We start from the raw sequence: 57,671 nt of genomic DNA, 5'->3' as shown, positions 1-57,671 counted from the left end.
GTAAAAAATTATTTAGTAACCTATTAATATTTAATATCATATTATATATTGATGCACCTAATATTATTGCTACTATTTTATACGGAGGTTTACAATGAATAATGATCATACACTGTCAAATCCTACAATTGATATAAGTTCTTATTCTTTTATGTCTAAGCCTATTGGTACATCTAAAGACAATATAATCTGTCTAACCGAAGATGGTTTTAGTAAACCAATAGGGACATTTGATAAATCAAATAGGATTGCAGAACTTACCACCTCATTAAAAGATAAAATTTTAATAATAAATATGAGTAATTTTGACTTACTAGGAAATAATTATTCAATTCAAAGCGATTTTTCAGAAACGCTTATTTTTATTTGCGAAAATTTACAAAATATTGTTATTGATTCTATAGATTTTATATCAAATTCTACATGCATAGAACTTTTTAAATCTAATAAAAACATAACAATAAAAAACTGTAACTTTACAAACTCTAAAATAGGATTACTATCTTTAGAAAGTGAAAATTTAACTATTTGTAATAATAGTTTCTTTAATATACATCATGGTATAACATTGGTAGGATGCAATAATACATGTATAAACTGTAATAGTTTTTTCGAAAATATAATTGCAACTTATTTATATAAAAGCAATATAAATACAAACATAATTACAAATATTTATAATGATTGTATTGAAGGTATAACCCTATACAAAGATAATAATTTAAATAAGATATATAAAAATACCTTTAAAAGTAATATATTATTTTCTATGAATTTTGGAATAAGGCTATTTTATGGAAATGGATATAATATAATTTCAGAAAATTTAATCATTCATAACAACTCCATAATAAAAAAATCTGAAGATAATAATAAATTATATTTTATAGGAATTTATTTCGAAAATAATTTTAATATTCTTAATGAGATTTCAAATAACAAAATAATAGTAAAAAATAATAACTATGAGTTAAAAGGATCCTCTAGCATAGATGTAAGACTTTATGGAATAGCTATATTTTCAGATCATAGTCAAATTGAAATTTTTAATAATCATATAGCTATTTCAAATAACAAATTTAATATTTTAGGTTCAGAAAAGCAAAATGTACTTATAACCAACATTTTCATGAAAAATAATTATAAAAATAGAATTTATTCTAATACTTGTCACACTATAAAAAACAAAATTTTATTTAGTGAAAATAATATTTCCGTACTTATATCATCTATTAATATAGATAAACAAAACAGCTCTCTTATAATAAAAAATAATCAATTATTTATTTTAAAAAATATATTAATTCCTTCTGCAAATCAAAATATATTTTATAGCTTAATAATAAGCCCTATAATAGTATGTCTTGAAAATACTAATATAGACATAATAAACAACAATATTGAAATGAATTTTAATACTTTAGGAATCAACTCTGCTATTTTTGTAAACAAATCTAACTTCGGAATAAATGTATTAAATAATTTTGTCTCAAATTTAGATGGACATGCAATAGTTTTAAATGAAGACAATATAGCCAATACTGTACAATATAACAGGCTAGAAAACATTACTGGCTTAGGAATTTGTTTATTAAATTCAAATCATTCTAATATTATAAAAGATAATTTTATGAAAAATATAAAGTCAACTTCTTTATTACTATCAATATATAATTTGTCCAATATAATATCTAATAACTATTTCGAAAATAATTATAGGTCAATTTATATATTACCTTTTAATAATCAGTATAATACCATCAATTATAATAAATTTAATAATAATAATAATAATTTATTAGTAAGCTCAAATTTAAACAATTATATTTTTGAAAATCTAGTAAAACTCAAAAACGATAACCTTAAAGTTTATGATTCTTAATAAAAATAGATAGCGTAATTTTTATATAATTTACGCTATCTATTTTTATTGTAATAATTTTAATTAAACTTTCTAATTGAACTATTTATTTCAGTTTTTATCTCTTCAGTTAAATTTTGATTAAGGTTTCGTTCTAATAACTTAATATTTTTCACTTTATTATTTATAAAGTAATTTTCTATTAAGTTAACTCTTTTTTTAGGGTCTCCCATTACTATATATGCTACTAACCAATCTTCTAAAGATGTAAAATTCACTTTAATATTATCAATTAACTTGTAATCAGTTACAGACTTTTCATCTAATACAAACTCATAAAGTTTACCATTTCCTAAGTCAATTTTAAAATTCCCTAAAAACTCTACCATGATTCCATCAACTATATAACCAAAAAATGCTTCTGTTTTAAACGGTTCTTTTGAAGGTAAATATACCGTCTCTCCTATAGTATCCATAAACATTTTAATATTGTCAGCATCTTTAGCTTTTACTAATATATCTATATCATTAGGTTTATCTACTAAATTGTATCTATTTAATAAAACTGAACCTCCTATTCCCCAAGTACAGCCTATATCATTTAGACCTTTTGCAATTTTTTTTATCACTTCAGTATTCATATTAAGCCTCCTAATGTTTAATCATTTTATAGCTCTACCTATATAACTATTGTTATTTGTTAATTTTGAGACTACTACATTATACTTTAAAAATTCATCTTATACATCTATTAATATATTATAAAATTCGCTTCGCTTATATTGCCAACGACTTCATCCGTTGCTCAAAAATATATTTTTTACGCTAGTCATAATTCCTGATATTACTCAGTTACAGCAATTATCCACAGATTCTTAAGTATCATACTATCCTTAATCGTAAAAAAAGAGCTATAAATAAGCTCTTTTTTATATATTTAAATTATACAGTCTATAATTTCATCTTTATTTACTTTAAAGAAATATCTTGGTATATCTATATTACTTATTACTTTGGTTACATCTTCCTTATTGTATTTACATCCACAAAGTGCTTTTGATACATCTTCAATGTTTCCTTCACCAAAGAAGTCCCCATTTATACTACAATCTTCAATAATACCCTTTTTAACATTCATATTAAATGATACTTTTCCACCTTCAAATCTTTTCCACTTACTTATATTAAATTTAGGTGATGCTCCGTAATTCCATTCCCATGTCTCAAATTTTTCTTTTGCTATTTCATTTACCCTTTGTATATCTTTTTCTGTTAGTTTATATATATTATCAACATTCTTTAGTAAGCTTTTTAACATTAGATTTCTAAACTGAATGGCATCTATATCTTTTTGTAAATGTTCAGACACATTTGTTACTCTCTCTCTAACCGATTTTATTCCCTTAGATATTATTTTATCCTCAGCAACAGTTATACTTTTAACCATTTCCTCTATATTTGTATTAAATAAAATTGATCCATGATGAAGTCTTACATTATCTTTTATATATTGTGCATTTCCTGAAAATTTCTTATTTCCTATAAGTAAATCATTTCTACTATTAAAACTTGCCTCTACACCTTGTTCTTTAAGTGCATCTATTATTGGCTGAGTAAATGTTTTAAAATCTATTCCACTTCCATTGTAGTTCTTTTTTATAAATGTATACTGCCATCCATTCATATCCGTATAAATTGTGCCTCCACCTGTTATACGTCTTACAACATTTATGTTATTCTCTTCTACATATTTATTATTTATTTCTTCTATTGTATTTTGAAACTTCCCTACCATTAAAGTTGGATTTGTTCTCCAAAACATAAATATAGTATCATCTTTCAAGTCTTTTTCTGTCATAAGGTAATATTCAAGTGCAAAGTTAAAATATGGATTTTGTGAGTGGTTTTCTACGTATATCATTATTTTCCCCCTTGATAATTTAACTGTCTATTAATTTATATATCCATATTCGATATTTATTTGACTTTTCCTTTATTTTATCTTTATTTTCTGCAATAAATTTATGTGCATTTCATTTTAACTAATATTTTTAAATTTTACTTTTCTTAATATTTAAGTAAACAGATTTTCCTAAATATAAAAAAGAGCCTATAATTATAAGCTCTCTTTTTAACCTAATCATTTTTATGCATAAAAATTATCTATTTAATTTTAGATATACTATTTATCCTCACTTACTAATATATAGGCTCCTGCCCCCATGAATATAGCTCCTCCTACCATATTCCCTAGGGTAACTATTGCTAAATTATATATAGCTCCTCCTACTGTAACACTTGATATAGTTGGTGAAAATAAAGCAACTCCAAATATAGTCATATTAGCTACACTATGCTCAAAACCACTTGTTATAAATGCAAATAAACACATAAATATTATTATTAATTTAGCAGCATCATTGTTAGTTCTAAATGAACATAATATAGCTACACAAACTAATATATTACATAATATCCCTCTAAAGAAAAGTTCCATGGCTCCAGCACTAGCTTTTGCTGATGCTGTCGTAGCAAAAAATTCCATAACAGGTCCTTTTGATATTAATCCTGTCCCTACAAATAAAATTGCTACAATTAAAGATCCTATTAAATTTCCTATATAGCTATACATCCATACCTTACATGTATCTCCTAATTTTACACCTTTATTTAAAGTACCCGCTGTCATTACCATATTGTTACCTGTAAATAACTCAGCTCCTGTAAATACTACTAAACTAAGTGCTATAGCAAATGACATTCCCATTAAAATTTTTGTCATAGGAGAATTTGCAGCACTTAAAAGTCCACCAATTGTAAATATTAATATAATTCCTAGTCCTACATAAAGTCCTGCAAATGCTGATGAAGTTAAATACTTTAATAAACTTTTATTTAACAAGTTAACCTTATTTTTTGCTGCATTAGTTAGTTTTTCTAGAGTTTCATTGTGCATAATATTTTCCCCTCTTTATATAAATTATTTTTTAACAAATATAGATAAAAATATAATCCTATTATTTAAAATGTATTGTGATAGTTAAATTTAATTATCACAATACATTCATAGATTAATACTTTATACCACTCCAATATACATTTTGATTTACTATAGTTATATCCTCAAAGTTTACACCTTCTAGTGCCCACTTTTTAAACTCCATAAATCCAGTTCTATCTACTATATATCCAATATGCTCCTTAGGAAGACTTCTATCTATATAGTGTTCTACATATTTATAAGTATTTAATATTATCTTTATAATATTTTCTTCATCTGCCCAAACTAAAAAATCTTCAGCAAGTCTTGGATTTTTCTTACCACTTCTACCCATTATAGCTAATCTATAATACTTTTTAGAGTCTCTAGCCCATGCATTTGTTGGGCAATTTAAAACACACTCTCCACATCCAATACATTTACTATGATCTCTTATAACCCTATAGTTTTCTGCATGAAGGGCTCCTGTTGACAAGCTTTTACATTTTTTAACACAGGCACCACATGATACACATCTATCTTTATCATATTTAGGAAGTGTCATACCTATTATTCCAAAATCATGACTTCTAGCTTTTATACAATCATTTGGACATCCTGTTAAAGCTACTTTTACATGCAAGTCATTTGGAAAAACTGCATCCTCTATCTTTTTTGCAAACTCAGTTGTATTATATTGTGCCTTTGGACAGACTTTATTTCCTATACATGCTGATATATTTCTAGTTCCAGCAGATGGATATCCTTTGCCTTTTTCTTCTTGATTTATGTTCATTTTATCAATTATTGGTTGTACAAGCTTATTTACTTCTTCCATGCATTCCATTTTAATTCCAAGTATTTCAAATCCTTGTCTAGTTGTCATGTGTATTTGTCCATTCCCATATTCACTAGCAATTTTTGAAACTATCATTAAACTTTCAGGGTCAACACAACCTCCTGGTATTCTAACTCTCAAAGCTGTTTCATATTTATTTTTAGTTATTCTATAAGCATTTTTCATTACTTTTTTAGTATTTAAATCTCTTATCACAACTTTATCCTCCTAATCTATAAGGTTTTTAGCATACGAATAATCAAATACAGGACCATCTATACAAATATAAGTATCATCCATCTTACAATGTCCACATTTACCTATTCCACAACACATTTTTCTTTCATAAGAAACCCATATATTATTTTCTGCTAAATCTCTTTTTAAAAATTCTTCAACTGTAAACTTCATCATCATAGGAGGTCCTACTACTATAGCTGATGTATTATTAATATTTTCAATTTGTAAATTTGGAATATATTTTGTTACAAGCCCAATATTTCCTTGGTAATTTTCATCTGCTTTATCAACAGTAACTGTAACATCTAATTTTTCACTCCACTTTTTCAAATCATCTTTAAACAATACATCTTGAGGAGATCTAAATCCAGCTATTAGCTTAAAACTTTTACATTTATCTATATTTTCATAAAAATGCTCTATAATTCCTCGAACAGGTGCAAGACCACTACCACCTGCTACTACTACTACTTCTCTATCTTCATATAAGCTAACATCAAATCCATTCCCATAAGGCCCTCTTATAAAGAAGCTATCTCCTACCTTATAATCAAAAAGTTCATTTGTTACTTTACCTACACTTCTTATTGTGAAATCTATATAATCTTTTCCATATCCACTTACAGATATTGGACTCTCACCAAACTTTGGTATAGATATTTCATAAAACTTGCCTGGTAAAACATCTTTTGTATTTGCCTTAACTCTAAATGTCCACTCTATGTCTGTATGCTTAACTATGTCTATTATTTTTGCTGCTATTGGTATATATGGATTCATTATTTCTCCTCCTTATTAACTATTTCACTTACTTTTTCTATACAATTTGAAAATGATATATATTGAGGACAAGCATCGTCACATCTACCACATCCTACACACATGTTATATCCAAAACGCTTTTTAAAATCATACACTTTGTGCATAGTTTTAAATCTCATACGTTCACCTTTAGTAGTTCTAAATTCATGTCCTCCTGCCATAGATGTAAAACCATCTACATGACATCCTGCCCAAACTCGTCTTCTTTCTCCAACGTTTTCATTTTCTTTATAATAAACATCTTGCATTGTATAGCAAGAACAAGTTGGACATACAAAATTACATCGACCACATGCTATACATCTACCATTATAATCATTCCACATTTCATAATTTGCTAATTCTTTTAAATCTAATTTTTCTGTATCTGGTAAATCTATTTTAAATAAGTTTTCTTTAACAAATTCAATTTCAAAGTTATCGTTTTCACCGTTAAAAATATTTAAATCTTCATCTTTTATCTCTAGTTGAATTTCATCTCCATTAATATTTAATCCCATTGAATAATTATCTGTTTTGTTAGATTCCATACTTACGCAAAAACAGTTTCTAAAGCTTTCCTTACATCCAACTACAACAAATTTTACTTTTTCTCTAAGCTTTTTATAATAATAATCTTCATCTAATCCATTTGATAAATATATCTGATCTAATCTTTTTATTGCATTTATATCACATGCTCTTAAAAACAGTATTACTTTTTTATCATCTATGTCACTTTCCTTAAATTCTTTTTCTGTAAAATAAAATAATATCTGAGTTATAGGAAAAATAACTTCCTTTGGTGAAAAGTCTGATTTTTTATTAAATTCCATTTCCTCAATAGAATTAACTTCTTGATACCTTACAACATCAGTATCTGAATAAGTTCCTTTATATCCAAGAGATACTGGTGCAAGTATTTTATAGTCTTTGCTTAGTTTACTTAAGCCTTCATTAAAATTTGATTTACTTAATTTTATTTTCATACTAGCCACCTTTTCTTAATTTTTATTAATTTAATGTTAACATTTTATCAATTTTATCTCTGTGATTAATGTCACGAATTTATGGGTATAATACATATTTAGTTAAAAAATATACAAAGCAACTTCATATTTTTTCATATAAATATATTTCTTTTTTAATATTATGACCATAAAAATAAGAGCTTATTTCTATTTAGAGATAGCTCTTTTATTTATTATAAATTTATGTATAGTTTCATAATTATTTAGTTTTATAAAGCATTTCTACATGAAGAATATTATCTTCAAGATAAACTTCTGATACTTCTTCAAATCCAAGGCTTTTATAGAAATCTACTAGATATTCTTGAGCAGAAATTCTAATTTCATTATCATTCAATTCTTTCTCAATAAACTCAATCCCTTTTAACATTAATTTTCTAGCAATGCCTCTACCTCTCGCATCTTTTGAAACTACTACTCTACCTATTGATATTTCATCATATGATATTCCTTTTTCTACAATTCTTAAATATGCTAATATTTCATCATTTTCTTCTAAGTATAAATGATAGCAGTTTTCATCACTTCCATCACAATCATTAAATAGGCATTCTTGTTCTACTACGAAAACCTCGCTTCTTAAGTTTAAAATTTTATATAATTCTTTGTTCTTTAGTTCCTCAAATGATTTAATTTTCCAGTTCATGATGTGTCCCCTCTCTTTTTAATATATTAAACTTATCTAATTTCCTTTAAAGTAATTAGACAATTCCCTTTCCTTTACATATATTTTTTTCCCCTCTAATTTTACTAATCCTTCATCTTGAAGATTTTTCATTGCTCTTGATAATGTCTCTCTTTTACATCCCAACATATCAGCAATATAGGTTATACTTATATTAACATTTATAAGAGTCCAACTTCCACTTTTAACACCAAATTCTTTACTAATTCTATATAATTTAGCAGCTAACTTTTTATCTATCTTTATGGATATAGAATTTTTAAGTTGCCTATATAGTCTTCTGGTTCTTCTCTCCATATAATTAAAAATATTTTTTGAGAGCCCAAAATCATTTTCAACTATACTTATAAACTCTTCAATACTATATTCCAATACTAATGATTTTTCAAAGGCTTCACAAGTAACTGTAGATGTTTTAACTTCATCTAATATTATTTCATTTATCATTTCGCCTTGCTTTAATATAAATATTACTTTTCGTTCTCCACCCTCACTCATTTTAAAAGTTGATACTTTTCCTTCTAGTAAAAAATATATTTTTTCTATTTTTTCTTTTTCATAAAATAATATATCTTTCTTATTTATTACCTTTATTTTTCCTCTTTTTATAATTTCTTTTCTAGTACTATCTTTTATATTTTTAAATATGTGAACCTTATCTATATCATAATCTAAAATTTTTTTCATTAACTCACCTTAATTTAAATTTCATCAATATTTTAATTTTTAGTAATTATACCATAAAAATATACTTATTAATAAAAAATTCGCTTTCCTCATAGCGCCAACGACTTCATCTGTTGCGTAAAAAAATATAGGAAATGTCATTATAAAAATAATATTTCCTATATTATGTTATATTCCATTTTTATTTATATTATTATAAGTTATTATCTATTTTAAAACCACAGCAGCTACAGTAATTAGAATCTAAATCTACTTCACTATTACATCTGTGGCAAATTAAATATTTAACTTGTACCTCTTCTATCTCTATTTTTTTCCCACATTCAGCACAGAACTTAGCATTTGGATTTAAAATACTTCCACATTCACAGATAGTATCATTTTTTAATGTTTCTATTTCTTTTATTTTCATAGAAATCTCATATATATGTTTGTCTATATCTATAATTTGACTTTTATAATCATCAAAATCATTATCCATAGCAGTACCATTTCTAAGTTTTGTATACAATAATTCACCCATTTCTAAAAGTAAATTAGTCTTTTTTAATTCATAATTATTCATTTCATCACTCAAAGTAGATTTTTCTTTTACTATTTCAATTTTTTCTCTACCTTTATCTATTCCATCTTGAACCTTAGAAAATTTTTTATCAAATTTCTCTCTTAAATTACTCATAAATCCTCCGTATTTTACCTTTTACATAATTTTATAATATATTTTTATCTATGTCGTTGTCATCAAATACATATAATTTATGACCTATCGATGTTAGTGCGAAGCTATATATAAATGAACTTATAATTGCTCCTAAAACTGGTATCCCTAGAACTACAGATCCTTGATAATTATTCATTTCAAGTAATGATATATTTCCACCAATTATCACAGAACTAAATATAGCTAAAATTCCCATTAAAATAGCATAACATGCACTAAACACTAAAACTACATTTACTTTACTATCTTTGTATTTACGCTTTAAGTGGCATCCATTTAGTAGTATTATCAATGACCCTAATGCAATCATTACTGCAAATATAAGCTTAGTATCTAAAAATAAATCAGATGTTATTAAACTAAATGCAGATATAGATGTATTAGATATTGTTACAGGAATAAAGTTAGCAAATCCCCACATATATGCACTTAGTTGAGATAATATTAATCCTATACTTATTTGGTCAACATAACTATACATTCCAAATTCATATAAATAACTTCTATCTGTTAAAGTTATTCCAGTTAATATTACAAATGTTACAATGTAACCTGTAGCTATTATAACTACTGCTTTTTTTAATAAAGTTAAGTATATATTCTCACTATTATATTTTTTCTTAAAGTTTAATAGATACGTTGTTAAAAAGGCTATTATAAATCCATTTAAAAGTACACTCATGGGTCTGTAGCTAGCTTCAACAGCCATACCATACTGAAGCATATCATTAAAGCTCAATCTCATTCTACTTATAATACTTAAAATGAACACAATAATTGCATACACTACCCCAACACCTAATGAGTTTAAAAATACATCTTTTGAACTTTTATTTTTATTTTTCATAAATAAAACATTAGATAAAAGTAATGAGATTATTGGCCCTAAAAGTAATAAAACCAACCCTAAATGCGCAGTTATACTACCTGAGCCTAACATGTTAGTCGAGCTTACATCTACATATCCTAAATTTAATCCCATCATAATATGTATTGGATTTATAAAGTTTCCTAAATCATCAAATCCTATACTTACAAATACCTTAAATATAATAGACATTATAAATAATATAGCTATAGAGGATACTGCTGTCTTTATGATGCTACTTAAATTAAGTTGCTTTAGAATAGGGTTAATATTTTTATTTTTCTCTTCTCTAACATTGATTTTTTCAATATTACTAAGACTAGCTCCACAAAACCTGCAATAATTATCCTTTTCTTTATTTTCATTTTCACACTTACTACATGTATTGTGTGTATTTCTCTTTAATCTAAAATCTTTATTTATGCACTTTTTTATTATGGATCCAGTTTTACTGCTATAATTTTCGTATTTTAAATTTTCTTCCATCGTCTCCTCCATTTTATTTAATCTTATAAATCTTTATTAATAAGAATTGTATAACTTGTAATATTATAAAACTCTAGCATATTGCTAGAGCTTGTAGTCTATTATTCCCTTTTCTAAATTGTATAACTTAGTAAATCCTTCAATTGAAAGTAAGTTACATGCAGTTATACTTCTATGTCCACTTCTACAATATACTACTACCGGTTTGTTTTTATAATTTTCAATCTCATCTATGTTATATAATAAATCGTGCAGTTGAATATTTATTGAATTTTGTATGTTTTTTTCTTCATATTCATCTTTAGTTCTAACATCTAGTAATAGTACATCTTCTTCTTTTACTAATTTATTTAATTTTTCATTATTTATATTTATATAATCCATTAAAATCACCTCATATGCTTTTTTATATCTTATACCCTTACAAGCATACTTAAAACTAAATTAGATATGTCTTTTAATGAACTTCCTTTGACTTTTTTATCATTTTAAAGTGCCTTATTATAAAAGATATTTCCATAGTTACAGCTGCACAACTTATTAATCTTGTAGTCATATCAGTTGTTGAAACTGCATAATTGAAGAAATAAATAATTAATGCTATATCTATTAATATCATTATGGTGTCTATTAGTTTTGTCATATTCCCTCCTACTATATTTATATTTTTTAATTATAGCATAAATCATTTGATATTAAACTCATTTTTATTAAAAATTTGAGATTATATGTTCAAATTAATTCATTAATAAAAACTTACTTTTTCTATTATATTTTATAACTATTAAATTAATTTATACTATTCATACATTGCTATTAAATAAAATTTTTTCTATTTATGAATTAAATTTATATATTTTTTAATAAATGAAAAAAGCTCTACTAATATATTACTTTATTTCTTCCTTCTTCTTTTGCCTTATATAAATTTTCATCTGCTGTTTCAATTATATTGTTTTCACTGTCCATTTTAAATGCAATACCTAAACTTACGGTTACTTTCATATCTTGATTCCAAATTAAATTTTCAACTTTAATTCTTGCTTTTTCAGCTAAATTTACCACATCTTTTTTTTCTTTATTCTCAATAAGTATCACAAACTCTTCTCCACCATACCTGTAAAAGCTAGAATCTTAGTCTAATACATTGTTAATTTCATTACATACACCTATAATAACTTCATCTCCCACTTTATGACCATATTTATCGTTTATACGTTTAAAATGGTCAATATCTATCATTATGCATGAAAATTTTTTATTATTAGATATTAATTTTTTATATATTTTATTAAACTGTCTTCTATTATAAATGTTTGTTAATGCATCTCGTTGAGATAATTTCTTTATATTTTTTATTCTTTTATATAAAAAATAATAAACAACACTAAATGCTATACTTGATATAAATATTAATTTATACGCATTTACTTTAAATTCATATTCATCTAATAATTTTTTCTTATCAGTTGTTGCTTGTATAATATACTTAGAATAATCTTCATATCTTAATCCTTCTATATATTCTTTTAGCTCTATTAGTTTTAATGTATATTGATAAAAGCTTTCACTATCATCTGTTATTTTATATGTATCAATAAGTTCTTCAATAATAAAAACTTCCTTATAATAATTTCCCTCGTTTTCACTATATTCTAGCGCATTTAAGTATTCATTTATAGAACTATTATAGTTCCTTATAGACTTATAGTACTGTGCTTTTGCAATTGAATATTCTAATTCTTTATCAATGAAATACCAAGTTTGGTCTTCTTGTAGAAGTTTTCAGTTTCTTCTATTAGTTTTGCAGCTTATTTTTTCTTATCAATATTTATATAGCACCTTATTTTTATTACATTTGCCAATATTTCAAAATCTCTATAATCCTCTTCATTGTAATATTTTTTGTATTTATCAATTTCATTTACAGAGTTAAGCGCATCTTCATATTTATTTAAGCAAATATAAATCTCAGCTAAATTTAAATATGCATACGGCTTAAACTTTCCTCTTTCATCTTCATCATATATCTCTACATCTAAAGCTTTCTCTATAGCCTCTATAGCCGTTTCATTTCCCTTTAATTTTTTAAATATTGTTGCTAAATCTACTATAGCCTTTGCATATTCCTTTTGCTTTCCCATGTCATTTGCTAAAAATATATAATTTAAATTAACTTCTGAAGAATTAGAATACTGATTATTCATAAAGTAAAGTAATCCTAATATATCTAGAGCATATAATCTAAATTCATTTGAAACTTTATTACTTTTTATTAATTTATTTAATATATCTATAGCTACTTTTCGAGATGATTTAGTTGTATTTAATAGTTTTATTATTTTTTTTATTATGTCTATATTTTCATCATAGTATTTAGGATTTATATTATAAAATGCATTCTTAGAAAATTCATTAAGCTTTTTATAGTCTTCTTCTTGTTGTGCTATTTCTCCTAAAAAAACATATGTATATACTTCAGTTAAATAGCTAGCGTTTATATTTTTACTTTCTAAAGATTCATTAAATTTTATTTTAGCTTCTTTAAATTTACCTTCTTTTTTTAAAATAGCACCTTCTATAAAATATATTTCCGATTGCTTGTTTTGTTTTTTTAATTGTTTTATTAAGCTATTACTTTCTTCTTTACTGATTTTCTCACTTTAAAAGTTTTCACCTATATCCTTTATCTGGCTATGATTCAATCTATCATTTATCACTATAAACAATATACAAAAAGGTATAAGTATAGTAATAATCAATATATACTTTTTTATATCATGTATCTTACTCATCTGTACCCTCCTTTAGTTTCTTATCTATAGTCAAGAGTTTAAACTTTATTAGTTATGTATTGCTTATTTGAATTCTAAAAATGGCTAGATAAAATAACGTTATTTTATATAGCCATTTTTAATTTTAATATTATTCGATGATTTAGTCTATATTTTTATTGTTTTTTTCGTCAAATTTTTACATCCTGTCTACTATTAGTTTTTATAAATTATTTTCACTTGTCTTTATAAAAAGTTAACTGGATATTTATTATTGTGAACATGTTATATTGATGATTCTATTAAAAAAGGTATATTACTCTAAATATAATTTAGCATTAAATAAAATAAAAGTAGCTTAATAAGCTACTTTTATTATTTAAAGAAACATAATCCTATGATTACAATTCCAGAAATTAAAAATACTATATCTAGGATTTTATACTTATTAGGAAATTTTCTATTTAAGACACAACTACTTATAAAAACTAAACCTAAAATTCCTTTTATAAAGTATCCACTGTCTCCTATAAACAATGATGCTACCGTTGCAACTGCTATTATCACCAGCATAAAATATTCTATATAAAGAACCCAGTCTATTTTTTTATTAACTCCCATAATAGATTACCTTTCTATTTCATTATTATATTTATAATTAATATATTATCATAAAACTTCTTATTTAGTAATAATAATAAGTTTTTAAAATTTAAATATAATTAATGCTTTCCCGAATACTATGCTGACTATACCCCATAAATGTTTTAAATATTAACTATAGTTAAAATACCGTATATAAAAATTAAAAATATACAGATTATAAATAGTGGATAGAAACCTCTCCAGTCTTTCAGTGTTGTTTTATATAATACTTTTGTACAATCACTTTCTATTCTTTTTATCTTTTTGCTATTAGCATAGAAAATATATATAACTGCAATACCTATAATTAAATTAATATATGTTATCTCGATATATTGAGTATTTACAGTGGAGAAAGTATGCAATATCCCCATAACCCCAATTAATACATTTAGTAGACCCATAATTAGCAATAATTTTGACTGTGATTTTAATCTATCTGCGTATCTGCCTTGTTCTATATGTTTTATATGTTTCATATTATTTTTATCTTTAGATCTAAAATAATAAAAATCTTTACTTTTATCAACATATTCTAATCCATAATCTTCATAAATAGCTAGATATTCTCCTTCATCTAAACTATTATTTTCTCTCATATCTATCATATATGAGTAATCCTGTGAATCTGTTTTTTCAAAAGTGTAGTGACATGCAAACCTTACATTAACCAAATGGTATCCTTTTTTAGACATTTCCTCTAGCCACTTACATTCTTTTTCTTCTTCCCCTATAACAAACATCTTAAATACTTTTTTATATTTGCTCATTATTACACCTCTATCCCATATAATATTTTTTTGCCATTTTCAATAGATAAATTTAATCTATTATACTCAAGTAATAAAATTTCATTTCCTAACTCTGTTAATTGATAACTTTTTCTTCTTTCTTCTTTTGATTCTACCTGCTTTATCAAACCATCTTTTACAAGTTTACTTGTTGCTCCATATAAAGTACCTGGACCTAACGTAACTGTTCCATTAGTTAATGCCTCTACATCTTGCATTAGCTTATATCCATGAATTGGTTTAACCATACACAGCAAAATATAATAAGTTGCTTCAGTCATTGGTAAGTACTTTTTAATGATATCTTCTTTCATTATTAATTCACGCCTCCTTTTTATAGTTTTATTTTAACTATACATTTGTAGTTTATATCATATAACGATATATCGCACTTAGATATATCGTTATATGATATAGTATTTTATAATTAACAATTTATCTACTTTATTTTGTATATTTTTTATATTTTTGTACATACTCTAATTATCATCCTTAAAGTAGTACTAATTATCATTTATTTTTAAATTTTCATATTTCTCCAATAAAAAAAAGCAGGATATAATCTTGCTTTTTTTATTTTATATAAAAAGTTATTAGCTTTTACTTATATTTAATTAATGCTAAAATTCATAAAATTCGAGTAGTAAAATTCCAGTAAAATTTTCGATTAATAAACTATTTTTACTATATACTATCAAAATTGTTGAATTTTCCAATAATTTCAAATAAAATTATAATGTACAGTTTTTTACTATGGGGGTGGAGATTTATGAATGCTTCAGTATTTGTTGATATTTTAGAAGATAGCCCTTTAGCTTACTTTTCTTTAAGGGTTATAAAAAATAAAAATGGCAAATGTATTGATGCAAAACTATTAGATGGAAATAAAGCATTTGATTTATTATTAGAAGGTAAATTAGATAAAATAAAGGGGAAACTTTTAAGTGAAATAATGATTTCTGAGGATTTTCATAAGATAACTTTTACACATTTTTTTGAACTTAACGATAAGAATAAAAATACTTCTATAGCCTATTCTTCTGATTTAAATAGATATCTAAATTGTGAAATATATCCTGCAGGAGAAGATCTTTTTATACTAAGATTAACTGAGGTAAGCTATAATAATATAAATTTTTCTACAATTCTTAGAGACTCACCTTTTATTGTATGGATAAAAGATAGAGATGGCAGATATATTGATGTAAATAAAAAATTCACTAAAAAATGTAAAAAGTCCTATAAAGAGATTATAGGACGCTATGATTATGACATCTGGATTCAAGCATATTCTTATGCATATAAAAAGCAAGATAATGAAGTTATGAAATCAAGAAAAATTTGTTATTATCAAGAAGCTATAACGAGTGTATTAGATGATGATTTTGAAAAACATAAAATTTATGATATAACAAAATGGCCTTATGTAGATCCAGAAGGGAATGTACTTGGAACTGTTGGAATAGCGATAGAAATTATAGATAAAGTAGAACTTAGAGAAAATTTAAAACAAAATGAGGCTAATTTCACAGAAATTACTAAATACTCGGAAGAAGTGTTTATTATTTCTGATAAATACAAGTGTTTATATATTAGCCCCGCATTCAATAAAGTATTCGAGCAAAATCCAGATAAGTTATATAAAGATATAACCTATTTATCTGAGTATTTTCATCCTGATGATATATCTACTTCACATTCAAATGTAAACCTTGATGATAATGTAGAGTTTATAAAACGAATAAAAACTAAAAGTAGCTGTGATAAATGGATTTGGGGCAAAAGTTTTCCTATTAGAGATGAAAGGGGTAATACTATAAAAAATATATTCATAATTAGCGATATAACTAAAAAGAAAAACCAACAAGATGAACTTGAAAATTTAAAAGTAGATTTTTTCGCAAATATTAGTCATGAACTAAGAACTCCGTTAAATGTTATATTTAGTACATTACAATTTTTAAAATTAAAATCTAATGATTTTACGAATAACAAATTAGATTTTGTTAATAAATACTTAAATATTATAGAGCAAAATGGATATCGTTTACTAAAATTAGTTAATAATTTAATTGACAGTACTAAAATTGATGCAGGATATCTGCAATACTCTCCTCAAAACTTTAATATAATAAATTTTGTAGAAGATATTTGCATGTCTGTATCCGATTTTATATGTCAGCATAATATGACCTTGGTATTTGATACGGATACTGAAGAAAAAATTATCGGATTTGATTTAGATATGATGGAAAGAATTATATTAAACTTGCTCTCTAATGCTATAAAATTCAATTCACAAGATGGAAAAATAGAAGTTTATATAACTTGTGATGAACACGTTAATATATCTATTAAAGATAATGGTATTGGCATTGAGTCAGATAAGTTAAATAGTATATTTGGAAGATTTGAACAAGTAAATAATAAAAAAGTTCATAAAAGAGAAGGTAGCGGAATAGGCCTTTCTCTTGTTAAATCACTAGTTGATATGCATAATGGTAAAATTACTGCATCTAGCGAAATTAATAATGGTACTACATTTACTGTAAGTATACCTATTAATACCGTAGACGCCCCAATAATCTCAACTAATATTTCAGTAAATAGTGATAATAAAGTAAACAGAATGAATGTTGAATTTTCTGATATATATTTTTAATAAATAAGAATGCATAAACTATTAAAATTTAGTTTTTTGCATTCTTATTTTATTTTATTTCGTTAAAGCTTAGATAAAGTATAATTTTTTTTAATTGAAAAGTTTTTTTAGTTTTAAATTTTTTATGTTTTTATTAATTAAAAAATCTAAGTTATGCTATATGTTGAATTTATCTATAATTTGGCATAAAATAGTTATATAATTAAATTTATATCGGGGGGTATTATGAATAATTTAATCTTTAAAGAAGTAGTAGAAGATAGCCCTTTAGCTTATTTCTTACTCAAGTGTATAAAAAATGATAATAATGAATATATAGATGCTATTTTAATTGATGGAAATAAATCTTTTAGTCATTTAATCAATAGCGATTTGAATGATATAAAAAATTGCTATTTAAGTAATCTAATGGATGAAAAATCATTTAAGCAAATTAATTTTAGTAAGTTTTTTAAGTCTACTATTAAAACAAAAAAATCCATTTCTATTTCTTACTGTCCTAATTTAGATAAATATTTAAATTCAGAACTATATTATAGTGGTGATGATATATTCCTTATTCGATGCAGCGAGGTTCTTAACAATCAAATTAATTTTGCGAAAATTTTACAAAACTCACCTTTCTCATTTTGGATAAAAGATAGAAATGGTAAGTACTTAGAGGTAAATAAAAAGTTTGAAGAAAGATGTGGAAAACCTTATAGTGAAATAATTGGACATTCTGATTATGATATATGGCCTGACAAATATGCTAAAAAATATAAAAAACAAGATATTAACGTTATGAAAGATAAAAAAATATATCACTTCCAAGAAACTATAATAGGTCTACATGAATTAAATAAAAAATCATCTTCCGTTTATGATATAACAAAATGGCCATGTTTTGATACAAATGATAATGTAATAGGCTCTATAGGCATGGCTATTGAAATGATAAATGATGTTAAGTTAAGAGAAAGCTTAGTTAAAAACGAAGAAAATTTCACTGATATTGCAAAATATTCTGAAGATGTATTCATTTTAGCAGATAACGAAAAAGCACTATATGTAAGTCCATCATTTTATAAAGTTTTTGGTCAAAATCCTAAAAAACTTTATAAAGATGCAAATGATTGGTTTGATTATTATCATCCTGATGATATTACTAAAGAGGACTTATCAATTAATTTTGAAGATACATTTGAGTTTGTAAAAAGAGTAAATCCTACTAATTCGAAAGGTGATAAATGGGTTTGGGTTAAAAGTTCACCTATCAAAGATGAACGTGGAAATATGATAAAAAGAATTGTTATTATATGTGATGTTACTAAAAAAAGAAAAATGAATTTAGAATTAGAAAGCTTAAGAATGGACTTTTTTGCAAATATTAGCCATGAATTGAGAACACCTTTAAACGTTATATTTAGTGCATTACAACTTTTAAAGTTAAAATCTTGTTCTTTAGATGACGAAGAGCTAGAATACGTTTGCAGATATCTAGGTATTATAGAACAAAATGGATATAGACTCTTAAAATTAGTAAATAATTTAATAGACTGTACTAAGATTGATGCTGGGTACTTAGAATACAAACCTCAAAATTTTGATATTATAAATTTTGTTGAAAATATTTGTATGTCCGTTTGTGAATTCATTAATCAAAATGGCATGAACTTAATATTTGATACAGATACTGAGGAGAAAATCATAGCCTTTGATTTGGATATGATGGAAAGAATAATTTTAAATTTACTTTCTAACGCTATAAAATTCAACTCAAAAAATGGAAAAGTTGAAGTTAATATAAGTTGTGATGAATACATTAATATAAGTATTAAAGATAGTGGTATTGGTATTGCTGAAGATAAAATCGGAAGTATTTTTGGTAGGTTTGAACAACTAAGTAGTAAAAAACTTCATAATAAAGAAGGTAGTGGTATTGGACTTTCCTTAGTTAAATCTTTAGTTGATATACATGGTGGTAAGATTGCTGCTTCTAGTAAAATTAATGAAGGCACTACTTTTACAGTTAGTATTCCATCTATTTTAGTAGAAAAAAAATCAAATACTCCTACTTATAATGCTCTTAATGATTGTAGTAAAGTAAATAGAATGAATGTTGAGTTTTCAGATATATATTTTTAATATATCTGAAAACTATTTTTTCTATTTTTTACTAGCTTTTATTTCTAAAATACCAAATGCATCTTTAACTTCCACACTTGCTCCACTTTCTTTATCCTTAAATGTATACTCTGCTTTTCCATCATAGAATTCTTGACTATATTTACTATATTTTTTTTCGTCTTTGCTATTTTTAACTCCATTTATTTCAAAATCTATATATTCATCATATTCTTTTAAAACTTTTTCTACTGATTTAATAGATTCTTTAGGTGCAATTGCATTTATATATTTTAGTGCAATTTTAGATTCTTCTTTAAACTTTTTATATTCGTCTTTATGTAATCCACTTATCAACGTTAATTCTTTAATTTCTTTACTCTCTTTATCTACTTCCAAAGAAATATTAGTTTTTTTAGGATCTGTATTACCAGCTCCATCACAAGTATCATATATGTATTTATCATCATGTTCATGTGCTTTATCATTTATTTCTAGATTTGTTTTCTTTTTATAATCCTCTAGTGATGTAATCTTTCCTATCGTACATCCTGTTGTAGTTATCCCTATACATAGTATTGCTATAACTGATATATTTTTCTTATTTAGCCTTAATAAAAATTTCATATTATCCCTCCAATAAATTTCATATTTATTAATTTATATATATATTTAAATGCTTTGTGATTTTTATGTTTTCTATTAGTTTTTAACATATATATATTATCATATATTTTTCTCTTTTATTGACTTATATTAGAAATTTAATTAATTTTAAAATAAATTATGCTAGTCATTATATAAATATAATAACTAGCATAATCAACAATCTGTTAAATTTTATTTAGCATCTATAACCTCATGAGCCATTTTTACTAAATCATCTTTATCTAATTTAGAATCCATTGCTGTAAAAGAATAATATATACCATCTTGCTCCCAACTTAAAAATTTAAAAACATTAACCTCTACTTTATCTGAACCAACACTAAATACATATTTCCCTGAAGCCTCATCTTTCTTATCTTGTTCTGTCATTTTATAATCTGATGGAACAAATTTATATGTAGATGATAAATAAGATAATTCTAATCCATTATATTTATCAACCACTTTCATATCTTCTGAATTTTCACCTATCATTTTACCTTCCATACTTAGAGTAATATCTTCTTTTCCATTTTTATATACAAAATCTAAATCTTTTGATTTTGATAAAGTATTTCCTTTTTCATCAAGCCCTTCATTATTAACAATATGCCCTGATTTAAATTCATATCCATTTTCAAACTTTTCAACGCTCTTAGGAACAAATCCAAACTCATTATTCATAACTTCTTGAGTAGGAATTTTAGTGTATGTTGGTATATTACTTGAACTTCCTAATATTGAAAATACTTTTCCCCCTGCTAATGCTGTTGTACCCAAAACCATAACTGTAGCTATAGTAACTACTATTTTTTTTCTAAATGATACTTTACTAGTTTTTATTTTATTTTCCATTTCACCATTCTCCTCTTTATCTGGTAAGTTATTTAATGTCATACTCACCCTATTTTTAAATCTCTGTGGTGTATCTGGAAAGGCATTTTTAAAGTTAAAATTGTTCATAATGTACCTCCATACAGTCTAATTTAATTTTTAATAGCTTTCGTCCTTTAGCTAACCTACTTTTTACTGTTCCTGATGGAATTTTTAAAATCTTTTTAATTTCTTCAATTGAATACCCTTCTACATAATAAAGAACAATTGTCACACGAATCCTAGGAGGAAGTTTTTGAATAGCTATATATAAATCACTATAATCAGTTTTTTCCTCTTCTTTTATAAATTCAAAACACTCTTCATAAGATAATTTTACAATATCTTTACGTTGTAATTTGTAACACTCATTTATTAATATTCTTACTAACCATGTTTTGAAATATTTTTCTTCTTTCAATGTAGAAAGTTTATCATAAGCTTTTAAAATCGCACTTTGAACTGCATCCTCACAATCTTGATCATTTATCAATATAGATTTAGATACATTGTATAAAGTACGTTCAGCTTCAAGAACTTTTTCTATAAACTTTTTTTTATTCAATTACTTTCCTACCTTTCCTTGCAAATTATAGCGCTACTTCTTTGCTTTACACTAATTAGATACTTATCATAATAAAAAGGTTCATTTTATTTTTAAATTTATATTATTAGATACAATATTTTTTCTAAACTACACATTAGCAATAATAACATAGTTGTTATACCCTGTGTATTACATAAAAAAAGCAGGGTTATTTTTATAATAAACCTGCTTTTGATAAATATTATTTTTTATGCAACATTATCCTCTATAGATTTATTTCTTTCTTTTTCAATAAATCTATTAGCATACATTAGAAGTACTCCTGTAACAGGCACAGATAATAGTATACCTATAAATCCTGTATATTTTCCAGCAAGAGTAACAGCTAATATTGTAAAAATTGGTGGAACACCAACCTGTTTTCCTACAAAATAAGGTTCCAGTATTGCACTTTCTAATTGCTGAACAATTATCATAACAACTAAAACGATTAACGCCTTTTCAAATGAGAAGAATAAGTTAATAACCACTGCAACTATAGTTCCTATTATAGGTCCGAAGAATGGAATCATATTTGTTATAGCTGCTATTATACCTAAGAATAGTGCATATTTAGATCCGACTAAGTATAGTATCACTGTACATATTACACCATAAATAGTTGAATCTATAGCTTTTGCAACTATATATACACCTATATTATTATCTAGTACATTAACAAATTCCTTAATTTTTGTATAGTTATTTTTAAGTAATTTCTTAGATATTATATTTACGATATCTATAGCTTTTTCTTTAGATAATAATAAATATATTGATATAACTATACCTAAGAATATATTTACTGTATATGAAACTACAACACTCATTAAATTTATTACAACTTCACTAATTATTGTTGCTGTTGATGTTGATAATGGTACTAATACATTTTTAATAAACTCATTTATCTGCGTTTTTGCTTCTGGATTATCTATTATATTGAACTTTAATCCAGATGATATATCATTTATTAAACTTTCAATTTGTTGCATTCCTTGAGGAATTGATGAATATAAATCATTTATATTGGACTGTATAACTGGAACTATAAATAGCCATGCAAAAACTATAATACATGCTACCACTCCATATATTAAAGCTACAGATAATCCTCTCTTTATCTTAAATCTACTTTCTAATTCTTTCATAGGTTGATTAAGAATATATGCTATTATAAATCCTATAAAAAATGGCGTTAATACACTACTTAGTGTAGATATATTATTACCTATAAACCCTACAATTTGAGAAAAATTCTTAAGTATTAATATTCCTATAAATGTAAGTACTATAGGTATTATATATCTTATGGATTTTAGCATCTCATTTTTTATTTTTTCCATATGTTGCTCCTTTGTTATTTTTATAATATTTTACACATTTGCTATACGTCTATTTTTTATATTTATCTTTATATCTTCAATTTTTCTATTGTTGACTTTATTTATAATAAAAGTAATATCTTTTAAATTAAATTCTACACCTTCATCTGGAATTTTACCTAACTTAGTAAGTAAATGACCATTTAAAGTGTCATATTCTCCTGGTTCTATATTTGTATTAAATCTATGATTAAATTCATTTACTGTTAAAGAACCCTTTATAATAAAATTATTTTCGTCAATTCGACTTATAATTGATTTTTCTTCATCATATTCGTCTTCTATATCACCCATAATTTCTTCTATCAAGTCTTCCATTGTTACCATACCACAAACTCCACCATATTCATCAAACAATATTGCTACATGGACTTTTTTTGCTTTTAGTATTTTAAGCAATTCATTAGTTCGTCTTGTCTCCAAAATAAAGTATGGTTCATGTAAAATCTTATCTAAATCTATATTGTTAAATCCAACTTTTTTTGCTTCAATTATTATATCTTTAACATATAAAATCCCTACAATGTTATCTATACTTTCTTTGTATGCTGGTATTCTTGAATAATTTGAATTTAAAATCGATTCTATTATATCATCTTTATCATCATCTAAATTTATTGCAAACATATCACTTCTTGGTGTCATTATTTCTCTAACCGTTTTATCATTAAATTCAAATACACCATAAATCATTTGCTTTTCATCATTTTCAATGCATCCATCTTTTTGAGATTGAGATATTAAAGCCCTAATTTCTTCTTCTGATACTTTTTCTTCAATATCTTCATCATTATTTTTAGTTATTTTAAGTACTAATGAAGTAGATAATGATAAGAATTTTATAAATGGCTTAGCAATTTTTGATATAACATAAATTGGCTTTACAGAAAATAATGCTATTTTTTCAGCTTTTTTTAAAGCAATCCTCTTTGGAACTAATTCACCAAACACAAGTGTAAAATATGAAAGTACTAAAGTTACTATTATCATAGATATTTCATTTGAGTACATTATATCTAAAGGCTTTAGTATTTGTGATAAATATGCTGATATTCCTGTTGCAGCTGATGCACTTGAGAAAAATCCAGCTAATGTAATTCCTATTTGAATTGTTGATAAAAAGTTACTTGGTTCCTTGATTAACATTTCAAGTAATCTAGCTTTTTTATTACCTTCTTCACTTAATTTTTTAATTTTTGACTTATTAACAGAAACTATAGCCATTTCTGCCGATGCAAAAAATGCATTAATAGCGGTAAGTATTGCTATTAATATAATTTGGGCCATTAAGGTCCCGGGGTCTGAATCTAAATTATTCATTTTCTCCTCCTAAATTTTATCTACTCTTTATATATATAAAAAAGACCTTCAGATATATACGCATAATTTTGAGTATATTTCTGAAGGTCTTGCTAACAAGTTTTATATCTTGCTAATCAACCGGGATAAAATCCGTCATGACGATTGATTATCACATATGTGAAAGCTACTCCCCTTCAAGGGATTTATTTTTATAAAAAAGATTATAATATATATTTTGTATTTTAGCAACATTTATATGTTATTTTAATTTATACAATTATGTGCGACATAAGGTATTTCAACCATTCAAAGGTTTAATCAATTTTTTGAGCAACTGGCGAAGTAGTTAATGAAAGGAGCAAAGCGACTTTTTTATTATTTAATTCATTAAGTCAAAGTAATCAAATAAAGTATATTTATCTTCTATAAAGCTATCAATTCTATCTTTGGCTAATGATATATACCAGCTTTTATCTAATATTTTAGGAACTTCTTTATCTATAATATTTGTATTCTCTATAAATACCCTGTCTGGTGTATTACTTATTTTCTCCACTTTTTGATCTGCTTTTATCTTCATAATCGCATTATCACTAGAATTTAAACTTGCAAATATCCTAAGAACTTTTAAATTTATCTTTTGCTTTCCATAAACTGCATGACTATACTTTCCTGTTATTTTTACACATTTTTGAAAATCTATAAGCTTGTTAGCATTATTTATAGTTGTTTCTATATCTATATTATTTATAAGCTTTTCTTTTATTGCTTTATTTACAATTGGCAAGTCATTATCTATTATACTAAGTTTTTTTACATAAGCACCTTTGCTTTTTATACTACCATCTTCTTTTATGTATACATAATTATTAACATCTTTTTGAATAATTTTTTTTATAAAATCATGTTCTAATTCCATTTTGGTTCTCTTGGACCACAATTTACAAATTTCTAAATATATGTCTACATCTTCTTTAGAATTAAATTTAAACATGACCCCATCAGTATTTCCTTGTATAAACTGCGCCCTATCTCCAAATTCAAGTTCTACTTTTTCTATTAAGTCAAGTAACAACAATTGACCATTTACACATATCGATATACCTTGTTTTGGATCATACAGTTCATTGTTTATATCCATGCAAGCTCCATAAGCACTATTTAATACAAGTTTCAAAGATTTCTCAATAGGATTATTTTCTCTTTTAAATTTAAATCTTGTATCTCTTATTTCTTTATACTTAGATGGATCTTTTACATTTCTACTCATTAAATCATATTCAATCATTATAGATGGATAAAAAGAGCTTACATCAGAATTTACTATAAAATCTTCTGCCATATATTTTTTTCTAGCAGAATGCAATCCACCCCATCCAAAATCTGTCTCTATATTATATACATTAGTTCTTAAATAGTTTTTAAAATCTCTATTATTATAATTTTCATACCATTGTTTTATATGATTATATTTACTAAGGTCTATGGATTCTATTATTTTAAAATCTTTTACATCATTGCGTTCGTAGTTAGGCTTTTTAGCACCTAATATGTATGCACTTAACTGAGCCTCTGTTTTATTGAACATGCTCTCATCTAAATTAAAATAATTTATAAGACCTAGCTGAGCTTCATATTTATAATAGACTTGTTCAAATACCTTATAAGTCATTTTAACGTCATGCATACAATAAGACGATAGTTCTTTTATTTCATCATTTGTCGGATATCTATCTAGCTCAAAGGATACGCTACTTTCCCTTATATCTTCTCCCATAAATAACTCTAATTCTTTTAAACTTCTATATGTATCACTTATTTCAAATATATATAACGGAATTTGATGTAGTCTTCTATCTATTTTCCAGCCTGAAATTTTTTGTTCTATTAATTTTTGTGACACTATACAAGGATCTAAATCTGCAATTATAGCTTTTAGTATCCATTGATCATATCCTCTTATATTGTACCCAATCCATACAGACTCTTTATTTTTATTATATACTCTTAATAATTCTTCTCTATTATTTATTATAATATGTTCTTTTTGAGTTTTATAATCTTTCATAGCGCACATCCAAAAACCTGCTTTAGATAAAATCTCAAAATCTATTATTATACGTCTTCTTTCTTTTTCCATAGCTCTTCCTCTATTCATATTTATTTATACTACTTATTATTCTATAATATAAATGCCATATTCTAAATTTAGAATATGGCATTTATTGTTTATTTTTAAATATTAAATTATAATTGTTCTATAACCCCATATCCATCATGTCTTTTGTATAAGATGCTTACTCCATTTGTATCTAAATCTTTAAATACAAAGAAGTTGTGTCCTAATAAATCCATTTGAATTAGAGCATCTTCTTGAGTCATAGGTTTATCTATTTTTAATTTTTTTCTTCTCTTTATTTTATTGTCATCTTCATCTATATCACAAGCTGCATATTCTTCTATATTTTCAAATTTAATACTTTCATTTCTATGCTTTCTTTTTAACACTTGTGTTTTATACTTTCTTATTTGACTATGTAACTTATCATATACTAAATCTATTGCTGAATATAGGTCTTCTTTAGATTCCTCAGCTCTAATTATATAACCCTCTTTTAAGTATATAGTTACTTCTATCTTCTGAGATTTTTTCTTTACATCTAACTTTACATTAACATCTATGTCATCCTTAACATACTTTCCTAATTTGCCAATCTGACTTTCAACTTTATTTCTAATTGTATCTGTTATCTCTATATTTTTTGAAACTATTGTTATGTTCATAATAACTACCTCCAAATAAGAAATATTTATTTTGCTAATGTATTTATGTGTTTCTTTGTACCTTTATTGTAGCTGTAAATAATTGTAAATGTAAGGCTTTTTTTTCATAAAATTTTCTGATAATATAGTAATTAAGGGGTAAATTTAACTATATTATTTTAAACCCACTTTTTATAGCATCGCTAGGACAAGATTTCTTACATTTACCACATCTTATACAATCTGAGTTTTTAGGATTTTCATAAATTTTTATATCCATATTGCAAAATTTACTACATATTTTACAGCCTGTACATTTAGTTTTATCTATACTATATTGATAAAAACTAAATTTATTAAATAAAGAATAAAATGCTCCAAGTGGACAAATATATCTACAAAAGGGTCTGTATATAAATATAGATGATATTATTAATGTTATTAACAATAATAGTTTCCAATTAAATAAAAATCCTATAGTTTCTCTTAATGATTCATTTAAAAGTCCTAATGGTATTCCCCCTTCTAGGGTACCGGCTGGACATATAAACTCACAAAACTATGGTTTTGCTATACTAAATTGATTTGTTAAGAGCATTGGCATAAGTATTACAAAAGTAATTAAAATAATGTACTTTAAATACTTAAGTCTACCATCAATTTTACTGTTTACCTTTATTTTTTTACTTTTTATTTTATAAAGTAAGTCTTGGAAAAAAACAAATGGACAAAGCCATCCACATATAAATCTTCCAAAAACAACTCCAAATAAAGACATAAGTCCTATTACATAAAATGAAAATTTATGTCTAATACCTCCTATAACAGCTTGTAAGGCTCCTATAGGACATGATCCAACGGCTCCAGGACATGAATAACAATTTAGTTCCGGAACACATATTTTCTTAGATTCCCCCTTATATATATTTCTATCTAAAAAACCTCTTAAGTTAGCATTGGTAAGTATAGTTGCAAATATTTGAGATATAGTTCTTTTATCCAATGCCTATACACTCCAAACATATATTTGTAGCTTTATTAAAAACTACCTTAACTTCATTTCTATAAACTCCACCAACTATAAATCCAATACTTAAAACTAATACACCATATTTTATAAATCGTTCTTTCATTTTATTTATCCACACTTTGTAATACTTCTTTTATATTTTTCATATACGCCTCTTTATTTTGAGCTCCTATTAAAGCATCTGCAATTATATTTCCATTTTTATCTACAAATATAGTTGTTGGGGCTGCTTTAACATTATCTAGTATCCACTTTGACAATTTCTCATCAGGAATTATATTATCAAACTTAACACCTTTTATTAAAGCTCTTTTTCTCATAATTATCATCTCCTAATTTCCAATAACTGTAATTTTATTTTATATTTTTATCTTGATACATCATATTTATTTAGATTTCATTATCATTACATTTTTGTAAGACAATAAAATCAATATTTAAATATTGATTTTATTTGTTTCTATGTAACTAGCATATCTCTTGAAGTTTAACGTATTATAAATTTAACCTTAAATAAACCTTAATTTCCCATTTATCAATAGATTACTTATAAATAAAAAAGAGATTACCTCTATTTTTGAAGTAATCTCTTTTTTATTTATAATTTAAACTTATTAACATTAAGTTCTAGATTTTCGGTTATTTTATTTAACTTATCTGCTGCATCTGCAACTGTATTAGCTGATGCTGTTTGTGTTTGTATTAAACTTGATATTTGTTTAGTTGCTAATGCTGACTCTTCACATATCTGGCTAATATCTTGTATTGAATCAACTACAGAGCTTTTAGATTCGTCTATTTCTTCTATACTTTTTAATAATTCATATACATTTTCAGTCATTTTTTCAAATGAATCAGTTATATTATTAAATGCTTCCATAGATATTTTCATTGCATCATTAGCTTCTAATATAGCTTTATTCGACTCAACTACATTTTGTTCTGTACTTATTATTCCGTCACTTATTTCAGTCATTATGCTTTCTATTTTTCTAGTTGATTCAGATGTTTTTTGTGAAAGCATTCTTATTTCGTCTGCAACAACTGCAAATCCTTTACCAGCAGTTCCAGCCCTAGATGCTTCTACTGCTGCATTTAATGCTAATAAATTTGTTTGACGTGAGATAGCATTTATCGCATCTACTATTTCACCTATAAATTTCGATTTTTGAGCTAGTACTTTGATATTTTCGTTAGTTTCATTTCCTATATTATTTGTAGTTTTTAGCTTATTTCCTAATTCCTCTATAGCCATACTACCATTATTATTATCTTGAACTACACAGTCTAAATTTACTTTTATTTCTTCTGTAGTTTCAATTGTCTTTTCGATTTTATTAGCTAAGTTACTTAACATATAAGCACCTTGTTGAGCTTCTGTTGCTTGCTTTTGAGCACCATCTGATAGTTCTACAATTGTATGATTTATATTACTAAACGATTCTTTTATATTTTCAGTTATTGTAGCTAAATTTTTTGATTCTATTGCAGTTTGATCTGAACATACTTTTATTTCAGAAATAGTTGTATGTAATGTGTCTCTTAAATCAATTACATCTTTGCCTATTATTCCTACTTCATCTCTACATTTTTTAATTTTTTCAAACTGTTCGTTATCTTGTAAGTCTAAACCGGATGTCATCTTTATCATGTTTGATATGTATTTTATAGGTCTACTTATGCTTATACCTATGATAAATGCAATTACAGCCACGACTATACAAATACCTATAGTTGTGTATATGTTTTTTGACAAGCTATTGTTAAGTTCTTTTAGCATATCATTTTCTTTAACTGCAATAGTCATTATATTTCCATTTTTTAATTTACTATACCCTAATATAGTCTCTTCATCACCATTTATATGATTTACAATACCACTTTCTTCTTTTCCTATATTTATACCAATCCCTTGAGTCTCTTTAAGTGATTCACCTTCACTATAGTCTTTATGAACTATATAATTCATATCTTTATTAAGTAAAAATGCATATCCTTCTTCAAATACTTTAACTTGTTCTATCATTTCTTTAAATTGATCAAAGAATAAATCTACTGCAACTACCCCCACTAAAGTATCTCCTACATAGATAGGTCTTGTATAAGCCATTCTCATACTTGATGAATGAGCATCTTTATGAGGGTCACTCCATATTCCCTCTTTCGCTCTTATAGGATTATAATACCATTGCATGTCTGGTGCATCATCTTTAAAGTTATCTTTTGTAAATTTATTTTTCTTTGTCAACTCTCCACCTAATGATTCTCTCTCATAGATTACTTGATGAGCTTCTTTAGTTATCTCAGGATTTATTATAATTGCTATTCCTAATGCATCTTTATACTCTTTTGCTAGTTTCTCTATATATAAATTAAGATTATTTGTATATTCTTTAATATATACATCATTTTTATCTAGCTTTTTTGTATCTAATGTAGTAGATACTAGATTTTCAATTGTATCAACATAGTCTATTGTTTTATTTAATGCTTCGTTTATTACATTTGCTCTATCTTTTGCATATAGTTCTACTCTTTTTTCTGTTTCTTTTTTTATCAATTCTTTGCTATTAATACTAGTTATCGCAGTTATTATTGTGGATGTTACTATACAACAAAGAACTATTGCAAATACTATTTTTACAGATATTTTCCTCATTTACCCCTCCAAATATTTAAATAAAATTCTTACTTATTATTTTCGGTATAAATGGTAATTCCTTGACTATTTTTTAATTATTTAGAAAACATAAACCATATTACCATTATCTTAATTTATAAAATATAAAGTATACTTATTATTGCTATTATAAATATTACGATGCCTATTTTTCCTGCTACATTTCCATTCATTATATATATAAATGGATTTAAGTAATATAGAAAGTTTTTTTCTTTATCTTTTTCTCTTCTTTCATACTCATCTTCTTTCATGTCTTCTATAACCATCATTTTTATCCTTGCATTAATTTCTCCCAGAACTCCTCTTTTAGCCATATCCTCAATATTATTAAATTCATTATTTACAATTTGTTGTTTTTGATCTTCGCTTTTGCAGTTTTTTAGAGCTTCTTTCAAGTATTTATATTCTACTACGGATTCTTGTATTAACTTTTTTAAATCTATATTATTTTCTTTTATAAATTGATTTTCTTTCCCTATTAATTTTTCTCCATTTATTATTTTTGAAGCTAATAAAATAGTTTTTTTCAAATTGCTTTGTTCCTTGTTAGAAAAACTAGCGGCTTCATTTATAGCAATCATTTTTATTTTGACTTCTGTCTTTGAAAGTAACCCTAATTTACCTTTTTCTTCTATATTTCTGACTTCTTTTGATATTAATTTATCCCTTTGATTTTGAGTATCACAAGCTTTAAGCTTTTCTTTTAATATATTACATTCTTTTAATGATTCCTTTGCTAATTTATTTAACTCTGGATATTTTTCCTTTATTAAATTTTCTTCACTAGAACTTAGCTTTTCACCTTTTATTAGTTTAATTACTACAGATTCCGCTTTTTTAAATTCATTTTGAATTTTATTTGAATATTTTATAACTTCATCTAGCGCTGATGTTTTTATCTTGGCTTGTACTTCAGATAAAGACCCATTTTTAATCATTTTAGATATATCATCTAATGCTTTTGATATTATTTTTTCTATTTCTTGACCTGTTTTACAGTATTTTATCGCTTCTTTTAAGTTATTACATTCTTTTAATGATTGTTCTGCAATTTGTTTCATATCTGGATACTTAGACTTTAAAAAATTCAATTCATTTTTAGTAGGTTTTTCTCCTCTAACAATTTTAATTGATATTAATTGGGCTTTTGATATTTCTTCTTGAATTTTTTTTAAAAATTGTGCTACTTCTTTATTTTGAAGTGATTCAGTTTTTCCTATAGATTCATTTGATATCTGATTTTGGATAGTTCTATCAACTTTATTATTCTGTAACTCTTGATTTTTATTTATATTGTTGATATCCCCTTGACCATAAATACTTCTACCATATGAGTTATTATTTATATTATTTACCATTTTTATATTTACTCCTAAAGTGATTGTTATTAAAATTTTAAGCTATCCTTATTTTATATATTTTTAAATCTTTTAACAATAATTTTTGTATATTTATGGTTTAACTATTTTTTAATAATATGTTAAATATATATTTTTATAGATTCTAATTAATAAAAAAGACAGCAAATTAATTTAACATTTTTACTGTCTTTATATACTTAATTTTTAATTGTATAAACTATTTTAATCTATTAATCTTTTGCATAATACAAAGTTCAATAAATATTTAATTAATTGGACTTTAAGTAAAACGAAACTTGAGCTCCTCCTAATAAGTTATTTGAAATATTAATCTCACCATTATGTTTTTCTACTATAGCCTTACATATATAAAGTCCAAGACCTGAATTACCAGATTTAGCACTTCTTGATTTATCCCCCCTATAAAACTTATTTAAAGCAAACTTTAAATCATCATTGCTAAATCCATTTCCATTATCACTTATTTTAAAATATAGTTTACTTTTGTATAAAGTAACTTTAATATCTATCTCTCCATTTAATTGAGTATGTCTTATAGCATTGCTTACAAGATTATCCATAACTCGTATAATTGAGTTTTTATCAAAAGTATATTCTGCATCTTGCTCTATATTTTCTGTAGTTAAATTTATCTTAATTTGCTTACTTTCTGACAGGTCTTTAAAGTTGTCTATTTGTTGATTTAAAAAGTCGAACACATTATTACTTGTAGGATTTATATTAAAATCTGAACTATCTAACTTATTAATTAAATTTAAATCATTTACAAGCTCAATAGATCTATCTGTTGATTTATCTATTGAATCTAAATAAGAAATCAACCTATCATCATTTTTATAAGAACCTTCTAAAAGCATTTCTACTTTACCTTTTATAATTGTAAGTGGACTTCTTAAATCGTGGGATAATCCAGAAATTATTTCTTTTCTTTCTTCTTCCATATTCCATTGCTTGTTTAAAGTATTTTTTAGCTCATTTTTCATTTCTTCAAATGATAATATAACTTCACCAAGTTCATTGTTGTAAGGATATTCTATGTTAAAATCTAAATTAGTTTCTTTTATTTTTTCTGTTGCATATTTTAATTTTCCTAAAGGATCATTTATATTTTTTGATAATATCTTTCCAAATAAATAAGAAAAAAATACTATATATATAAATGGGGATATCAATACTATAAATGTAATTAAGGAAATCAAAATTTGAGGTATGCTATCTGATGTAACAACTAGTTTATAATATAAAATTACAACACCTTTTAGTTTATAATTTTCGGTTACTATAGGAATATATTTTGTTACATTATTTTTTTTATCAACATCAGAAGTATTAATTTTATTAATCATATCACTTTGACTATATAATTCTTCATCTAGATTTCCATAACTATTATTACTTTCTAAATCTAAAACTTTATACTTAATTCCTTTACTTGGTATTATTTTATTAAATTCTTTTTCATAATCAGAGTTTAATAATTTATCATTTTTAGTATTTATATATTTTTCTATATCATAAATTTTTTTTTCATAATAATTAGCAGCTTTTATACTTTTCCCATTAAGCATTCCAAGTGCTAAACAAGCTGTTAATGTAACTGAAATAATACTACAACCTAAAACTAAAGCAAATGTTAATATAAACTGCTTTTTTAAAGAATATTTCTTTAGCATTCGTAATTATTCCCTTCTTCTTTTGTATTCCACTTATATCCCACTCCCCATACAGTTAGAATATAATTAAAGTTATCATTTATACAATGGAACTTAGCTCTTAGTTTTTTCACATGCTCTGCTACGGTGCTACAATCGCCTTCTGCTCCATACCCCCAAATCTTATCATAAATTCTATCCTTAGAAAAAATTTGTCCTTTATTTAAAGCTAAAAGCTCTATAATATCAAATTCCCTTTTGGTTAGACTTACTTCCTTTTCAAAGTAGAATACTTCTCTTGTACATAAATCTATTTTTAAATTTTTGAACAATAAAAAGTTATTTTCCTTTTCTACATCTCTTTTATCCCTTCTCAAATGAGCTTTTACTCTAGCTCTTATTTCTCTTATACTAAATGGCTTTGTTATATAATCATCTCCACCTATAGCTAGTCCATTTATAATATCATTTTCTTCAACTTTTGCAGTTATAAATATAATAGGGCACGTTACAATTCTTCGAATTTCTTTACACAACTCAAATCCATCCTTACCAGGCATCATAACATCTAATAAAATAATATTAGGTGCTTTATTTATAAGTTCTAAAGCTTTTTCTGAGTTATTTGCTGTATAAACTATATATCCTTCATCCGAGAAAATATCTTTTAGCAAAGATATTATTTCTAGATCATCATCTATTATTAATATTTTTTCCATTTTGATCCTTTCTTCCTAATCTAAATAATCTTTTTTATCAAATATAAAGACTGACGCCACGCTACTTAATAGTATAATTATAGTACAAATAATCATAAAGTTATTATTCATATTAGATAAAACATCAAAAATAGTTTGAGAACTTAAAAAGAAAAATACAAATAAATCATTTATATACATTGCTCCTATACATAATCCTAATGATAAAATATACGCTACTATTGAATTTTTAGATATTATTCCTACAATGCTGCTTATTCCCATAATTGCAATCATTATCAAATACTCTAGGGCATAGTATTTCAAATTGTAAATCATTGCACCTAATATCCCAAAATTTCTATCTATATTAAAATAGTTTGTTGATTCTACTCTATTCATAAAAACAAATCCAAAACTATTTCCTATAATATACATAATTAACATAAATAATCCTGTTATTAAAGCACAACTTACTAATTTTCCTATAATATATTGCTTTTTATTGTATCCTCTACCTAAAATCATTCTATACGCCCCTACTGTAAACTCATGATTAAAGCTTTCTATAAATATCATAGGACAAAATACAAATACTAAATATAAATGAAACTCTCTCATTATAAATGGTGCTGTATTTAAAGAATCTAAATATACTGTTGTATTAGGATCATAAAATCCTAAATCAAAAGTTCTTATAAAAAAAGCAAATAATATAAAAACTACCGTTGATACTATAAATAACCATCTATTTTTTTTACTTTTATACATTCTATCTAATTCACATAAAATTATATTTTTCATTTTTTCATCTCCTATATTAAATTATCACATTTATTATAAATAGCATAATTTATAATAAAAAATATTGAGATATAACCTAAAGTTACTAATAGACTAAATCCTAGGTGTATGCTATTTTGACCCAAGCCCAAGGCTATACCTTCATATTGAATTTGAGTTATTGATATTAACTGAAAAATTTTCAAATTTTTACTATCAAAAAAGAAAATTTGAATTATAAATGGATAAATAATAAATAATAATAATGTTGCTAAACTTACCCCTGAAGCTATTATCGTTGATTTACTTATAGTAGCTATAAAAAATATAACTATTGCCATTGTTGAAAGTGTTAAAAATGCAAATAAGTAGTATTTTAATGTATATATAAATATTTGATTTCCATTTAATAATGGCTCCCAATTAAATATTGCCACTTCATTTATTTTAGGTAGTGCTAAGTATCCAATTATATAACTTAAAACTAAATACGTGACTAAGTATATAAATATAGCACTAATAATAGTCACTATCTTTGCTAGAAATATTTGAGTTGGTCTATAGCTTCTTATAAGTACCATTCTAATTGATCCATTTCTAAATTCCTGTGTTACAGATAAAACTATAAGAAATACAACTACTAAGTTCAGTCCTAACATTAATTGCTCTTGCATTGCTGCTACCGGAAAGTTATGAAAGCTTGTAAACATAGGATTAGATATTGATACAACTTTGTTAACTGATAGATAATATTTTACTGAGGCAATTAATAAAATTGGAATTGACAAAAAACATGCTAATGTAGACTTTTTATAATATATTCTTTGTAGTTCACTAATATATAAGCCTTTATAATTATTAAAAAAATTATTATTTTCCATAAGATTACTCCCCAAATTTATATTGTTTTATTTTCTTTCATTAAGTTTACAAATACTTCTTCTAAATTATTTGATTTTTTATCATCTATAAGGTCTTTTGTATCTCCACTCCAAATTAAGCTTCCATCTTTTATAATTACAAGCTTTTCACATATTTTTTGTAATTCATCTAATAAATGGCTTGATATAAAAAATGTTATATCTTTATCTTTATTTAACTTTAGTATTAATTCTCTAAGTTCTATCATACCCATTGGATCCAATCCATTTGCCGGTTCATCTAAAATTATTATTTTAGGATTATTAAGTAGTGATTGTGCTATTCCTAGCCTTTGTTTCATCCCTAATGAGTAAGTAGATATTTTTTCATTTCTTCTTTCATAAAGACCTACTGTTTTTAATGATTCTTCAACTATCTTTTCTCTCTGCTTTTTTGTATAACCTAAATTTAGTAACGATAAATTTAAAAGTGCTTGCTCTCCAGTTAAGTACTCAAAAAATATCGGTGCTTCAACTATTGCACCTAAACTTGATAATGCTTCTTTTCTTTTTATATTCACATCATAATTATTTATATAAATTTCACCTTTAGTTGGTTTTATTAATCCTGTTATAATTCTTATCAATGTAGTTTTACCAGCACCATTAGGCCCCACAAATCCACAGATATCGCCTTCTTTAATTTCAAAATTTATATTTTTTATTATATTTTTTCTTTTTATTGATTTTGATATATTATCAACACTTAATACTGTTTTCTTCATTTAAGCTACCTCCAAATATATTTTGATTTATACTGATATAGTAATTTTTAATTTTAAAGATTTTATAAAGTTTTAATAAAATCTTTAAAATTATATAGAATTTATTACATATCTAAATTTTAGTATCCAATAAAGGGGATTTAAATTTTACGTCTAATGAATTATATAAGGTTAATAATAAGGAGAGAAAAATGAAAAAATACGAAGTTTTTAGAGAAATTTATAATCCTTGTGCTGGTGTATATATTTTTGATGCCAATTTCCCTAGTGAAGTTGAAACTGATGATATAGAAAATTCCTTGAGAAGTTGGGTTCCTGTTGATTTTCCTGAGTATGTAAAAGAAGTTTTTAGTGATGGTACAATTATCTACTTATTAAAATTACCTAGAATGGAAAGATATACATTCTCTGAAATTTAAAAAAATAAAAGCCTAGAAATGTATAATACATTTCTAGGCTTTTATTTTTTTAATATTTCTTATTTAATTTATTTAATGTTAGCATTTCATTTTGTAATATATTAAAACTAACACTTTACTAAACTGTCATATTAGATAAAGACATCTGAGTATATTTATCAATTTTAAATGATTTATAAGTTATTGTTATAATTATTAACTCTGAAATAGCCATACTTATCCATATTCCATTTGCTCCAAATAACTTCGCCATAACTATTAAAACAATTGGTAAAACTAAAATAGATCTCATTGCACAAATTATATTTGAGTATTTAGGCATTTCTATTGCTTGATAATACATTGTTGTAGTTAAATTACTTCCTATAAATAAGTATGCTAAGTTATTTATATTAACAGCTATATAAGCCATCTCTATTAAATCTTTGTCTGTAGTAAAAATTCCTATTATGCTTTTACCAAATATAAAGCATATTAATGTAAATAAAGCTCCAATTATAAAAGATGTTTTATTAGAAAGCTTATAAACTTCTATCATTGCTTTACTATTTTGAGCACCAAAATTATAACTTATAAGAGGCTGTGCACCTAAAGTTATACCTAAAAGTATTAGATATATATTTGTTGTTATATAGTTTATTATAGCATAAGTAGATATGCCAGCTTCTCCTATAGTATTTACTAACACTAAATTATGGACAAATATTATGACTGAAAAGGCTGCCTCTGCAAAAAATGATGGCACTCCAATTTTAAACACTTCTTTAACTGTATCCAACTCAAGCTTTTGCTTTCCAAGACTTAATTTACCCTTTTTTAATATAAAATGAGGTAATGCAATTAATAATGTTACTATTTGGCCAAAACCAGTTGCTATAGCTGCACTTTTTATTCCTAATCCCATCATAAATATAAATATATAATTTAAAATTATATTACATATAGTCCCACATATTGTTGATACCATTGCTAGTTTAGGTTTGCCATCATTTCTAAGAAAACTATTAAATGCAATCCCTAACAAACTTGGTAAACAAAACGCTGCATAATAGCTCAAGTACTCTGCTGACAATGGTTGTAGTGTTTCTGTTGCTCCCATTATCTTAACTATTTTGCTAGAAAAAATTATACATATCATACTTAAACAAATACTCATTATAATTAACATATAAGTTACTTGTCTAAATACACTTACACCTCTTTCATCTTCATTTGCTCCAAAGTGCTTTGATATTAAAGCTCCTCCTCCAACAGAAACCATCGTCGCAAGTCCAAAAAACACAATAGTTATAGGCATTACTATATTTACAGCACCTAACGCCTCATTACCTATTCCATTACCTAAAAATACTCCATCTATTATAGTATTTAATGATGCTATACACATTGCTAATGCTGATGGAATTGCATATCCTAAAAATTGCTTAAGCATTTTTATCCCTCCTAACCAATTAGATGTCATTATGTTACAATACTAAACTATACAGTTACTGGAGAGTCAATACTTTTTTACTTTTTTAGTATTTCTATTTTAACTAAACTTTTTTCTTTTAAGTTTTCATCAATTTTAGGCATAATCCATACTTCATTGAAATCACCTTGAATTTCGATATTATTTTCTTCTATGAAGTCTAATATTTTTTTATAATGATTTACACTGTCTATTAAACTTCCTTCAAATATTAATGTTATATAATCACCTTTTGGAAGTATATTTACATTATTTTCATCATTACAAAAAGCTTTAAATCCTTTATATAATATTTTATTTTCATTTTTTAATACATCATAAGAAATAGTTGCTCCCGTTTGAGAATAAGCTTCCTTATTGTTTTTTTCTAAATCTAATATTACATCTCTTAGATTTATATCCAACTCTTCTAAATTAGTTGATACTACATCATAATTCATATATATTCTCTCTTCATTGTATTTTATAAAAATTTCATCTAACCCATATTCAATATTTTGAGATATATTTTTCTCTAAATTATCTAAATAATTTTTAACATTTGTTAGTTCATTTATCTTATATTCTAACTTTTTTGATTGTAATTTTATATTTTCTAAAACTAACTCTGTTGAACAATCTGAATTAAGTATACTCTTAACCACATCTAATGACATACCAGTTGCTTTAAAGTGCTTTATTAAATCGATTTTTATAAACTGTTCAACACTATAATACCTATACTTATTATCTTTATTTACACGAGCTGGTTTTAATAAATCTATCTCATCATAATACCTAAGTGTTTTTATTGGTATATTAAAAAACTTAGATATTTCTCCTATCGTAAAATATGTACTCATATAGTTCTCCTTTATAAAATAATACTTACCCTATTTTTATATATAATACAAGAATAATTAAAAATACTATATACATAAATAGGTATAGAATTATTGTATTATAAAATTCAATAATTCTATACCTATCATTTAAACATTTATTTAATTATTTTTATAAACTAGGTAATTCATTATAGCTAGTTATAACTTTATTTACTATTCCATATTCCACAGCTTCTTCAGAGTTTAGCCAATAATTTCTATCTGTATCCTTTTCAACTTTTTCTAAAGGTTGATTTGTTGCTTTACTAATTATAGTATTTATTCTTTTACGAACCCTTACTATTTCCTTAGCTTCTATATGTATATCAGTTGCTTGACCTCTACATCCACCTAATGGTTGGTGTATCATATATCTAGTATTAGGTAGTGAGTATCTATCTTCTTTATTAGCTGCAAGATAGATTGTTATACCTGCACTTGCAACCCATCCAGTTCCTATAACTATAACACGTGGTTTTATAAATTTAATCATATCATGTATAGTATCTCCTGCTTCAACATGACCACCTTGACTATTTATAAATAGTTTTATAGGCTCATCACTCATCTCTTGAAGTATAAGTAATTGAGTAGCTACTTTTTCAGCTAACTCTTGATTTATTTCCCCTGAAATAATTATTGATCTTGATTGTAACAATTTTTCTACTACAACATTTGATTTCTCTTTGTCTTTTTCTTTATTTTCCCCTAAAGTATACATTGGCTTCCCCCTTATTTTTTTGTATTAAAAACTTCTTATTAATAAGTATATCACAATATTTTTAATAAATATTTAAATACTTTTAACATCTATAATTTAATTTGAATACTATATAATTAGGAATATTTTTTCCTAATCTTATTTTAAAGGTGATTATTATGCCATGTTATTGTAAAGACTATAAAAGCGAAGTTTCTATAGAATATCCATTATACCAATCAAAACAAGGTAATTACTTTATAGGTCAAACACTTGTTTTAATGGATAAAGGTCAGCATGTTTTAGCTTCTCTCTATAATCCAATCAACTCTAATGTTAATATTTATGTTAATGCAATGACTATAACAAACGTTTCAAATTCAAATCTTCCTGCTCAATTTTATTTAAAGTCTAATCTTCACAAAGCTTTAATCAGTAAATCAGTTAGTTGTACTAATCAGTCTATTTTACCAGAACCTATTCCTAAAGGAAAAATTAAATATTCAGATACAGCAGATACAGGACCTAAAAATGGTATTTCTATATTTAGTAGAATTGTATCTCCTAACACAACAGAAATAATTGACGGTGGGCAGATTATTATACCTCCTGGCGAATCTATAATAATTTATATCGGAGATTTTTTACCTGTTAATTTTGACCGTATTATCATTGCATTCGGTTGGTGGGAAGAAAAAATTTGCAGATACTAATTTTATTTAAATAAACTAAAAACCACTAGCTTATTAAGATACAATATGCTAGTGGTAATTATATTCCTTATTATATAAGATTATTATCAATAATTGTACATGCTCTTTCTACATAAATAAATGTAGGTTAAAATTATTATTTTAAAGCTATATTTTTAAAGGATATTAGTAAAAAAGTCGATTCAATCCTGTCGCCAACGACTTCGTCCGTTGCTAAAAATATAAAATTATGTATTAATATATATTAAAAATTTATTAACATTTAAATAAATATAAAATAAAATAATTATAAATAATAAATTTTCAGGGGGATATACAATAAAAAAAATATAGCTTGGTTTGCTATGATTCCAGTATGCATTGTAGCTTTATACCTATCTTTATTAAATGCTATAAGTGTTCCTCAAAGTCTATATTGTAAGTCAATTCCATTAAATCTTTTTATTCCTGTATTTTTCATAATTTGTTTATGCAACATTCTTTTGCATATTATAGTAGGTTTATTTTTTAGAAAAAGTAATAATAAATATTTATATTTTAGTAATTTCCTTTACAATAAGAAATATAAATTTATAATTAAATTTTTAAAAGTCTTTGTTTATATTATTATATTTATACTCTCTTACGGTATTTTTTTAAATGTATTAAACAAAGATTTATATTCTGCTACTTTGAATATACTTACAATTATAATATCTATATTTTATGTAACTTATTTTTCATCTTTATAAACCTATCAATAAAACACCGTAAAACTTCTATATTAAGAAGTACGGTGTCTATTTACTGCTATTTCTTCATTTCAAATCTCCCATTTATAAATAAATTATCTTATTTTTATTCTAATCAATAATTCATTTTCATTGTTCTATTTTATTTATCTCTAATTAATGATAGTATTTTTCAATTTTATTTATTTTCCTATACTCCATTCAGGCTCTAAAACTGACCGTTCATGCATAATATGTTGTTAACTTGTATTATTAATGCTAAAGTTATTTTAAACATAATTTCTATTATGTTTTAACTTACTACACTAATTGTGTTGTAAATACTGCTGGCAATTAATTTATCGTTGGATTTCTCCAGCAGTATTTACAAACTTAATTTTTAGCTTTATGGAGGGGGATAATGATGAAGCTTCAAAAATATACATTTAGGTTTGAACCAGAGAATCCAATTACTACACCTAAAGAGTTTACTAATGAGCTAATAAAATACTGTGATAGTACCAATAAGGAATTATACATTATTCATGAGGGAATGGAGCCTGTGGTACTAATAGATGATATTAAATATTTAGGTATATTAGAGCAACCTAAAATGATTGATATACCTATTCTTCCTATTTATTTTGTTCAAAGCTTTGGCTTTAAATGGGTTTATTTATATGAATATGATAAAGCTTAATAATCCTAATTTTTAATATAACAAAAGGTAGCAATAATTAAATTGCTACCTTTTTAGTACATTTAATGTCTAAATGCATGTTCTTCTTTATACTTTTTCTGTCTAACTAGCTTAGATTCATTTTTATATAAACTCGCAAATATAACTACTCCAATTATATATAAAATTACAGTTAAATAATACGGTGAATTATAAGAAATTTTTTCCATCATAAACCCACCTATTGAAATTCCTATTGCTCTACTTATATTAGAACATAAAGATATCAAACTGCTTAAATTAGTTCTATCTTTTTTATCAACTAATTCCATAGATAAGTTTTGAGTTAAAGGTGTTGCCATATTCATAAGACCATTTCTCATGAAAAATGATATTACTATTAATATTATACCTTGTGGAAAAGCTATAGATAGCAAAAATGGTATAGATATTAATTGGCAAATTATTACTGAATTCGATTTTCCAAATTTATTTGACATAAAAGGAATTAAACTTCCACCTAATATACATCCAAATTGAGATATTGAAAGTATACTACCAACTATGCTGTCGGATATGTTCATAGAATATTTTAAATAAACGCTAAAAAATGGAACTACCATACCTGCACCGATACCTATTATTAAATAATACATCATAAAAGATAATACTTTCTTATCTGATATAACATGATTATATCCTTGTAAACATTCTTTAAAATTTCTAGATTCTAAGTTTTTTGGTTCTTTCATAAAATAAATTGGTATAAATGCTAGTAAAGATAATATTGCTGATATGATAAATATATATGTTATAGACTGCTGTGATGTGAAGTATTTACTCATATGTGTTGATAGTATTCCACCAATAAACGAAGCGCTCATCATACCTATATTTGATACTATAAAATTTATGCTAAATATAGATACTCTTTCTTCTTCTTTTGTATTTTCAGTTATATACATTCCCTCCGCTGTATTTTTCACACTCATTCCAAATCCATTTATTATTGCCATTAATCCAATTAAAAATATATTTTTAAATAGTACTAAAAAAATACTTCCTATAGCTATTGATATAAAGCCCAATTTAAAACTTTTTTTTCTTCCTATCTTTTCTATTAAATATGCACTCGGTATTGATGCTATTGCCATGGCAAATACATTTAGGGATAGTATCATTCCTACTATATTTTCCTCATATCCTACTTCTTTTAAATAAATACCTACAAACATATTAAAAATGCCCATTGCAAATGATGCAAGTAAATTTATTGCAAAGAATAAATATATGTTTTTATTTATATTTTTTAGTTTAGACATTCTAATAATCCCTCCCCCACTTATATAGTATCACTTATGTGCCTAAAAGTTTAAATTTCAGATACATAAAAATTATCTTTTATTAGATTTGACAAATAATAAAAAAGTAGTTATACTTTTTAAGTGTTTTAGTACTTTAAAGTTTTATACAGTAATCGAAAGTACTCATTTTAATTAAGAGGTGATTTATGAAAAATAAAAAAGAAAACATTATAAAAATGGCGCAAAATTGTTTTAATATTCACGGTATAAAGAATACATCTATAGACTACATAGTAAAAGAATGTAAAATGTCTAAATCAACATTTTATAAATATTTTCCAACTAAAGAAGATTTAATTTGGGAGATATTAATTTATTCAAGTGAAAAATTTGCTGCTACATCTATACTACTAGATTCAGATGATACAAAAACTCCTCATGAAGCGCTAAAAGAAAAAATTCAGCTTGTATTAGATTATTTAAAATACAATTCTTCTTTTGATCCACATTTATTAGAGGTCTTTTCAAAAACTAAAGGTGATAATTTAATCGAAGTAAAAAATAAAATAAAATCTAGTATATTAAATTCTTATAAATCTTCTTTAATTTTAATTTATGGAGAAGAAATAAATGTGTTTATTGGTGATTTAATATTTATAATTGATAGTTTAGTTCATGAATTTTATTTAGTTATGAAAATGAATAAAAGGCACTTAAGTATCGAATATATATTTGAGTTTATTATTAGGCAAATAGATATTAATATAAATTACCTTAGAAACAATAAGGGTATCATAAGTGAAAGCATATTTTATACAATCGATGAAATCGGAGAAAACAATTATGAAAATGTATTAAAAAAGACTTCTATAAACGTTATAAATACTATAAAAGAATTAATTTTATCTAATAGCGAAAATAAAAAGTTATATGATGCAATAAATAAAATAGAAGAAGAATTTAACTTATGTAACTATGATTCACTTGTAATGGATGCAATGATTGCTTATCTAGAAAAGCAACTATTCTTACAAAAACATACTAATAAATTAAGCAGACTATTATCTAAATTAGGAGATGACATAAAAGGTGGACAATAAAAAATTAAGAAATTTAATAGTTTCAGTGTTGTTATTAGGATCTTTTCTAACAGGTCTTACTCAAACTGTGCTAAACTCAGCATTACCAAGTATAATGAAGGATTTTCATATAACAGCAGACTCAGCTCAATGGTTAACTTCAATATATATGCTTGTTTTAGGTGTAATGATCCCAGCAACAGCATACTTAATCAGCAATTTTTCTGCAAAAAAACTATATATTAGTTCTATGCTATTATTTTTTACTGGATGTTTAATTTCAATATTTACAAATAATTTTCAAATGCTTGTTGCATCTAGAATATTTCAAGCAATGGGTGCAGGAATAATAATGCAATTAGTTCAAGTATCAATGATAAATTTATATCCTAAAGAACAAAGAGGCGTAGCTATGGGATTATATGGTTTCGTGATTGGCGTTGCCCCAGCAGTAGGACCTACTGCCGCAGGATATATTATTGATAATTTTGGTTGGAGAATTTTATTTTACATACTAGCATTTATTGCTATATTAGATATACTTTTAGCACTTATAATACTTAGAGATATAACTGAAATAAAAAAATCTAAACTAGAAATAATGTCTCTAATATTTTCAACACTTGGATTTGGTGGATTATTAATAGGAGTATCTAATTTAGGTACCTATGGTATATATAACTACATAACCTATTTACCAATAATTTTAGGTTTAATCTCTCTTATATTATTTACTATAAGACAATTTAAAGTTGATGAACCTTTGCTTAATCTTAAGGTTTTTAAATCTAAACAATTTGTAATATCTGTAATATTATTAATGATTATGTATATATCCTTTACATCTGCAACAATGATTTTATCATTGTATCTTCAGTCTTCAAGGGGTATGTCAGCTATGATACCTGGATTAATGATGTTGCCTGGTTCAATACTTATGTCTATACTTAGTCCTATATCTGGTAAAATACTTGATAAATACGGAGCAAGAATTTTATCTATATCAGGATTTTTATGCCTAAGCATAAGTACATTTTCATTTTCTAACTTAAGTGACACAACATCAATTGTGATGCTTACTATTATGTATTCTATTAGAATGATCGGACTTACACTTTTACTAATGCCAGTTACAACCTGGGGACTTAATGCTCTTAATCATTCAGAAATAGCAGATGGAAGTGCTATTGGTTCAACACTTAGACAAGTTTCAGGTGCTATAGGTTCTTCTTTATTTATAGCTATAATGACTACTATTTCAAAAAATTGCTTAAATACATCTGAAGTATTGGCTACTATTAAAGGTATAAATGTCGCATTTAAGGCTTCTTCACTATTACTATTTATAGGTTTAATAATTTCTATAATATACGTTAAAGATAAAAATTCAAAACCTCAAGAAGAAAAAGGCATAACTTTTGCTCTTGAAAACTAAACTATACAATATAAATTCATTGGAATATAATGATTTTAATGAAAACAACAATTTAACTATATAAATTTAAATTACGAAAGGAAAGTTATGAGTAAAGTCGGATTAATATTAGAAGGTGGCGGTATGAGAGGAATATATACTGCAGGTGTCTTAGACTTCTTCATAGAAAAAGACATCGAAGTAGATATGGTAATTGGTGTATCTGCAGGAAGCTGTCATGCATCATCTTATTTATCTAAACAATATAAAAGAGCTTATCATGCTACTATTGATTATATACATGATAAAAATTACTTAAGCTTCAATAATCTTATAAAAACAGGATCTATTTTGGGAATGGATTTTATGTTTAATACTATTCCTAATCTTATTAAGGCTGTTAAAAATCGACACATTAATTATAATGAAAGTCTTAAGTTAGTAAATAACTTATCTGAAAATGAAGATACTCTTGTTATAAGACCTAAAAATCCGGTTAATGTTAGTCAAGTCGAAAAAAATATATCAAAACTTACAGCTCTATATGAAGAAGGATATAATAATGCAAAACAAATGTGTAATCAAATTCTAGAGTTTATAGATAAAAATAAAAAAATAAAAGTCACTAAATAAATAGTGACTTTTATTTTTTTATGTTCCACAAAAAGTTCTGTACGGATACTTAGATGGGTCTGGTGGATTTGAGTAATATTTGTTATCTTTAGAATGTTCATATGTATTACTTACAATCTCAAGAAGTTTTTTCATAAAATCATAATCTCCACTTTCTGCTTTTTCTATAGCTTCTTCTACTCTATGATTTCTAGGTATTACAGATGGATTGGATTTTTTCATTAATTCTTGTATAGATTCTTTTGACTCTTCTTGTCTATCTAATCTATCTTTCCATACTTTATACCAATGTTCAAACTCTTTGCTACCAAACATACCTTTATTATTAAAATTATTAAATGTAAGTTCTATAAACGTATTAGTATAATCTTCATTATATTTCTCCATCATGCTAAGTAAATCCTCAATAATAGCTTTGTCTTGTGCTTCTTCATTGAACATTCCAAGCTTACTTCTCATGATTTTCATCCAGCTTAAATGATATATCTCTAAAAATTCTGATATAGCACTTTGTGCTATTTCTATAGATTCATCTCTATTTTCTTTTAATAGTGGTAATAATGTTTCTGCAAATCTACATAAGTTCCATTGAGTCATAATAGGCTGATTTTTATATGAATAACGACCATTCGTATCAATTGAGCTAAATACTGTATTAGAATTGTAGACATCCATAAACGCACATGGTCCATAATCAATAGTTTCTCCACTAATAGTCATGTTATCTGTATTCATAACTCCATGTATAAATCCTACTGATTGCCACTTTGCTACTAAAGTTGCATGTTTTTTTATTACTTCTTTTAAGAAGTTTATATACTTATCTTTATTATCATCTATGTTTGGAAAATGTCTTTTTATACTATAATCTGCTAATTCCTTAAGTTGTTCAACACTTCCGAATGTCGCTATATATTGAAAAGTTCCAAATCTAATATGACTTGAAGCTGTACGTACCAATATAGCACCATCCTTTTTACTTTCTCTTATTATATTTTCTCCAGTTTTAATTACTGCTAGACTACGGGTAGTAGGTATATCTAAACCATGCATTGCTTCACTTATTATATACTCTCTAATCATTGGTCCAAGTACTGCTCTTCCATCTCCACCTCTAGAATATGGAGTTTTTCCTGAACCCTTAAGTTGAACATCATATCTTTCACCTAAAGGTGTTATTTGTTCACCTATCAATAAAGCCCTTCCATCGCCTAACATTGTAAAATGTCCAAACTGATGCCCTGCGTAAGCTTGGGCAATATAAGCTCCACTTTCTACAACTTTATTTCCTGAAAGTATTTCTATACCTACATCAGTTCTTAATACATCCCTATCTAATCCTAATGATTTTACCAAGGCCTCATTAAGTATAACTAATTTAGGGGATAATACTGGATTTATATCTATTTTGCTAAAAAATATTGGTGATAGTTTATTATAGGTATTATCAAAATTCCATCCTATATTACTATTTTTATTAAGCATATTATCTCCTTATAAAATTATATAAATATTTGTTTTATTAACTTAATATACCCATTTTTTCAATTTCAAATTTGGTATAATGTTCTTAATCGTAAAAAAAGCTTACAACTACTAGTGTAAGCTTCTAAAACAAATTTTTTATAATATTTTAACCTTCCACAACCTCATCCATAGTATTTCCAACAAAAACCTTGCTATCAACTATGTCAAATATCTTGTTAAATAGTTTACTATATATAGCTCCAAAAACATTATTAAAAATCCTAAATAGTATTGCACCTGATAGCCCCAGTACAGGAACTGCAGCTGTTAGTGCACCAAAGCAATTAAACACAGTTTGCCATTGATATGTTCCTGATAATCCAACCATTAATCCTCCTATTATTCCGGTATATCCTCTCAGCTCTTTTGGCAAAACTAAGTATAATATACCAAATATTAAACATCCTATGACTAAAAATGGAGGTCTTTTTTTATATCTAAATTCAAACTTTTCTTGACTTGGCTGCAATATTGACATACATGAAAATCCAATCCACATTGTACGTGGTAAGTGCATAAGCTCTCCAATTAAAATAGCTGAACATATTCCAAGTGTTATCTTTAATTGCCATTTAGTTCGCTCATTTTTTAAACTTACATCTCTCATAATATCTAAGATTTTATTTTCAAATTTAATATTTTTTTGTTTAATGTAAAAAATTAAAGATACTATAATCCCTCCTATAATTAATCCTACAATACGATTTATATATCCATTTATGCTATTAACTTCATATCCGTACAATAGTAAATATGATAAAACAAATGTAGATTGATTAGCTAAAACAACATTATGGCATGATAATACAACTATTGCCATTATTGATACAAAATTTATTATACTACCTAGTATCGGATTTACTATAGTTGCTATATATGGACTAATCATACATATCCCAAATATACCTAAAATAGTAAATGCTGATTGTTTTGCATCAAAGTCTAAGTTTGAGAACCTAAAAGTTAGTAAGGAAAGAACTGTAACTACCCCTACAATACTGTTTTCTTCCCCAAATACTTTACTGAAAAGTGTAACTATTACCATACAAAATAAAAGACATAAAAAATCTTTAACGATAAGAGCTGTTATATATTTTCTTTTTAAAGATTTATCCTCACTTTCTTTAATTAAAGGTTTTAAATTACATGCACCTAGCTGCATGGCCTGATAAAAACTCATAATTATCCCTCCTTTTCCTCTTCTAATATTTTGATATTTGCTTTTTCTATAAGAGATATTAATTCATAAAATTCCTTATCTCCTAATTTTCTTCTTAGATTATAAATAGGACCTAAATAATGTTTATAAATATCATCTATTTGTTCTCTTCCTAATTCAGTAATAGAAACAAAATAACTTCGCTTATCATTTTCATCTCTAGTTTTTATTAAATAACCACTTTTATTTAATGTGTCTATAATCCTACTTATAATAGTTTTATTTAACCCCATAGCTTTACTAAGAATCATTGGTGTCATATTTTCTTTACTAACTGCTAATTGAGACAATAGTTCTAAATGTTGAGATGGCATTTCATACAGTTTACTAGATCTACGTATAAGCAATCTGCTAAACAATCTTATATCTTGCATCCTTTCCACCATATAAATCCAATCACTACTTTCCAATATTTTCACCTCTTTTCTCAATTAATTTTAAATAGAATCCCTATAATAATATATATAAATTTAGTTGACTTTGTTAACTAAATTTTAATTGAATTTCTATTTATTGTCAAATATCATAAAAAAACACCCATATAATATGGGTGCTTAAGCTGAATATAAATCATAACCTACTGCTAAAAGATAGTCTTGATTTAAAAGATTTTTTTCTCCGTATTTATCTACTGCAGCAATAACTTGTTTTTGTCTTTTTATTGATCTTTCATAATGTTTTTTTGGATTATATCCCTCTGGGCACTGTGGCAATCCAGCTAATATAGATGCTTCTTCAAAACTCAAATTGTTTGCATTTACATTAAAGTATCCCTTACTTGCTTCTTTTATCCCCATGTATCCATTTCCATAATTTATTATGTTTACATAAATTTCTAATATTTCATCTTTTGAAAAAAGTTTTTCTATATCTTTAGCTAAAAACAATTCAGTTACTTTTCTTGAAAAGTTTCTATTTCCATTTAAGTATATATTTTTAGCTAATTGCTGAGTTATAGTACTTCCTCCTTGAACTATTCTACCTTCTTTTATATTATTAATAGCCGCTCTTCCTATTCCTATAAAATCTAGTCCTTTATGCTTATAAAATCTATGATCTTCAACTGAAACTATGCCAGTTAAAAAATCTTCATCTATATTTTCAATGCTTACATAATTGTCGCTGTTCTGTATTTTTTTAACTTTATCTTGTAAACTTACATGGTTTGTTACTTCTTTATATCGTCTATATCCATCTATTAATACCTTACCAGTTGGGATACTTACTAACATAATTGTAATTATCATAAATGCTGTTAAATATTTGTATATCTTTTTCATGTAGTACCCTCCTTTTTTCTTATTACAGAAATAATTATTTATTATATTACCATTATACATATATCTTAATTTAAAGTCCTTTCATGTACCTTAAATTAACCTTACTTTTTTGTAACTTAAGCTTATTTATAAAATTAATTTGTTTATACTTTATTTCATAAAAAAATACCCATAAATGGGTACTTTTTACTTACATATATATTTTTTTAATATCTTAGATTTAATTATACTATACTAAAAGGCATAACTGAACTAAGCAATTTTTTTGAATAATCATTTCGTACATTTGAAAGATTTGAACTATCTATATTTTCCACTATTTCACCTTTATATAAAAACAATACTCTATCACATAAATATGCAACTGATTGTAAATCATGTGTTATAAATAAGTAAGTTATATTTAAATCTTTTTTTAGTTTCTTCAATAAATCTAATATTTGAACTTGTATTGATACATCTAATGAGCTAATAGCTTCATCTAAAACTATAAATTCTGGCTTTGTTGAAATTACCCTAGCAATACATACTCTTTGTAATTGACCGCCGCTTAACTCATGAGGATACCTATATATTAGATATAATGGAAACTCTACTTTTTCTAATAATGATTCTATTATATAATCTAAATTATATTTATTTCCTAATTCATATAATGGCTCTAATATAATATCTTTTACTGTAAAATTAGGATTAACTGACGAGATATAATCTTGAAATACAACACTCATTTTGCCTTTATTATGTCGTATCCAATTTTTTATAGATTTACCTTCTATATTAACACTTCCAGAATCCATTTTTTCTAAACCTAATATAAGCCTACTTAAAGTACTTTTTCCGCTTCCACTTTCACCAATTAGACCTACACACTCTCCTTTTTCAATTGAAAAACTAATATCCTTAAGTACATATGTATTTTTAATTTTTTTTTGCTTTGAGTAGCTTTTATATAAGTTTTCTACATTTAACCACATTATACAGCTACCTCCTTATTTACATACATGTTAAATGAGTTTGTAATATCTAATCTAGTATTTATTAAATACTTAGTATACTCATGTTTAGGATTATTGAATACTTCACGTGATGTTGCATATTCAACTTGCTTACCATCTTTCATAACTAAAACATCTTGCGCCAAATACTTAACTATACCTAAATCATGAGATATAAAAATCAAAGATGTACCTATTAATTCTCTAATTTTTTTTAACTGTTCTACAACTTCTTTCTGATTTATAGAATCTAAGGCAGTTGTAGGTTCATCCGCAATTATTATATCTGGTTTCATACTAATAGCTAGTGCTATCATACATCTTTGTAACATACCTCCAGATAATTGATGTGGATATTTTTTTATTACATCTCTAGTATTATTTATATTCATTTTTTCTAAGTACTCTATCGATATTTCTTTAGCTCTATTTTTAGTTATACCTTTATTTTCAACTAATGTTTCTACCATCTGATATCCTATTGTATATAATGGATCAAATGATGACATTGCATTCTGAAGTATCATACAAATTTTTTGTCCTCTTATTTTACGTAATTCATTTTTTTTTATTTTTAATAACTCTATATTATCATTAAAAATAATTGAACCATTTATTTTTAAATTACAACTTAGCAAGCCTAATATCGCTTTTGCAGTAATCGTTTTTCCACTTCTGCTTTCCCCCACAATACCTAAGCACATATTTTTACCTAGCTTGAAATTTATATTTTCAACTAAATTTTGTTTACTTTTATTATCTACAATCACAAGATTTTTTACCTCTAGTAAACTCATATTCTTACCTCTCTTTAGCTTAAAGTCTGTTTTGGATTTAATGCTTCTTGTATGCTATCTCCTAATAAGTTAAATGCCGAAACTACTATTAATATTGCAATTCCTACTGGTAACATCTGCTGTGGGTATATAGTCATAACATTTTTAGCTTCACTAAGCATCATTCCCCACTCAGGAGTAGGTGCTTGTACTCCTAATCCTAAAAATGATAGTGCTGATATATTTAATATAACCCATCCAGTATCTAATGTTGCTAATACACTAATTTCTCCTATAGCACCTGGAATCAAATGCTTTCTTATTATATGAAACATGCTACATCCAGATACTTTTGCAAATCTAATATAGTTTTTATCAGAATATTGAATAACAATAGATCGAATCATACGTGTGTACCATGCCCATTTAGCTAATATATTTGCTATTATTATATTTTGAATTCCTGTTCCGAGAATACCAACTATAGCTAGTATCATTACTTCACTAGGAAAAGATAACATTATATCACATATTCTCATTATTATTTCATCTACCCATCCACGTATAAATCCAGCTACTACACCGAGTATTGTTCCTATGAGTATAGTAGCTAGCATAGCTATTATTGATAAAAATACAGTACTCCTAATACCATATAATACTCTTGAAAATACACACCTACCTAATTGGTCAGTACCAAATGGATATTTTATACTCATTCTCAAAAGCTTAGATTTTACATCTATTGCAATAGGATCATTCGGTGATATTATTGGAGCTAATATACCTGCTAATAATATTATAAACAGTATATATGATGGAACTATAGATATTGCATTCTCCTATCAGCCTTTTTTTGATATAAATTATAGATGTATACCTTTTAAATGTGATGAATTTCTATTGGTAACTAGCCATAAAAATAATATTTATAAAAATGGAATAACAGATAATGAAATAAGAAATCTTCCAATTTTATATACAGATTTCTTTTCTATCGGTGTAAACGATTGGTTTTATTCATTATTTCCTAAAAGCTATATAGAGAAAGAATTACAAGAAGGTTCTTTAGTAAATATTAAACTTTTAGAGACAATTCCTATGCATTTAAAAAGCTATATTATAACTAAAAATCAAAGTTGTTTAAGTAATTCATCTAAAATTTTTTTAAATTATATAAACTATTAATTTTTTTACATTAAAAAATCTATAGGAATTTAAAATTCCTATAGATCCTTCATGGTAAAAAATAAGCCTTCATGACTTATTTTGGTTATGTATTAATTACAATATTTATGTTTACTATTATACACCAATTTTTTACATTTATATTATTAAGCTTTTGAATTAATTAAATTCATTTTTTTGATAATATAATTCATAAAAAATATTAATAGTTGTTTAATTTTCAAATTATATTTTTATAAATTCACTTAGCATATTTTTTATAAATATTATTAATAATATAGTTGAACATAATTATATTAATTACATATCATTAATTTTACAGTTTTTTTTAAAATTATATTTTTCAACTTTTATCTTTTTAATCAATCATATTTCTAAATATATATAGCATTTTTTTAATATCTATATTAATATTATATTGTTGTGTTTTATAAAAATTTTATTTTAACTTATATTAGAGGTGATAAATTTGCAAGCAATTAAAAATTTAATGGTATTATTATTAAACTTCATGGTATTGCTTATACTATTTTATATCTTAGCCGATAGCTATACTACTGTTGTTCTTTTATTAGGATTAGCACTATTAGGATTTAAAGTTTTAAAAACTAAAAATTAATTGTATCTTAATATTTTTTATTTTATTTACTGGAATTTTTCCTTATTTTTGTGTTGTCATAAATAAAATTTCGTAATTTACAAATTTATCTTTATAAAACATAAATATTATATAGTAACTATTTCTATTACTATATATTTTTAATATTAAAAATTCAATTCTAACATATTTCTAATGAATAATTATAATTTTTTTACCTAATACTAATCTTATAAAATTTTGTTAAGAGGTGTATATCATGAAAAAAATGATAATTTTATTTCTTGTTCTAAGCATTATGTCTATTAATATAAATTTAAATGATAATATTAAAGTCTATGCTAATAATTCTCTAAATACTCTAAAAAATGTAGAAAATGAGTATGTAACTCAATTAGAATCTATAAGCGAACAATTATATATCCTTAATTCAAACGCACTTAAAGCTGTTATCAATAAAGGAGATAAATCCTCTATGTTAAAAGATGCTTCTTATATAAAAAGTCAAATTAAAAGTCTACGAAAAGATCTTTCTCAATATCATCAAACTGAAAGTGGCGATATTGAAAAAAATCCTATATCTCTAGCACTTTTAAATACATTAAATTATTACAGTATGTCTTTATCATTTTTAACAGGTTTTTTAACTTCCGATTGTGAATCTACACAAAGTAAATTATTAGGAGAATACTATTTCAGCAAAGCTAAAGGAGATGAAACGCTTCTTTGGACAAAATCTCAAATTAAATAATTAAATATACTTTGTAACTTATTTTCACTTAAGAGATAATCATAATTTCATTTCACAAAAATACATATCATATAATATGTATTTTTTGATTTGCCATATAATTTTATTATCTATTTTTTAATTAACTTGACTTTTGCATGTAAAATATATTAAATTATATATGTAAACTAATATAAGCATTTTAGTTTACATATATAGTTTATAAAATATTAAGGGGGATACATATGAAGACCAAAGATTTAGTAATATGTTCATTATTTGCTGCTATAACTGCAGTTCTTGCACAGATAGCTATACCATTCCCTGGTGGAGTTCCACTTACAATGCAAACATTAGCAGTTTCATTAGCTGGAATATTGTTAGGAAGTAAAAATGGTTTTATTTCACTTATTATATATACATTACTTGGTGCTGTTGGATTACCTGTATTTGCTGAGTTTTCAGGTGGAATACAAATAATATTAGGCCCTACAGGTGGTTTTATATTATCCTTTCCTATAATGGCCTTTTTAATAGGATTTATATGTGAGAGAAGTAATAATAAATTTATGGTATTTGTGGCTATGATATTAGGGTCTGTTATAAACTATGCTATTGGTACTATGTTATTTGCATTTATTATGAAAACAACAATTATGAGTGCTTTTATTGCATGTGTTGCACCATTCATTGTTACAGGAATAGTAAAAGCATTTTTAGCAACTATTATTGGTATAAAACTTAAAGAAAATAAATCTATGCAAGGAGTATTAAACTAATGAAGTTAAGACCTCATCATCTGATGTGTACTCAAGGTTATAGCGGTAGAGGCTATAGTGATGATTTTGTTAAAAATATGGATTATATAACTAGAACTTTAAGAAGTAATAAAAACATTTTAGTTGAACTAGTATTTTCTACTGATGATATTTGTAGTAATTGTCCTAATATGTTAGGAACTAATTTATGTAATACAAATAATAAAGTTAAATCAATTGATGATAAAATGATTAAGTATTTTAATCTAGAAGAAAAAGTATATAATTACAATGAAATTGTAAATTTTATAAAAGAAAATATTACTGAAGAAATTATGGATGATATCTGCGGAAATTGCAACTGGTATTCTATTAGTAGTTGTAAAAAAAGTATGTGCTATAAATAAATTTAATAAAAAAGTCTCTTTGCTCCTGTCACCAACGACTTTGTCCGTTGCTTAAAATTTCATTTTTAAAGCCATATTGAAGATTTAATCAATATGGCTTTATCTATTTTATTTTAAATTTATATTATTATCAAACTCATTTTTTATCTCATTAAGCTTTTTTTCATTTATAAAAAGATTAAGTGCTGTTAGTGAAAGTGCTTTTGATCCTAATATTAAAGCTTTATCACCATCTTTAGAACACGCAGCTTCGCGAAATTCTGGTGTATGACCTACTAAAGTTTTTGGTCCTATTTTTATATGAGGATGCAATGTAGGAACAACATGACTTACATTTCCAGCATCAGTGGATCCAAATCCTTCATTTTTTATAGTATTTATATCTTCTCCTAATCCATTCATAACTTCTGCAAACAACTCATTAAATTTATCATTTACATAAAAATTATCTACTTCATTTTGGAAAAAATTAATATTAACTTTTGATCCAGTTGTCAATGCAGCTCCTTTTGCTATATTTTTGACTTTCTTAGTTACTTCATTTAATATTTTTCTAGTTTTAGCTCTTATATAGAATCTTGCTTTGGCATAGTCTGGTA

At 25.1% G+C, this 57,671-nt stretch carries 60 protein-coding genes and 1 pseudogene (1 of these 61 cut by a window edge); 13 read left to right on the top strand and 48 right to left on the bottom strand.

Annotated elements, in window-relative coordinates:
- The first annotated feature begins 94 nt into the window (after positions 1–94).
- Positions 95–1,882 carry a NosD domain-containing protein gene (locus NWE74_RS18075; protein WP_258244360.1) on the top strand — a complete coding sequence of 596 codons (1,788 nt, stop codon included), beginning with the start codon at positions 95–97 and terminating at the stop codon, positions 1,880–1,882.
- Between the two features lie 59 nt (positions 1,883–1,941).
- Here NWE74_RS18075 and NWE74_RS18070 read toward each other — a convergent pair whose 3' ends face one another.
- The 18 genes and pseudogenes from NWE74_RS18070 to NWE74_RS17985 all read right to left on the bottom strand — a co-directional run bounded on the left by NWE74_RS18070 (position 1,942) and on the right by NWE74_RS17985 (position 15,722).
- Positions 1,942–2,502, bottom strand: coding sequence for a hypothetical protein (locus NWE74_RS18070; RefSeq protein ID WP_258244359.1), 561 nt, complete (start codon positions 2,500–2,502; stop codon positions 1,942–1,944).
- 296 nt (positions 2,503–2,798) lie between these two features.
- Positions 2,799–3,782 carry a lipoate--protein ligase gene (locus NWE74_RS18065; protein ID WP_258244358.1) on the bottom strand — a complete coding sequence of 328 codons (984 nt, stop codon included), beginning with the start codon at positions 3,780–3,782 and terminating at the stop codon, positions 2,799–2,801.
- A 261-nt stretch (positions 3,783–4,043) separates the two neighbouring features.
- Entirely contained in the window at positions 4,044–4,817 is a 774-nt protein-coding gene (locus NWE74_RS18060; protein WP_258244357.1) for a formate/nitrite transporter family protein, read from the bottom strand.
- A 115-nt stretch (positions 4,818–4,932) separates the two neighbouring features.
- The gene (gene asrC / locus NWE74_RS18055) at positions 4,933–5,895 is read right to left on the bottom strand and encodes a sulfite reductase subunit C (protein ID WP_258244356.1); all 963 of its coding nucleotides are present in this window, start codon (positions 5,893–5,895) and stop codon (positions 4,933–4,935) included.
- Positions 5,896–5,907: 12 nt separating this feature from the next.
- Positions 5,908–6,699, bottom strand: a complete 792-nt coding sequence (gene asrB / locus NWE74_RS18050; protein ID WP_258244355.1) for an anaerobic sulfite reductase subunit AsrB — start codon at positions 6,697–6,699, stop codon at positions 5,908–5,910.
- The gene (gene asrA, locus NWE74_RS18045; RefSeq protein ID WP_258244354.1) at positions 6,699–7,709 is read right to left on the bottom strand and encodes an anaerobic sulfite reductase subunit AsrA; all 1,011 of its coding nucleotides are present in this window, start codon (positions 7,707–7,709) and stop codon (positions 6,699–6,701) included. The genes asrB and asrA overlap by 1 nt, the downstream gene beginning before the upstream one ends.
- Positions 7,710–7,950: 241 nt before the next feature.
- Positions 7,951–8,397, bottom strand: a complete 447-nt coding sequence (locus NWE74_RS18040; protein WP_258244353.1) for a GNAT family N-acetyltransferase — start codon at positions 8,395–8,397, stop codon at positions 7,951–7,953.
- Between the two features lie 36 nt (positions 8,398–8,433).
- Positions 8,434–9,123: a Crp/Fnr family transcriptional regulator gene (locus tag NWE74_RS18035; RefSeq protein ID WP_258244352.1), complete on the bottom strand. Its 690-nt coding sequence runs from the start codon at positions 9,121–9,123 to the stop codon at positions 8,434–8,436.
- 193 nt (positions 9,124–9,316) lie between these two features.
- Complete coding sequence (locus NWE74_RS18030) at positions 9,317–9,802, bottom strand: zinc ribbon domain-containing protein (RefSeq protein WP_258244351.1); 486 nt, start codon at positions 9,800–9,802, stop codon at positions 9,317–9,319.
- A 31-nt stretch (positions 9,803–9,833) separates the two neighbouring features.
- Positions 9,834–11,198 carry a hypothetical protein gene (locus NWE74_RS18025; RefSeq protein ID WP_258244350.1) on the bottom strand — a complete coding sequence of 455 codons (1,365 nt, stop codon included), beginning with the start codon at positions 11,196–11,198 and terminating at the stop codon, positions 9,834–9,836.
- 84 nt (positions 11,199–11,282) lie between these two features.
- Entirely contained in the window at positions 11,283–11,582 is a 300-nt protein-coding gene (locus NWE74_RS18020; protein WP_258244349.1) for a rhodanese-like domain-containing protein, read from the bottom strand.
- Positions 11,583–11,655: 73 nt separating this feature from the next.
- Positions 11,656–11,841 carry a hypothetical protein gene (locus NWE74_RS18015; protein ID WP_258244348.1) on the bottom strand — a complete coding sequence of 62 codons (186 nt, stop codon included), beginning with the start codon at positions 11,839–11,841 and terminating at the stop codon, positions 11,656–11,658.
- A 239-nt stretch (positions 11,842–12,080) separates the two neighbouring features.
- A pseudogene (locus NWE74_RS18010) lies at positions 12,081–12,548 on the bottom strand (GGDEF domain-containing protein).
- 461 nt (positions 12,549–13,009) lie between these two features.
- On the bottom strand, positions 13,010–13,405 hold the full coding sequence (locus NWE74_RS18005) for a tetratricopeptide repeat protein (RefSeq protein WP_258244347.1): 396 nt from the start codon (positions 13,403–13,405) through the stop codon (positions 13,010–13,012).
- A gap of 456 nt (positions 13,406–13,861) precedes the next feature.
- Positions 13,862–13,993 carry a hypothetical protein gene (locus tag NWE74_RS18000; RefSeq protein ID WP_258244346.1) on the bottom strand — a complete coding sequence of 44 codons (132 nt, stop codon included), beginning with the start codon at positions 13,991–13,993 and terminating at the stop codon, positions 13,862–13,864.
- Positions 13,994–14,347: 354 nt separating this feature from the next.
- Positions 14,348–14,593 (bottom strand): hypothetical protein, encoded by a 246-nt coding sequence (locus NWE74_RS17995; RefSeq protein ID WP_258244345.1) that lies wholly within the window; start codon positions 14,591–14,593, stop codon positions 14,348–14,350.
- A 146-nt stretch (positions 14,594–14,739) separates the two neighbouring features.
- Entirely contained in the window at positions 14,740–15,387 is a 648-nt protein-coding gene (locus NWE74_RS17990) for a DUF2812 domain-containing protein (RefSeq protein WP_258244344.1), read from the bottom strand.
- Positions 15,388–15,389: 2 nt separating this feature from the next.
- Positions 15,390–15,722 (bottom strand): PadR family transcriptional regulator, encoded by a 333-nt coding sequence (locus NWE74_RS17985; RefSeq protein ID WP_258244343.1) that lies wholly within the window; start codon positions 15,720–15,722, stop codon positions 15,390–15,392.
- Between the two features lie 455 nt (positions 15,723–16,177).
- Between NWE74_RS17985 and NWE74_RS17980 the strand changes: the two genes are divergently transcribed.
- Both NWE74_RS17980 and NWE74_RS17975 read left to right on the top strand, forming a co-directional pair.
- Positions 16,178–18,070, top strand: coding sequence for an ATP-binding protein (locus NWE74_RS17980; RefSeq protein ID WP_258244342.1), 1,893 nt, complete (start codon positions 16,178–16,180; stop codon positions 18,068–18,070).
- A 225-nt stretch (positions 18,071–18,295) separates the two neighbouring features.
- Positions 18,296–20,197: a sensor histidine kinase gene (locus NWE74_RS17975; RefSeq protein ID WP_258244341.1), complete on the top strand. Its 1,902-nt coding sequence runs from the start codon at positions 18,296–18,298 to the stop codon at positions 20,195–20,197.
- 21 nt (positions 20,198–20,218) lie between these two features.
- Here NWE74_RS17975 and NWE74_RS17970 read toward each other — a convergent pair whose 3' ends face one another.
- From NWE74_RS17970 to NWE74_RS17890, 18 genes are all read right to left on the bottom strand, one after another.
- Positions 20,219–20,803: a hypothetical protein gene (locus tag NWE74_RS17970; RefSeq protein WP_258244340.1), complete on the bottom strand. Its 585-nt coding sequence runs from the start codon at positions 20,801–20,803 to the stop codon at positions 20,219–20,221.
- Positions 20,804–21,016: 213 nt separating this feature from the next.
- Positions 21,017–21,787, bottom strand: a complete 771-nt coding sequence (locus NWE74_RS17965) for a hypothetical protein (RefSeq protein ID WP_258244339.1) — start codon at positions 21,785–21,787, stop codon at positions 21,017–21,019.
- Positions 21,774–22,262, bottom strand: coding sequence for an RNA polymerase sigma factor (locus NWE74_RS17960; RefSeq protein ID WP_258244338.1), 489 nt, complete (start codon positions 22,260–22,262; stop codon positions 21,774–21,776). Before NWE74_RS17960 ends, NWE74_RS17965 begins: the two co-directional genes overlap by 14 nt.
- A 230-nt stretch (positions 22,263–22,492) precedes the next feature.
- A complete protein-coding gene (locus NWE74_RS17955) occupies positions 22,493–23,629 on the bottom strand; it encodes an AI-2E family transporter (protein WP_258244337.1) in 1,137 nt (378 codons plus the stop codon).
- 30 nt (positions 23,630–23,659) lie between these two features.
- Positions 23,660–24,988, bottom strand: coding sequence for a hemolysin family protein (locus tag NWE74_RS17950; RefSeq protein ID WP_258244336.1), 1,329 nt, complete (start codon positions 24,986–24,988; stop codon positions 23,660–23,662).
- Between the two features lie 361 nt (positions 24,989–25,349).
- Positions 25,350–27,128, bottom strand: a complete 1,779-nt coding sequence (locus NWE74_RS17945) for a hypothetical protein (protein ID WP_258244335.1) — start codon at positions 27,126–27,128, stop codon at positions 25,350–25,352.
- Positions 27,129–27,217: 89 nt separating this feature from the next.
- Positions 27,218–27,754 (bottom strand): ribosome hibernation-promoting factor, HPF/YfiA family, encoded by a 537-nt coding sequence (gene hpf, locus NWE74_RS17940; RefSeq protein ID WP_258244334.1) that lies wholly within the window; start codon positions 27,752–27,754, stop codon positions 27,218–27,220.
- A 148-nt stretch (positions 27,755–27,902) separates the two neighbouring features.
- On the bottom strand, positions 27,903–28,181 hold the full coding sequence (locus NWE74_RS19150; RefSeq protein ID WP_309137298.1) for a 4Fe-4S binding protein: 279 nt from the start codon (positions 28,179–28,181) through the stop codon (positions 27,903–27,905).
- Positions 28,182–28,292: 111 nt separating this feature from the next.
- Positions 28,293–28,736 carry a 4Fe-4S binding protein gene (locus tag NWE74_RS19145; RefSeq protein WP_309137297.1) on the bottom strand — a complete coding sequence of 148 codons (444 nt, stop codon included), beginning with the start codon at positions 28,734–28,736 and terminating at the stop codon, positions 28,293–28,295.
- Complete coding sequence (locus NWE74_RS17930; RefSeq protein ID WP_258244333.1) at positions 28,729–28,866, bottom strand: CD1871A family CXXC motif-containing protein; 138 nt, start codon at positions 28,864–28,866, stop codon at positions 28,729–28,731. The genes NWE74_RS19145 and NWE74_RS17930 overlap by 8 nt, the downstream gene beginning before the upstream one ends.
- Before the next feature lies 1 nt (position 28,867).
- Entirely contained in the window at positions 28,868–29,083 is a 216-nt protein-coding gene (locus NWE74_RS17925; RefSeq protein ID WP_258244332.1) for a hypothetical protein, read from the bottom strand.
- 278 nt (positions 29,084–29,361) lie between these two features.
- The gene (locus NWE74_RS17920) at positions 29,362–31,422 is read right to left on the bottom strand and encodes a methyl-accepting chemotaxis protein (RefSeq protein WP_258244331.1); all 2,061 of its coding nucleotides are present in this window, start codon (positions 31,420–31,422) and stop codon (positions 29,362–29,364) included.
- 116 nt (positions 31,423–31,538) lie between these two features.
- Positions 31,539–32,804 carry a hypothetical protein gene (locus tag NWE74_RS17915; protein ID WP_258244330.1) on the bottom strand — a complete coding sequence of 422 codons (1,266 nt, stop codon included), beginning with the start codon at positions 32,802–32,804 and terminating at the stop codon, positions 31,539–31,541.
- A gap of 272 nt (positions 32,805–33,076) precedes the next feature.
- A complete protein-coding gene (locus NWE74_RS17910) occupies positions 33,077–34,501 on the bottom strand; it encodes a sensor histidine kinase (protein WP_258244329.1) in 1,425 nt (474 codons plus the stop codon).
- The gene (locus tag NWE74_RS17905; RefSeq protein ID WP_258244328.1) at positions 34,495–35,199 is read right to left on the bottom strand and encodes a response regulator transcription factor; all 705 of its coding nucleotides are present in this window, start codon (positions 35,197–35,199) and stop codon (positions 34,495–34,497) included. Before NWE74_RS17905 ends, NWE74_RS17910 begins: the two co-directional genes overlap by 7 nt.
- A 15-nt stretch (positions 35,200–35,214) precedes the next feature.
- Positions 35,215–35,982, bottom strand: coding sequence for a hypothetical protein (locus NWE74_RS17900; protein ID WP_258244327.1), 768 nt, complete (start codon positions 35,980–35,982; stop codon positions 35,215–35,217).
- Positions 35,983–35,993: 11 nt separating this feature from the next.
- Positions 35,994–36,842 (bottom strand): hypothetical protein, encoded by an 849-nt coding sequence (locus NWE74_RS17895; protein WP_258244326.1) that lies wholly within the window; start codon positions 36,840–36,842, stop codon positions 35,994–35,996.
- A 17-nt stretch (positions 36,843–36,859) separates the two neighbouring features.
- Positions 36,860–37,606, bottom strand: a complete 747-nt coding sequence (locus NWE74_RS17890; protein WP_258244325.1) for an ABC transporter ATP-binding protein — start codon at positions 37,604–37,606, stop codon at positions 36,860–36,862.
- 191 nt (positions 37,607–37,797) lie between these two features.
- On the opposite strand from NWE74_RS17890, the gene NWE74_RS17885 reads away from it, so the two are divergent.
- On the top strand, positions 37,798–38,025 hold the full coding sequence (locus tag NWE74_RS17885) for a hypothetical protein (RefSeq protein ID WP_258244324.1): 228 nt from the start codon (positions 37,798–37,800) through the stop codon (positions 38,023–38,025).
- A gap of 118 nt (positions 38,026–38,143) precedes the next feature.
- Here the strand turns inward: NWE74_RS17885 and NWE74_RS17880 are convergent, their stop codons facing one another.
- The 3 genes from NWE74_RS17880 to NWE74_RS17870 form a co-directional block, all read right to left on the bottom strand.
- Positions 38,144–39,457, bottom strand: coding sequence for an MATE family efflux transporter (locus tag NWE74_RS17880; RefSeq protein WP_258244323.1), 1,314 nt, complete (start codon positions 39,455–39,457; stop codon positions 38,144–38,146).
- A 77-nt stretch (positions 39,458–39,534) separates the two neighbouring features.
- Positions 39,535–40,338: a MerR family transcriptional regulator gene (locus tag NWE74_RS17875; RefSeq protein WP_258244322.1), complete on the bottom strand. Its 804-nt coding sequence runs from the start codon at positions 40,336–40,338 to the stop codon at positions 39,535–39,537.
- Between the two features lie 151 nt (positions 40,339–40,489).
- Positions 40,490–41,080, bottom strand: coding sequence for an ATP-dependent Clp protease proteolytic subunit (locus tag NWE74_RS17870; RefSeq protein WP_258244321.1), 591 nt, complete (start codon positions 41,078–41,080; stop codon positions 40,490–40,492).
- Positions 41,081–41,238: 158 nt separating this feature from the next.
- Here NWE74_RS17870 and NWE74_RS17865 point away from each other — a divergent pair, with 158 nt between their 5' ends.
- Complete coding sequence (locus NWE74_RS17865) at positions 41,239–41,772, top strand: DUF6143 family protein (RefSeq protein ID WP_258244320.1); 534 nt, start codon at positions 41,239–41,241, stop codon at positions 41,770–41,772.
- A gap of 1,134 nt (positions 41,773–42,906) precedes the next feature.
- Complete coding sequence (locus NWE74_RS17860; protein WP_092722481.1) at positions 42,907–43,182, top strand: hypothetical protein; 276 nt, start codon at positions 42,907–42,909, stop codon at positions 43,180–43,182.
- 62 nt (positions 43,183–43,244) lie between these two features.
- Here the strand turns inward: NWE74_RS17860 and NWE74_RS17855 are convergent, their stop codons facing one another.
- Positions 43,245–44,483: an MFS transporter gene (locus tag NWE74_RS17855; RefSeq protein ID WP_258244319.1), complete on the bottom strand. Its 1,239-nt coding sequence runs from the start codon at positions 44,481–44,483 to the stop codon at positions 43,245–43,247.
- 188 nt (positions 44,484–44,671) lie between these two features.
- Between NWE74_RS17855 and NWE74_RS17850 the strand changes: the two genes are divergently transcribed.
- The 3 genes from NWE74_RS17850 to NWE74_RS17840 all read left to right on the top strand — a co-directional run bounded on the left by NWE74_RS17850 (position 44,672) and on the right by NWE74_RS17840 (position 47,591).
- Positions 44,672–45,565, top strand: a complete 894-nt coding sequence (locus NWE74_RS17850) for a TetR/AcrR family transcriptional regulator (protein WP_258244318.1) — start codon at positions 44,672–44,674, stop codon at positions 45,563–45,565.
- The gene (locus NWE74_RS17845) at positions 45,555–46,979 is read left to right on the top strand and encodes an MDR family MFS transporter (RefSeq protein ID WP_258244317.1); all 1,425 of its coding nucleotides are present in this window, start codon (positions 45,555–45,557) and stop codon (positions 46,977–46,979) included. Before NWE74_RS17850 ends, NWE74_RS17845 begins: the two co-directional genes overlap by 11 nt.
- A gap of 87 nt (positions 46,980–47,066) precedes the next feature.
- Positions 47,067–47,591, top strand: a complete 525-nt coding sequence (locus tag NWE74_RS17840) for a DUF6363 domain-containing protein (RefSeq protein ID WP_258244316.1) — start codon at positions 47,067–47,069, stop codon at positions 47,589–47,591.
- An 18-nt stretch (positions 47,592–47,609) separates the two neighbouring features.
- Here NWE74_RS17840 and NWE74_RS17835 read toward each other — a convergent pair whose 3' ends face one another.
- From NWE74_RS17835 to opp1C, 7 genes are all read right to left on the bottom strand, one after another.
- Positions 47,610–49,076, bottom strand: a complete 1,467-nt coding sequence (locus NWE74_RS17835; RefSeq protein WP_258244315.1) for a protein adenylyltransferase SelO — start codon at positions 49,074–49,076, stop codon at positions 47,610–47,612.
- Positions 49,077–49,224: 148 nt separating this feature from the next.
- Positions 49,225–50,298: an FUSC family protein gene (locus NWE74_RS17830; protein ID WP_258244314.1), complete on the bottom strand. Its 1,074-nt coding sequence runs from the start codon at positions 50,296–50,298 to the stop codon at positions 49,225–49,227.
- Between the two features lie 2 nt (positions 50,299–50,300).
- On the bottom strand, positions 50,301–50,711 hold the full coding sequence (locus NWE74_RS17825; RefSeq protein ID WP_258244313.1) for a MarR family winged helix-turn-helix transcriptional regulator: 411 nt from the start codon (positions 50,709–50,711) through the stop codon (positions 50,301–50,303).
- Positions 50,712–50,891: 180 nt separating this feature from the next.
- Positions 50,892–51,617: a transglycosylase domain-containing protein gene (locus tag NWE74_RS17820; RefSeq protein WP_258244312.1), complete on the bottom strand. Its 726-nt coding sequence runs from the start codon at positions 51,615–51,617 to the stop codon at positions 50,892–50,894.
- A 224-nt stretch (positions 51,618–51,841) separates the two neighbouring features.
- Entirely contained in the window at positions 51,842–52,594 is a 753-nt protein-coding gene (locus tag NWE74_RS17815) for an ABC transporter ATP-binding protein (protein ID WP_258244311.1), read from the bottom strand.
- On the bottom strand, positions 52,594–53,412 hold the full coding sequence (locus NWE74_RS17810; RefSeq protein WP_258244310.1) for an ABC transporter ATP-binding protein: 819 nt from the start codon (positions 53,410–53,412) through the stop codon (positions 52,594–52,596). Before NWE74_RS17810 ends, NWE74_RS17815 begins: the two co-directional genes overlap by 1 nt.
- A gap of 14 nt (positions 53,413–53,426) precedes the next feature.
- Positions 53,427–54,176: a nickel/cobalt ABC transporter permease gene (gene opp1C, locus NWE74_RS17805; protein WP_330666441.1), complete on the bottom strand. Its 750-nt coding sequence runs from the start codon at positions 54,174–54,176 to the stop codon at positions 53,427–53,429.
- 872 nt (positions 54,177–55,048) lie between these two features.
- Here opp1C and NWE74_RS17800 point away from each other — a divergent pair.
- From NWE74_RS17800 to NWE74_RS17785, 4 genes are all read left to right on the top strand, one after another.
- Entirely contained in the window at positions 55,049–55,198 is a 150-nt protein-coding gene (locus NWE74_RS17800) for a hypothetical protein (RefSeq protein WP_258244309.1), read from the top strand.
- A gap of 238 nt (positions 55,199–55,436) precedes the next feature.
- Complete coding sequence (locus NWE74_RS17795; RefSeq protein WP_258244308.1) at positions 55,437–55,928, top strand: hypothetical protein; 492 nt, start codon at positions 55,437–55,439, stop codon at positions 55,926–55,928.
- A gap of 224 nt (positions 55,929–56,152) precedes the next feature.
- Positions 56,153–56,686, top strand: a complete 534-nt coding sequence (locus NWE74_RS17790; RefSeq protein ID WP_258244307.1) for a biotin transporter BioY — start codon at positions 56,153–56,155, stop codon at positions 56,684–56,686.
- Positions 56,686–57,072 carry a DUF1284 domain-containing protein gene (locus tag NWE74_RS17785; protein ID WP_258244306.1) on the top strand — a complete coding sequence of 129 codons (387 nt, stop codon included), beginning with the start codon at positions 56,686–56,688 and terminating at the stop codon, positions 57,070–57,072. Before NWE74_RS17790 ends, NWE74_RS17785 begins: the two co-directional genes overlap by 1 nt.
- Positions 57,073–57,180: 108 nt before the next feature.
- Here the strand turns inward: NWE74_RS17785 and NWE74_RS17780 are convergent, their stop codons facing one another.
- A protein-coding gene (locus tag NWE74_RS17780; RefSeq protein ID WP_258244305.1) for a M20 family metallopeptidase crosses the window boundary here: on the bottom strand, positions 57,181–57,671 show its 3' portion. Its footprint extends 715 nt past the window's final position; only the last 491 of its 1,206 coding nucleotides appear in the window; its start codon lies beyond the right edge, outside the window — the gene reads right to left on this strand; its stop codon occupies positions 57,181–57,183.

The sequence above is a fragment of the Romboutsia lituseburensis genome (genome assembly GCF_024723825.1).
Classification (GTDB): Bacteria; Bacillota; Clostridia; order Peptostreptococcales; family Peptostreptococcaceae; genus Romboutsia_F; species Romboutsia_F lituseburensis_A.
Note: the sequence above shows the minus strand (reverse complement) of the source record. Positions and strands in the feature narration are given on the sequence as shown.

Bases quoted from the DNA above. Each gene is read 5' to 3' on its own strand.
- NWE74_RS18020 (WP_258244349.1), bottom strand. From the start codon at position 11,582: ATGGATTATATAAATATAAATAATGAAAAATTAAATAAATTAGTAAAA.
- NWE74_RS17995 (WP_258244345.1), bottom strand. From the start codon at position 14,593: ATGGGAGTTAATAAAAAAATAGACTGGGTTCTTTATATAGAATATTTT.
- NWE74_RS18035 (WP_258244352.1), bottom strand. From the start codon at position 9,123: ATGAAAAAAATTTTAGATTATGATATAGATAAGGTTCACATATTTAAA.
- NWE74_RS17880 (WP_258244323.1), bottom strand. From the start codon at position 39,457: ATGCTTAAGCAATTTTTAGGATATGCAATTCCATCAGCATTAGCAATG.
- NWE74_RS17860 (WP_092722481.1), top strand. From the start codon at position 42,907: ATGAAGCTTCAAAAATATACATTTAGGTTTGAACCAGAGAATCCAATT.
- NWE74_RS17910 (WP_258244329.1), bottom strand. From the start codon at position 34,501: ATGCTAAAGAAATATTCTTTAAAAAAGCAGTTTATATTAACATTTGCT.
- NWE74_RS17950 (WP_258244336.1), bottom strand. From the start codon at position 24,988: ATGAATAATTTAGATTCAGACCCCGGGACCTTAATGGCCCAAATTATA.
- NWE74_RS18070 (WP_258244359.1), bottom strand. From the start codon at position 2,502: ATGAATACTGAAGTGATAAAAAAAATTGCAAAAGGTCTAAATGATATA.
- NWE74_RS17975 (WP_258244341.1), top strand. From the start codon at position 18,296: ATGAATAATTTAATCTTTAAAGAAGTAGTAGAAGATAGCCCTTTAGCT.
- NWE74_RS17930 (WP_258244333.1), bottom strand. From the start codon at position 28,866: ATGAAAGAACGATTTATAAAATATGGTGTATTAGTTTTAAGTATTGGA.
- NWE74_RS17915 (WP_258244330.1), bottom strand. From the start codon at position 32,804: ATGGTAAATAATATAAATAATAACTCATATGGTAGAAGTATTTATGGT.
- hpf (WP_258244334.1), bottom strand. From the start codon at position 27,754: ATGAACATAACAATAGTTTCAAAAAATATAGAGATAACAGATACAATT.
- NWE74_RS17945 (WP_258244335.1), bottom strand. From the start codon at position 27,128: ATGAATAGAGGAAGAGCTATGGAAAAAGAAAGAAGACGTATAATAATA.
- NWE74_RS18065 (WP_258244358.1), bottom strand. From the start codon at position 3,782: ATGATATACGTAGAAAACCACTCACAAAATCCATATTTTAACTTTGCA.
- NWE74_RS17955 (WP_258244337.1), bottom strand. From the start codon at position 23,629: ATGGAAAAAATAAAAAATGAGATGCTAAAATCCATAAGATATATAATA.
- NWE74_RS17900 (WP_258244327.1), bottom strand. From the start codon at position 35,982: ATGAAAAATATAATTTTATGTGAATTAGATAGAATGTATAAAAGTAAA.
- NWE74_RS17905 (WP_258244328.1), bottom strand. From the start codon at position 35,199: ATGGAAAAAATATTAATAATAGATGATGATCTAGAAATAATATCTTTG.
- NWE74_RS17790 (WP_258244307.1), top strand. From the start codon at position 56,153: ATGAAGACCAAAGATTTAGTAATATGTTCATTATTTGCTGCTATAACT.
- NWE74_RS17815 (WP_258244311.1), bottom strand. From the start codon at position 52,594: ATGTGGTTAAATGTAGAAAACTTATATAAAAGCTACTCAAAGCAAAAA.
- NWE74_RS18040 (WP_258244353.1), bottom strand. From the start codon at position 8,397: ATGAACTGGAAAATTAAATCATTTGAGGAACTAAAGAACAAAGAATTA.
- NWE74_RS17990 (WP_258244344.1), bottom strand. From the start codon at position 15,387: ATGAGCAAATATAAAAAAGTATTTAAGATGTTTGTTATAGGGGAAGAA.
- NWE74_RS17840 (WP_258244316.1), top strand. From the start codon at position 47,067: ATGAGTAAAGTCGGATTAATATTAGAAGGTGGCGGTATGAGAGGAATA.
- NWE74_RS17870 (WP_258244321.1), bottom strand. From the start codon at position 41,080: ATGTATACTTTAGGGGAAAATAAAGAAAAAGACAAAGAGAAATCAAAT.
- asrB (WP_258244355.1), bottom strand. From the start codon at position 6,699: ATGAATCCATATATACCAATAGCAGCAAAAATAATAGACATAGTTAAG.
- NWE74_RS17785 (WP_258244306.1), top strand. From the start codon at position 56,686: ATGAAGTTAAGACCTCATCATCTGATGTGTACTCAAGGTTATAGCGGT.
- NWE74_RS17970 (WP_258244340.1), bottom strand. From the start codon at position 20,803: ATGAAATTTTTATTAAGGCTAAATAAGAAAAATATATCAGTTATAGCA.
- NWE74_RS18000 (WP_258244346.1), bottom strand. From the start codon at position 13,993: ATGAGTAAGATACATGATATAAAAAAGTATATATTGATTATTACTATA.
- NWE74_RS17820 (WP_258244312.1), bottom strand. From the start codon at position 51,617: ATGAAAAAGATATACAAATATTTAACAGCATTTATGATAATTACAATT.
- NWE74_RS17925 (WP_258244332.1), bottom strand. From the start codon at position 29,083: ATGAGAAAAAGAGCTTTAATAAAAGGTGTTAAGTTTGATAATATAATT.
- NWE74_RS17885 (WP_258244324.1), top strand. From the start codon at position 37,798: ATGAAAAAATACGAAGTTTTTAGAGAAATTTATAATCCTTGTGCTGGT.
- NWE74_RS17795 (WP_258244308.1), top strand. From the start codon at position 55,437: ATGAAAAAAATGATAATTTTATTTCTTGTTCTAAGCATTATGTCTATT.
- NWE74_RS17875 (WP_258244322.1), bottom strand. From the start codon at position 40,338: ATGAGTACATATTTTACGATAGGAGAAATATCTAAGTTTTTTAATATA.
- NWE74_RS17920 (WP_258244331.1), bottom strand. From the start codon at position 31,422: ATGAGGAAAATATCTGTAAAAATAGTATTTGCAATAGTTCTTTGTTGT.
- NWE74_RS17810 (WP_258244310.1), bottom strand. From the start codon at position 53,412: ATGAGTTTACTAGAGGTAAAAAATCTTGTGATTGTAGATAATAAAAGT.
- NWE74_RS17980 (WP_258244342.1), top strand. From the start codon at position 16,178: ATGAATGCTTCAGTATTTGTTGATATTTTAGAAGATAGCCCTTTAGCT.
- NWE74_RS17965 (WP_258244339.1), bottom strand. From the start codon at position 21,787: ATGAACAATTTTAACTTTAAAAATGCCTTTCCAGATACACCACAGAGA.
- NWE74_RS17835 (WP_258244315.1), bottom strand. From the start codon at position 49,076: ATGCTTAATAAAAATAGTAATATAGGATGGAATTTTGATAATACCTAT.
- NWE74_RS18015 (WP_258244348.1), bottom strand. From the start codon at position 11,841: ATGACAAAACTAATAGACACCATAATGATATTAATAGATATAGCATTA.
- asrA (WP_258244354.1), bottom strand. From the start codon at position 7,709: ATGAAAATAAAATTAAGTAAATCAAATTTTAATGAAGGCTTAAGTAAA.
- NWE74_RS18060 (WP_258244357.1), bottom strand. From the start codon at position 4,817: ATGCACAATGAAACTCTAGAAAAACTAACTAATGCAGCAAAAAATAAG.
- NWE74_RS18075 (WP_258244360.1), top strand. From the start codon at position 95: ATGAATAATGATCATACACTGTCAAATCCTACAATTGATATAAGTTCT.
- NWE74_RS18005 (WP_258244347.1), bottom strand. From the start codon at position 13,405: ATGAATAATCAGTATTCTAATTCTTCAGAAGTTAATTTAAATTATATA.
- NWE74_RS17985 (WP_258244343.1), bottom strand. From the start codon at position 15,722: ATGAAAGAAGATATCATTAAAAAGTACTTACCAATGACTGAAGCAACT.
- NWE74_RS17890 (WP_258244325.1), bottom strand. From the start codon at position 37,606: ATGAAGAAAACAGTATTAAGTGTTGATAATATATCAAAATCAATAAAA.
- NWE74_RS17865 (WP_258244320.1), top strand. From the start codon at position 41,239: ATGCCATGTTATTGTAAAGACTATAAAAGCGAAGTTTCTATAGAATAT.
- NWE74_RS18025 (WP_258244350.1), bottom strand. From the start codon at position 11,198: ATGGAAGAAAATTTAAAATACGAAAATTATAGCAGTAAAACTGGATCC.
- NWE74_RS18030 (WP_258244351.1), bottom strand. From the start codon at position 9,802: ATGAGTAATTTAAGAGAGAAATTTGATAAAAAATTTTCTAAGGTTCAA.
- NWE74_RS17855 (WP_258244319.1), bottom strand. From the start codon at position 44,483: ATGTCTAAACTAAAAAATATAAATAAAAACATATATTTATTCTTTGCA.
- NWE74_RS17850 (WP_258244318.1), top strand. From the start codon at position 44,672: ATGAAAAATAAAAAAGAAAACATTATAAAAATGGCGCAAAATTGTTTT.
- NWE74_RS17895 (WP_258244326.1), bottom strand. From the start codon at position 36,842: ATGGAAAATAATAATTTTTTTAATAATTATAAAGGCTTATATATTAGT.
- NWE74_RS17825 (WP_258244313.1), bottom strand. From the start codon at position 50,711: ATGCAAGATATAAGATTGTTTAGCAGATTGCTTATACGTAGATCTAGT.
- NWE74_RS17830 (WP_258244314.1), bottom strand. From the start codon at position 50,298: ATGAGTTTTTATCAGGCCATGCAGCTAGGTGCATGTAATTTAAAACCT.